The sequence below is a fragment of the Proteus mirabilis HI4320 genome (assembly GCF_000069965.1).
Lineage (GTDB): Bacteria > Pseudomonadota > Gammaproteobacteria > Enterobacterales > Enterobacteriaceae > Proteus > Proteus mirabilis.
In genome coordinates, this window is record NC_010554.1 from 3,344,941 (window position 1) to 3,402,611 (window position 57,671).

At 38.0% G+C, this 57,671-nt stretch carries 50 protein-coding genes, 1 tRNA gene, 2 rRNA genes and 1 pseudogene (2 of these 54 only partly in view); 31 read left to right on the top strand and 23 right to left on the bottom strand.

Features of this window, described 5'->3' with window-relative positions; translation table 11 throughout:
• The 3 genes from PMI_RS15075 to PMI_RS15085 form a co-directional block, all read right to left on the bottom strand.
• Nucleotides 1-1,826: ribosomal RNA gene (locus PMI_RS15075) — 23S ribosomal RNA — on the bottom strand (it extends 1,077 nt beyond the left edge of the window).
• A gap of 364 nt (nt 1,827-2,190) precedes the next feature.
• A tRNA-Glu gene (locus PMI_RS15080) sits at nt 2,191-2,266 on the bottom strand.
• A gap of 84 nt (nt 2,267-2,350) precedes the next feature.
• Nucleotides 2,351-3,893, bottom strand: a 16S ribosomal RNA gene (locus PMI_RS15085).
• The 16S and 23S rRNA genes sit together here with 1 tRNA gene alongside, the layout of an rRNA operon.
• Before the next feature lie 494 nt (nt 3,894-4,387).
• Here PMI_RS15085 and PMI_RS15090 point away from each other — a divergent pair.
• Nucleotides 4,388-5,074 (top strand): FadR/GntR family transcriptional regulator, encoded by a 687-nt coding sequence (locus PMI_RS15090; RefSeq protein ID WP_004249867.1) that lies wholly within the window; start codon nt 4,388-4,390, stop codon nt 5,072-5,074.
• 80 nt (nt 5,075-5,154) lie between these two features.
• On the top strand, nt 5,155-6,552 hold the full coding sequence (gene mdtD, locus PMI_RS15095; RefSeq protein WP_012368605.1) for a multidrug transporter subunit MdtD: 1,398 nt from the start codon (nt 5,155-5,157) through the stop codon (nt 6,550-6,552).
• Between the two features lie 81 nt (nt 6,553-6,633).
• Here the strand turns inward: mdtD and rbsK are convergent, their stop codons facing one another.
• Nucleotides 6,634-7,560, bottom strand: a complete 927-nt coding sequence (gene rbsK / locus PMI_RS15100) for a ribokinase (RefSeq protein ID WP_004246607.1) — start codon at nt 7,558-7,560, stop codon at nt 6,634-6,636.
• 280 nt (nt 7,561-7,840) lie between these two features.
• Here rbsK and ravA point away from each other — a divergent pair, with 280 nt between their 5' ends.
• Nucleotides 7,841-9,340 (top strand): ATPase RavA, encoded by a 1,500-nt coding sequence (gene ravA / locus PMI_RS15105; protein WP_012368606.1) that lies wholly within the window; start codon nt 7,841-7,843, stop codon nt 9,338-9,340.
• A gap of 7 nt (nt 9,341-9,347) precedes the next feature.
• Complete coding sequence (gene viaA, locus PMI_RS15110) at nt 9,348-10,805, top strand: ATPase RavA stimulator ViaA (RefSeq protein ID WP_004246605.1); 1,458 nt, start codon at nt 9,348-9,350, stop codon at nt 10,803-10,805.
• On the opposite strand, the gene asnA is transcribed toward viaA, so the two are convergent.
• The gene (gene asnA / locus PMI_RS15115) at nt 10,806-11,798 is read right to left on the bottom strand and encodes an aspartate--ammonia ligase (protein WP_004246604.1); all 993 of its coding nucleotides are present in this window, start codon (nt 11,796-11,798) and stop codon (nt 10,806-10,808) included.
• Between the two features lie 160 nt (nt 11,799-11,958).
• On the opposite strand from asnA, the gene asnC reads away from it, so the two are divergent.
• The 19 genes and pseudogenes from asnC (at nt 11,959) to PMI_RS15210 (ending at nt 32,381) form a co-directional block, all read left to right on the top strand.
• Entirely contained in the window at nt 11,959-12,420 is a 462-nt protein-coding gene (asnC, locus tag PMI_RS15120) for a transcriptional regulator AsnC (RefSeq protein ID WP_004246603.1), read from the top strand.
• A 100-nt stretch (nt 12,421-12,520) separates the two neighbouring features.
• A complete protein-coding gene (mioC, locus tag PMI_RS15125) occupies nt 12,521-12,961 on the top strand; it encodes an FMN-binding protein MioC (protein ID WP_004249871.1) in 441 nt (146 codons plus the stop codon).
• A 379-nt stretch (nt 12,962-13,340) separates the two neighbouring features.
• Complete coding sequence (mnmG, locus tag PMI_RS15130) at nt 13,341-15,239, top strand: tRNA uridine-5-carboxymethylaminomethyl(34) synthesis enzyme MnmG (protein WP_012368607.1); 1,899 nt, start codon at nt 13,341-13,343, stop codon at nt 15,237-15,239.
• Nucleotides 15,236-15,862, top strand: a complete 627-nt coding sequence (gene rsmG, locus PMI_RS15135; RefSeq protein ID WP_012368608.1) for a 16S rRNA (guanine(527)-N(7))-methyltransferase RsmG — start codon at nt 15,236-15,238, stop codon at nt 15,860-15,862. The genes mnmG and rsmG overlap by 4 nt, the downstream gene beginning before the upstream one ends.
• A gap of 614 nt (nt 15,863-16,476) precedes the next feature.
• Nucleotides 16,477-16,854 carry a F0F1 ATP synthase subunit I gene (gene atpI, locus PMI_RS15140; RefSeq protein WP_004246598.1) on the top strand — a complete coding sequence of 126 codons (378 nt, stop codon included), beginning with the start codon at nt 16,477-16,479 and terminating at the stop codon, nt 16,852-16,854.
• 31 nt (nt 16,855-16,885) lie between these two features.
• Nucleotides 16,886-17,710, top strand: coding sequence for a F0F1 ATP synthase subunit A (gene atpB, locus PMI_RS15145; protein ID WP_004246597.1), 825 nt, complete (start codon nt 16,886-16,888; stop codon nt 17,708-17,710).
• A 45-nt stretch (nt 17,711-17,755) separates the two neighbouring features.
• Nucleotides 17,756-17,995: a F0F1 ATP synthase subunit C gene (gene atpE, locus PMI_RS15150; RefSeq protein WP_004246596.1), complete on the top strand. Its 240-nt coding sequence runs from the start codon at nt 17,756-17,758 to the stop codon at nt 17,993-17,995.
• A gap of 61 nt (nt 17,996-18,056) precedes the next feature.
• Entirely contained in the window at nt 18,057-18,527 is a 471-nt protein-coding gene (atpF, locus tag PMI_RS15155; RefSeq protein WP_004246595.1) for a F0F1 ATP synthase subunit B, read from the top strand.
• Between the two features lie 12 nt (nt 18,528-18,539).
• Nucleotides 18,540-19,073, top strand: coding sequence for a F0F1 ATP synthase subunit delta (gene atpH, locus PMI_RS15160; protein ID WP_004246594.1), 534 nt, complete (start codon nt 18,540-18,542; stop codon nt 19,071-19,073).
• 14 nt (nt 19,074-19,087) lie between these two features.
• Complete coding sequence (atpA, locus tag PMI_RS15165) at nt 19,088-20,629, top strand: F0F1 ATP synthase subunit alpha (RefSeq protein WP_004246592.1); 1,542 nt, start codon at nt 19,088-19,090, stop codon at nt 20,627-20,629.
• Nucleotides 20,630-20,686: 57 nt separating this feature from the next.
• Nucleotides 20,687-21,550, top strand: coding sequence for a F0F1 ATP synthase subunit gamma (atpG, locus tag PMI_RS15170; protein ID WP_004246591.1), 864 nt, complete (start codon nt 20,687-20,689; stop codon nt 21,548-21,550).
• Nucleotides 21,551-21,584: 34 nt separating this feature from the next.
• Nucleotides 21,585-22,967: a F0F1 ATP synthase subunit beta gene (gene atpD, locus PMI_RS15175; protein WP_004246589.1), complete on the top strand. Its 1,383-nt coding sequence runs from the start codon at nt 21,585-21,587 to the stop codon at nt 22,965-22,967.
• Nucleotides 22,968-22,988: 21 nt separating this feature from the next.
• Nucleotides 22,989-23,405: a F0F1 ATP synthase subunit epsilon gene (locus PMI_RS15180; RefSeq protein ID WP_004246588.1), complete on the top strand. Its 417-nt coding sequence runs from the start codon at nt 22,989-22,991 to the stop codon at nt 23,403-23,405.
• Nucleotides 23,406-23,555: 150 nt separating this feature from the next.
• Complete coding sequence (glmU, locus tag PMI_RS15185; protein ID WP_004246587.1) at nt 23,556-24,929, top strand: bifunctional UDP-N-acetylglucosamine diphosphorylase/glucosamine-1-phosphate N-acetyltransferase GlmU; 1,374 nt, start codon at nt 23,556-23,558, stop codon at nt 24,927-24,929.
• Nucleotides 24,930-25,086: 157 nt separating this feature from the next.
• Nucleotides 25,087-26,913 (top strand): glutamine--fructose-6-phosphate transaminase (isomerizing), encoded by a 1,827-nt coding sequence (glmS, locus tag PMI_RS15190; RefSeq protein ID WP_004246586.1) that lies wholly within the window; start codon nt 25,087-25,089, stop codon nt 26,911-26,913.
• Between the two features lie 475 nt (nt 26,914-27,388).
• Nucleotides 27,389-28,429 (top strand): annotated as a pseudogene (locus PMI_RS15195) (putative 2-aminoethylphosphonate ABC transporter ATP-binding protein).
• Nucleotides 28,430-28,441: 12 nt separating this feature from the next.
• Entirely contained in the window at nt 28,442-30,133 is a 1,692-nt protein-coding gene (locus PMI_RS15200; RefSeq protein ID WP_012368609.1) for a putative 2-aminoethylphosphonate ABC transporter permease subunit, read from the top strand.
• 45 nt (nt 30,134-30,178) lie between these two features.
• Nucleotides 30,179-31,189: a putative 2-aminoethylphosphonate ABC transporter substrate-binding protein gene (locus tag PMI_RS15205; RefSeq protein WP_004246580.1), complete on the top strand. Its 1,011-nt coding sequence runs from the start codon at nt 30,179-30,181 to the stop codon at nt 31,187-31,189.
• Between the two features lie 64 nt (nt 31,190-31,253).
• Nucleotides 31,254-32,381 carry a TIGR03364 family FAD-dependent oxidoreductase gene (locus PMI_RS15210; protein WP_012368610.1) on the top strand — a complete coding sequence of 376 codons (1,128 nt, stop codon included), beginning with the start codon at nt 31,254-31,256 and terminating at the stop codon, nt 32,379-32,381.
• A 93-nt stretch (nt 32,382-32,474) separates the two neighbouring features.
• On the opposite strand, the gene tnpA is transcribed toward PMI_RS15210, so the two are convergent.
• Nucleotides 32,475-32,891, bottom strand: a complete 417-nt coding sequence (gene tnpA / locus PMI_RS15215; protein WP_012368599.1) for an IS200/IS605 family transposase — start codon at nt 32,889-32,891, stop codon at nt 32,475-32,477.
• Nucleotides 32,892-32,913: 22 nt separating this feature from the next.
• On the opposite strand from tnpA, the gene PMI_RS15220 reads away from it, so the two are divergent.
• A complete protein-coding gene (locus tag PMI_RS15220; RefSeq protein WP_012368611.1) occupies nt 32,914-34,071 on the top strand; it encodes an RNA-guided endonuclease InsQ/TnpB family protein in 1,158 nt (385 codons plus the stop codon).
• Nucleotides 34,072-34,203: 132 nt separating this feature from the next.
• Here PMI_RS15220 and PMI_RS15225 read toward each other — a convergent pair whose 3' ends face one another.
• The 5 genes from PMI_RS15225 to phnX all read right to left on the bottom strand — a co-directional run bounded on the left by PMI_RS15225 (nt 34,204) and on the right by phnX (nt 36,474).
• Nucleotides 34,204-34,608: a DUF1240 domain-containing protein gene (locus PMI_RS15225; protein ID WP_004249983.1), complete on the bottom strand. Its 405-nt coding sequence runs from the start codon at nt 34,606-34,608 to the stop codon at nt 34,204-34,206.
• Between the two features lie 27 nt (nt 34,609-34,635).
• Nucleotides 34,636-34,761 carry a DUF2645 family protein gene (locus tag PMI_RS19325; protein ID WP_231098497.1) on the bottom strand — a complete coding sequence of 42 codons (126 nt, stop codon included), beginning with the start codon at nt 34,759-34,761 and terminating at the stop codon, nt 34,636-34,638.
• Between the two features lie 65 nt (nt 34,762-34,826).
• Nucleotides 34,827-35,006 (bottom strand): DUF1240 domain-containing protein, encoded by a 180-nt coding sequence (locus PMI_RS19695; protein WP_231098498.1) that lies wholly within the window; start codon nt 35,004-35,006, stop codon nt 34,827-34,829.
• A 279-nt stretch (nt 35,007-35,285) separates the two neighbouring features.
• Nucleotides 35,286-35,573, bottom strand: a complete 288-nt coding sequence (locus PMI_RS15235) for a DUF2645 family protein (RefSeq protein ID WP_012368612.1) — start codon at nt 35,571-35,573, stop codon at nt 35,286-35,288.
• An 88-nt stretch (nt 35,574-35,661) separates the two neighbouring features.
• Nucleotides 35,662-36,474 carry a phosphonoacetaldehyde hydrolase gene (gene phnX, locus PMI_RS15240; RefSeq protein ID WP_012368613.1) on the bottom strand — a complete coding sequence of 271 codons (813 nt, stop codon included), beginning with the start codon at nt 36,472-36,474 and terminating at the stop codon, nt 35,662-35,664.
• Between the two features lie 874 nt (nt 36,475-37,348).
• On the opposite strand from phnX, the gene PMI_RS15245 reads away from it, so the two are divergent.
• Both PMI_RS15245 and PMI_RS15250 read left to right on the top strand, forming a co-directional pair.
• The gene (locus PMI_RS15245) at nt 37,349-38,482 is read left to right on the top strand and encodes a M20 family metallopeptidase (RefSeq protein WP_004246571.1); all 1,134 of its coding nucleotides are present in this window, start codon (nt 37,349-37,351) and stop codon (nt 38,480-38,482) included.
• A gap of 9 nt (nt 38,483-38,491) precedes the next feature.
• Nucleotides 38,492-39,898 (top strand): YfcC family protein, encoded by a 1,407-nt coding sequence (locus tag PMI_RS15250; protein WP_004246570.1) that lies wholly within the window; start codon nt 38,492-38,494, stop codon nt 39,896-39,898.
• Nucleotides 39,899-39,990: 92 nt separating this feature from the next.
• Here PMI_RS15250 and PMI_RS15255 read toward each other — a convergent pair whose 3' ends face one another.
• Nucleotides 39,991-40,629: a TetR/AcrR family transcriptional regulator C-terminal domain-containing protein gene (locus PMI_RS15255; protein WP_012368614.1), complete on the bottom strand. Its 639-nt coding sequence runs from the start codon at nt 40,627-40,629 to the stop codon at nt 39,991-39,993.
• Nucleotides 40,630-40,750: 121 nt separating this feature from the next.
• Between PMI_RS15255 and PMI_RS15260 the strand changes: the two genes are divergently transcribed.
• Together PMI_RS15260 and PMI_RS15265 are read left to right on the top strand one after the other, a co-directional pair.
• Nucleotides 40,751-41,851 (top strand): HlyD family secretion protein, encoded by a 1,101-nt coding sequence (locus PMI_RS15260; RefSeq protein WP_012368615.1) that lies wholly within the window; start codon nt 40,751-40,753, stop codon nt 41,849-41,851.
• The gene (locus tag PMI_RS15265; protein WP_004246567.1) at nt 41,844-43,364 is read left to right on the top strand and encodes an MFS transporter; all 1,521 of its coding nucleotides are present in this window, start codon (nt 41,844-41,846) and stop codon (nt 43,362-43,364) included. Before PMI_RS15260 ends, PMI_RS15265 begins: the two co-directional genes overlap by 8 nt.
• A gap of 94 nt (nt 43,365-43,458) precedes the next feature.
• Here the strand turns inward: PMI_RS15265 and PMI_RS15270 are convergent, their stop codons facing one another.
• From PMI_RS15270 to nagK, 11 genes are all read right to left on the bottom strand, one after another.
• Entirely contained in the window at nt 43,459-43,908 is a 450-nt protein-coding gene (locus tag PMI_RS15270) for a DUF411 domain-containing protein (RefSeq protein WP_004249975.1), read from the bottom strand.
• Nucleotides 43,909-44,092: 184 nt separating this feature from the next.
• Entirely contained in the window at nt 44,093-44,767 is a 675-nt protein-coding gene (locus PMI_RS15275; RefSeq protein ID WP_012368616.1) for a fimbria/pilus chaperone family protein, read from the bottom strand.
• Between the two features lie 21 nt (nt 44,768-44,788).
• Nucleotides 44,789-46,702: a fimbria/pilus outer membrane usher protein gene (locus tag PMI_RS15280; protein ID WP_004249799.1), complete on the bottom strand. Its 1,914-nt coding sequence runs from the start codon at nt 46,700-46,702 to the stop codon at nt 44,789-44,791.
• A gap of 173 nt (nt 46,703-46,875) precedes the next feature.
• Nucleotides 46,876-47,178 (bottom strand): hypothetical protein, encoded by a 303-nt coding sequence (locus PMI_RS15285; RefSeq protein ID WP_223232002.1) that lies wholly within the window; start codon nt 47,176-47,178, stop codon nt 46,876-46,878.
• Nucleotides 47,179-47,214: 36 nt separating this feature from the next.
• The gene (locus PMI_RS15290) at nt 47,215-47,853 is read right to left on the bottom strand and encodes a hypothetical protein (RefSeq protein ID WP_004249798.1); all 639 of its coding nucleotides are present in this window, start codon (nt 47,851-47,853) and stop codon (nt 47,215-47,217) included.
• 284 nt (nt 47,854-48,137) lie between these two features.
• Nucleotides 48,138-48,800 (bottom strand): DUF1120 domain-containing protein, encoded by a 663-nt coding sequence (locus tag PMI_RS15295; RefSeq protein WP_004246561.1) that lies wholly within the window; start codon nt 48,798-48,800, stop codon nt 48,138-48,140.
• A gap of 413 nt (nt 48,801-49,213) precedes the next feature.
• Nucleotides 49,214-49,870 (bottom strand): DUF1120 domain-containing protein, encoded by a 657-nt coding sequence (locus PMI_RS15300; RefSeq protein WP_004246560.1) that lies wholly within the window; start codon nt 49,868-49,870, stop codon nt 49,214-49,216.
• 396 nt (nt 49,871-50,266) lie between these two features.
• A complete protein-coding gene (locus PMI_RS15305) occupies nt 50,267-50,932 on the bottom strand; it encodes a DUF1120 domain-containing protein (RefSeq protein WP_012368617.1) in 666 nt (221 codons plus the stop codon).
• Between the two features lie 297 nt (nt 50,933-51,229).
• Nucleotides 51,230-51,634 carry a YgiW/YdeI family stress tolerance OB fold protein gene (locus tag PMI_RS15310; protein WP_004249797.1) on the bottom strand — a complete coding sequence of 135 codons (405 nt, stop codon included), beginning with the start codon at nt 51,632-51,634 and terminating at the stop codon, nt 51,230-51,232.
• Nucleotides 51,635-51,782: 148 nt separating this feature from the next.
• On the bottom strand, nt 51,783-52,367 hold the full coding sequence (locus PMI_RS15315) for a rhomboid family intramembrane serine protease (protein WP_012368618.1): 585 nt from the start codon (nt 52,365-52,367) through the stop codon (nt 51,783-51,785).
• A 94-nt stretch (nt 52,368-52,461) separates the two neighbouring features.
• Complete coding sequence (gene nagK / locus PMI_RS15320) at nt 52,462-53,373, bottom strand: N-acetylglucosamine kinase (RefSeq protein ID WP_012368619.1); 912 nt, start codon at nt 53,371-53,373, stop codon at nt 52,462-52,464.
• A 1,443-nt stretch (nt 53,374-54,816) separates the two neighbouring features.
• On the opposite strand from nagK, the gene PMI_RS15325 reads away from it, so the two are divergent.
• From PMI_RS15325 to bcsB, 3 genes are all read left to right on the top strand, one after another.
• Complete coding sequence (locus PMI_RS15325; RefSeq protein WP_004246554.1) at nt 54,817-55,212, top strand: hypothetical protein; 396 nt, start codon at nt 54,817-54,819, stop codon at nt 55,210-55,212.
• Between the two features lie 147 nt (nt 55,213-55,359).
• Nucleotides 55,360-57,474 (top strand): UDP-forming cellulose synthase catalytic subunit, encoded by a 2,115-nt coding sequence (gene bcsA, locus PMI_RS15330; protein WP_050955855.1) that lies wholly within the window; start codon nt 55,360-55,362, stop codon nt 57,472-57,474.
• Between the two features lie 2 nt (nt 57,475-57,476).
• A protein-coding gene (gene bcsB, locus PMI_RS15335) for a cellulose biosynthesis cyclic di-GMP-binding regulatory protein BcsB (protein ID WP_012368621.1) crosses the window boundary here: on the top strand, nt 57,477-57,671 show its start. It continues 2,154 nt past the right edge of the window; the window shows 195 of its 2,349 coding nt (coding positions 1-195); it begins with the start codon at nt 57,477-57,479; its stop codon lies off the right edge, out of view.

Here is a 57,671-nt window from a genome sequence, read left to right on the forward strand (position 1 = left end):
TCACACCGTATACGTCCACTTTCGTGTTTGCACAGTGCTGTGTTTTTAATAAACAGTTGCAGCCAGCTGGTATCTTCGACTGGCTTCAGCGCCGTCCGCAAGGGACTTTACCTACCGCCAGCGTGCCTTCTCCCGAAGTTACGGCACCATTTTGCCTAGTTCCTTCACCCGAGTTCTCTCAAGCGCCTGAGTATTCTCTACCTGACCACCTGTGTCGGTTTGGGGTACGATTGTTGGTAACCTGAAGCTTAGAGGCTTTTCCTGGAAGCGGGGCATCAATTGCTTCACCACCTTGGTGGTTCGTCATCACATCTCAGCATTAAGTGACCGGATTTGCCTAATCACTCTGCCTACCTGCTTGAACCGGGACGACCGTCGCCCGGACAACCTAGCCTTCTCCGTTCCCCCATCGCAGTTACCACCAGTACGGGAATATTAACCCGTTTCCCATCGACTACGCTTTTCAGCCTCGCCTTAGGGGTCGACTCACCCTGCCCCGATTAACGTTGGACAGGAACCCTTGGTCTTCCGGCGTGCGGGTTTTTCACCCGCATTATCGTTACTTATGTCAGCATTCGCACTTCTGATACCTCCAGCATACCTCACAGTACACCTTCGCAGGCTTACAGAACGCTCCCCTACCCAACAACACTACGTGTCGCTGCCGCAGCTTCGGTGCATGGTTTAGCCCCGTTACATCTTCCGCGCGGGCCGACTCGACCAGTGAGCTATTACGCTTTCTTTAAATGATGGCTGCTTCTAAGCCAACATCCTGGCTGTCTGAGCCTTCCCACTTCGTTTCCCACTTAACCATGACTTTGGGACCTTAGCTGGCGGTCTGGGTTGTTTCCCTCTTCACGACGGACGTTAGCACCCGCCGTGTGTCTCCCGTGATAACATTCTTCGGTATTCGCAGTTTGCATCGAGTTGGTAAGTCGGGATGACCCCCTAGTCGAAACAGTGCTCTACCCCCGAAGATGAGTTCACGAGGCGCTACCTAAATAGCTTTCGGGGAGAACCAGCTATCTCCCGGTTTGATTGGCCTTTCACCCCCATCCACAAGTCATCCGCTAATTTTTCAACATTAGTCGGTTCGGTCCTCCAGTTAGTGTTACCCAACCTTCAACCTGCCCATGGATAGATCACCGGGTTTCGGGTCTATACCCTGCAACTCATTCGCCCAGTTAAGACTCGGTTTCCCTACGGCTCCCCTATGTGGTTAACCTTGCTACAGAATATAAGTCGCTGACCCATTATACAAAAGGTACGCAGTCACCCCATAAAGAGGCTCCTACTGCTTGTACGTACACGGTTTCAGGTTCTTTTTCACTCCCCTCGCCGGGGTTCTTTTCGCCTTTCCCTCACGGTACTGGTTCACTATCGGTCAATCAGGAGTATTTAGCCTTGGAGGATGGTCCCCCCATATTCAGACAGGATAACACGTGTCCCGCCCTACTCATCGAGTTCACAATAACAGCATCTTCAGATACGGGGCTATCACCCTTTACTGCCGGACTTTCCAGACCGTTCTCCTGACACTGCTATTGATTAAGACTCTGGGCTGCTCCCCGTTCGCTCGCCGCTACTAGGGGAATCTCGGTTGATTTCTTTTCCTCGGGGTACTGAGATGTTTCAGTTCTCCCGGTTCGCCTCATTAACCTATGGATTCAGTTAATGATAGTATCCATTGGATACTGGGTTTCCCCATTCGGATATCGTCGGGTATAACGGTTCATATCACCTTACCGACGCTTTTCGCAGATTAGCACGTCCTTCATCGCCTCTGATTGCCTAGGCATCCACCGTGTACGCTTATTCGCTTAACCTCACAACCCGAAAGTGTCTCTTTCAAAGACTATCTGGGTGGTGATGGCTGCGCAGATTACATTTCTTCGTTGGGCAGTGCTCGCAATGCTCACATACTTAAGTATGCTGCGCTTGCTGTGCGCTGTCCGCCTCGAACTGTAAATTGCTCGCTCATCCCACTTTGATGTCAAAACACATTCAAAGTTTGAGATTTTGAGAGACTCATCAATATACCTCGTTGTTGATATATTGATTTGTTTTCAATTTTTCAGCTTGTTCCAGATTGTTAAAGAGCATAATAAGTAAGATAACTCATTTGAATTAGCTTAGTTATTCTCTGACTTTCGTCAGATAAGTGGTACGCCTTTCACTCATACCGCGCATTGGCGTCCCCTAGGGGATTCGAACCCCTGTTACCGCCGTGAAAGGGCGGTGTCCTAGGCCTCTAGACGAAGGGGACTTCTGTCAGCTTCGCAGACGCGCTTTTGCTCGTTCTTCATCAGACAATCTGTGTGAGCACTGCACATAACACGTATCTCTTAGGTAAGGAGGTGATCCAACCGCAGGTTCCCCTACGGTTACCTTGTTACGACTTCACCCCAGTCATGAATCACAAAGTGGTAAGCGCCCTCCCGAAGGTTAAGCTACCTACTTCTTTTGCAACCCACTCCCATGGTGTGACGGGCGGTGTGTACAAGGCCCGGGAACGTATTCACCGTAGCATTCTGATCTACGATTACTAGCGATTCCGACTTCATGGAGTCGAGTTGCAGACTCCAATCCGGACTACGACAGACTTTATGAGTTCCGCTTGCTCTCGCGAGGTCGCTTCTCTTTGTATCTGCCATTGTAGCACGTGTGTAGCCCTACTCGTAAGGGCCATGATGACTTGACGTCATCCCCACCTTCCTCCGGTTTATCACCGGCAGTCTCCTTTGAGTTCCCACCATTACGTGCTGGCAACAAAGGATAAGGGTTGCGCTCGTTGCGGGACTTAACCCAACATTTCACAACACGAGCTGACGACAGCCATGCAGCACCTGTCTCAGCGTTCCCGAAGGCACTCCTCTATCTCTAAAGGATTCGCTGGATGTCAAGAGTAGGTAAGGTTCTTCGCGTTGCATCGAATTAAACCACATGCTCCACCGCTTGTGCGGGCCCCCGTCAATTCATTTGAGTTTTAACCTTGCGGCCGTACTCCCCAGGCGGTCGATTTAACGCGTTAGCTCCAGAAGCCACGGTTCAAGACCACAACCTCTAAATCGACATCGTTTACAGCGTGGACTACCAGGGTATCTAATCCTGTTTGCTCCCCACGCTTTCGCACCTGAGCGTCAGTCTTTGTCCAGGGGGCCGCCTTCGCCACCGGTATTCCTCCACATCTCTACGCATTTCACCGCTACACATGGAATTCTACCCCCCTCTACAAGACTCTAGCCAACCAGTTTCAGATGCAATTCCCAAGTTAAGCTCGGGGCTTTCACATCTGACTTAATTGACCGCCTGCGTGCGCTTTACGCCCAGTAATTCCGATTAACGCTTGCACCCTCCGTATTACCGCGGCTGCTGGCACGGAGTTAGCCGGTGCTTCTTCTGCGGGTAACGTCAATTGATAAGGGTATTAACCTTATCACCTTCCTCCCCGCTGAAAGTACTTTACAACCCTAAGGCCTTCTTCATACACGCGGCATGGCTGCATCAGGCTTGCGCCCATTGTGCAATATTCCCCACTGCTGCCTCCCGTAGGAGTCTGGGCCGTGTCTCAGTCCCAGTGTGGCTGATCATCCTCTCAGACCAGCTAGAGATCGTCGCCTAGGTGAGCCTTTACCCCACCTACTAGCTAATCCCATATGGGTTCATCCGATAGTGCAAGGTCCGAAGAGCCCCTGCTTTGGTCCGTAGACATTATGCGGTATTAGCCACCGTTTCCAGTAGTTATCCCCCTCTATCGGGCAGATCCCCATACATTACTCACCCGTCCGCCGCTCGTCAGCAAGAAAGCAAGCTTTCTCCTGTTACCGCTCGACTTGCATGTGTTAGGCCTGCCGCCAGCGTTCAATCTGAGCCATGATCAAACTCTTCAATTAAAAGTGTTTGATGCTCAAAGAAATCGAAAACTTAGCTTATTCATTATATGAATTAACTTGTTAGTCACTCTTCAAGACTTGATACATCTAATTTTTTAGAAGATATCGTCTCTGCGAGTGCCCACACAGATTGTCTGATAATTTGTTAAAGAGCAGTGCAACTATCGCTGCCGTTTCCGGTCTTCTGCGTTGTTGCGAGGAGGCGTATATTACGCTATTCCTCTGAAGAGTCAAGAGTTTTTTCAAACTTTTTTCTTTTCTCTTCCCTTTCCGTCGTTGCTGTTGTCAGCTCATCGTCGGTCAGTGGGTGCGCATTATAGGGGCTTCTCAGATTAGCGCAAGTATTTATTTCAATTTTTTTTCTGTTCGCTCTATTTTTCAACAAAACGAATGAAAATGCTCTAATTTTACACTGATAGATTAAAATCCAAACAGCTTTATTGCTATTACTCACGTAATATAGAAAGCAAATTATGGTAAAGGTAACTATTATTATGCAACTAAGCGAACAACGCTCAGCATCCCAAAAAAATCTTTCTTATATTGTTGCTGAAAAGCTAGGTAAACAAATACTTTCTGGATACTACGAACCTGAATCTTTATTACCTGGTGAGATAGAACTCGCTGAACTACTTTCAGTCAGTCGAACTGTTATTCGTGAAGCAATAAAAATGCTTGCTGGAAAAGGTATGTTACTACCTCGGCCAAGAATAGGTACTCGAGTTACGCCAATGCAAAATTGGAATCTATTAGATAATGATTTACTTAATTGGTGGATAGATAGCGGTGAATTTAATAAGGTGAGTCATTATTTCCATCATGTTCGTTTAGCAATAGAACCTCAAGCCTGTTATTTAGCTGCATTACATGCTTCAGAGACACAAAAAGAGTCGCTATTATTTCTAGCTACAGAAATGCAGCTACTCAAAGATAACTTTAACCGTCAGCATTGGTTAGATATTGATACACAATTTCACTATCTAATCTATCAAGCCAGTGGCAATCCATTTTTTGCTTCTTTTGGTTCTCTTTTTCTATCTGCCTACAAAAAATATTTTGATTTAATTGTTGGCAATGAAACAGTACAGCCTGAAACTCATAATCAAATTGTACAAGCGATTATAGAAGGAGATGGAAATAGAGCGCGTGATCTTTGTTTAATACTATTAATAAATGACTGAGTATTTTTAATACGATTTTATTGTCTTTTTGTTTATACTGGCTAATAAGCTAAATATAAAAGAAAGACGGTATCTGTTACATGTTAAAATCCGCCAAAAATATGTCAGGGTTGCCCTGGATCGCTGCAATGGCTTTTTTTATGCAGTCATTAGATGCGACTATATTAAATACGGCACTCCCTGATATAGCTAAAAGTCTTAACCACTCCCCTCTCGCCATGCAATCAGCCGTAATTAGCTATACTTTAACGGTAGCTTTATTAATTCCTGTAAGTGGATGGTTAGCTGATAGATTTGGGACTCGCAAGATTTTCATTATCGCCGTTTCACTCTTTTCTGGCGGTTCATTATTATGCGCACTTTCTCCTAACCTTGCTTTTTTGGTAATTTCGCGGGTTATACAAGGAATAGGTGGTGCAATGATGATGCCGGTTGCTCGTCTTGCTTTATTAAGAGCTTATCCTCGTAGCGAACTCCTTCCCATTCTTAACTTTGTCACCATGCCGGGGCTTGTGGGGCCAATTGCGGGTCCATTATTGGGAGGGATCCTTGTCACCTATGCTTCTTGGCATTGGATATTTATTATTAATATTCCTATTGGCTTACTTGGTATTTTTTACGCCATAAAACATATGCCTAATTTTACGATGCCAAAACGTAAATTTGACTTACTCGGTTTTATTTTCTTTGGTTTTGGTTTAGTCATGTTATCCGTCAGCCTCGATCTTTTTGGCGATAAAAACATCTCTCGATATATCCCTCTTGCGGTGATTTTAGGTGGCTTCTTTTTACTCGGTCTCTATATCAATCACGCTAAACGCCACCAGCAACCCTTAATACCATTAAATATATTCAAAACACGGACTTTCTCTGTCGGTATTGCGGGTAATATCGCAACGCGCTTAGGAACAGGATGCATTCCTTTCTTAATGCCACTGATGTTACAAGTAGGTTTTGGCTATCCTGCTATTATCTCAGGTATGATGATGGCACCAATGGCTTTGGGCTCTATACTCGCCAAATCCTTTGTGACAAAAGTCTTAGTGACATTTAGCTATCGCCGGACACTATTTGGAATAACCATTATTATAGGTCTGATGATTGCACAGTTTTCCTTACAATCACCTGATATGTCTATTTATTACCTAGTATTACCACTCTTTTTATTAGGTGTTGTCATGTCAATTCAGTTTACTTCGATGAATACTATTTCACTCGCTGACTTAACTGACAATAATGCCAGTTCAGGCAATAGTGTTTTAGCCGTCACTCAACAACTAGCGATTAGTTTTGGTATTGCAGTAAGTGCTTCTATCTTAAATTATTTTGATGCAGAAAATGCCGGCTCTACGGTAGATAACTTCCATTATACTTTTATTACTGTCGGCGCTATTACACTACTCTCTTCATTTGTCTTCTTATTACTTAATAAGCATGATGGTGATAATCTTACTAATAAGAAGAAAAATGAAAACTAATTAGTTGAGATATAAAAATAAAAGAGAGCCTATAGCTCTCTTTTATACGCCACTCTAAATAGCGATAATCTTATTTTTACGCTAGTCATGCTGCGACAAAAAAGCTTCAATTTCATGGCGCCAAGGTACTGACGGTTGTGCTCCTGCACGAGTAACAGCGATAGCGGCGGCTGCATGCGCAAATTTAATCGCCTTCATCATTGGTAAACCTTCTAATAAAGCCGTTATAAAAGCGCCATTAAATGTATCTCCTGCAGCAATAGTATCTATTGCGGTCACTTTAAATGCCGGAACCATCGTTCCTTGATTGTTTTGACTAACCCAAACACCACGGCTACCCAAAGTAATTAAAACGGTTTCTATCCCTTTATCATGTAATATATTAGATGCACGTTGAGCACTTTCATCATCAATAACTTTTACCCCCGTGAGGTATTCAGTTTCTGTTTCATTAGGTGTAATGATATCAACGAGAGATAATAATTCATCCGGCAAAGCCTGTGCTGGTGCTGGGTTTAATATGACTTGCACACTTTCTTGTTTAGCGACTTGAGCCGCTTTTAATACAGAATCTAGAGGTGATTCTAATTGCATAAGTAAAGCATCTGCTTTTTTAATCACCGAGTTATAACGTTCAACATATTCTCTGTTTAACCTTCCATTGGCTCCAGCGTGTATACCAATAACGTTTTCACCTTGCTGATTAACAAAAATCAACGCAACACCCGTGGCTTCATCATCAATTAATTCAATACAATCTGTATCTATTTTATCTGTGATCAGCTGAGCTTTAGCACTTTGACCAATATCGTCATTTCCAAGACAAGCTAAAAAGGTAATATTAGCACCACAACGCCCTGCAGCGACGGCTTGATTTGCACCTTTACCTCCAAAAACCATCTGATACTGATTACCGGAAATAGTTTCACCAGGATGCGGAAAATGAGCAACATTAAGAATATGATCGACATTAACACTACCTAAAATCACTAATTTCTTCGCTTCCATGATATTTCCTTACTATCAAGTGATAATGTTTTAATGCCATTAATTGATGACATGTCGTATTTTAAATCGATCATCTCAGCAACATTAATGAAAAAACGTGATCACCATCGAAACGTTTCGCCAGCAAAACAAAAAAGAACCAAAAGAAGCAGTAGGAAGCTGAATCGATTTTTGTTATAAACGAATTGTGTACTAATTGAATAATTGACTATATGTCATTACTCATTTTTTGATAGTTTCATCTCTATAACGAAAATAAGTACCCTAATTAGGAGCCTTTATGCAACTTGCAGAACGGATCTCACAACTTAGCCAATACCTTGAAACTGGGCTTTATGAACGTCAATCAGCGATACGGCTTTGCTTACTCGCGGCTTTAAGTGGAGAAAGCGTTTTTTTGCTAGGTCCTCCAGGTATTGCTAAAAGCTTAATTGCGAGAAGAATGAAAGAGGCATTTAAACACGCTAAAGCGTTTGAATATTTAATGACCCGTTTTTCAACACCTGAAGAAATTTTTGGTCCACTATCCATTCAAGCATTAAAAGATGAAGGAAAATACCAACGTTTAACCGAAGGTTATTTACCTGACGCCGAAATTGTTTTTCTTGATGAAATATGGAAAGCCGGTCCCGCTATTTTGAATACCTTATTAACGGCAATTAATGAACGTAAATTTCGCAATGGCGAAAACGAAGTAAGTATTCCCATGCGTTTGTTAGTTTCGGCTTCTAATGAACTACCTGATTCAGACAGCAGTCTTGAAGCGCTTTATGATCGAATGCTGATTAGAATTTGGTTATCAAAAGTACAAGATAAAAAAAACTTCCGGGCGTTATTAGTTAATAAAGAGGTCAGCGCTTTTCGTATTCCTGAACAACTACAAATTACAACAGACGAATTTTTACTTTGGCAAACAGAGTTAGAAAAAATTACTTTGAATGACCACTTATTCGAATTAATTTATCAACTTCGCAACTCACTCGATAAAAGTGATGCAGCACCTTATGTTTCAGACAGACGTTGGAAAAAAGCGGTTCGTCTATTACAGGCCAGTGCTTTTTTTAATGGTCGTAGTGCGATATCACCTTTAGATCTTATTCTGTTAAAAGATTGCCTTTGGCATGATCAAGCTTCTTTTGCGCTGCTAAATGACTTATTAAAAACACTATTAACAGAACAAGCATACCACCAGCTAACACTTTTACAGAAAATAGAAAATCTGTGGGCTGAATGGATGCAATCGACAAGAAGCAAACAAGATCAACAAGCATTTCGCTTTGAAAAACAAAGTAGTATGTTTGGTAGAAATATACATTTCAAATTATCAGAAAAAATGCAGTCTGATAAATTTACGCTGTTTTTACATATTCCACTGCATATACATAGTATTCAAGTTAACTTTATAACTGTTGAGAAAAAAGCATTAGAAACTTTCTTAGATAAAGGTGATGAACTCTCTGCCAGATTAAATGGTATTGGTTTCCCACAATCTATTAATGCACAAATTCGTCAAGATGGTGTCTTAGAGGTATTGGATGTTAGTCGCCGAACAACGTCGTTATACCAACAGTCAGAAAGCATCAAAACAGAGCCTATTGAAGATAATCAACAATGGTTAGATAAATTAAAAGATCTCACCCAAGAGATTTATTCTGAACAAGAAAATTTTAATCATCATCAACCTAATATCTTTATTGATAATGATTGGCTCATTTCTATAGAACAAAGCTTTTTGCAATTAAATGAAAAATTATCTCAATTAAGAAGTCAAATAAAGTGACCATGCCATGCTAACACTTTCTACCATCGATATGCTTTTAGCGATAAACGAAGGGCAGCTTATAGAAGAAGTGATTATCACTTTATTAGCTTCTCCTCAATTAGCTGTTTTTTTTGAAAAACACCCAAGATTAAAAAAAGCATTACTAAAAGACATTTATCAATGGAAAAAAAGCTTACAAGAAAAAGTGAAAGAAACACTGGTGCCGACCATCATCGCAGATGAATTTGCACTTTATCAGCAAACGCAATCATTATGTAATGCTGTTTTTAATCAGCAAGTGGACAATATTCTTACAGAACTAAATCAGCTTGATTCTTCATTTGTTATAGAAGCAACACAACTAATAAAAACAAATAAACCTTTTTCTCCAGCTCAACAAGCTCTATTTATTCAACGCTGGCGCATTAGTTTAATATTTCAAGTCACGACATTACATAAAGCACTGTTTGAACAAGAGCAAGAGCAGTTACTTGCAGAACTACAAGAACGCTTAGCATTAAGTGGCAGTTTAAGTAATACATTTTCTGAAAATGAACGGGCTGCAGGCCGTTTATGGGATATGAGCAAAGGCGTTATTACCAAAACCCCCTATGATGAGAAAATTATTCAACGTTATAGTGATTTTCTAAATCAACAACCTGAATTACATAAATTGGCCAGCTTACTGGGGCGAAGTAAAACGGCGAAATCGCTTCCTGAAGAGAGTGTGATTTTTGAATCAATAACAATCGTTGAAAAAGCACCGGATACCACGCCAGAGCAAGTAAATGGTATAGGCTTAAGTGATGATATTTTACGTTTATTACCTGCTGAACTAGCTTTATTAGGCATAAATGAAGTTGAGTATGAGTTTTATCGTAAACTCATTGAAAAACAGCTCAATACTTATCGTTTACAGGGTGATAGTTGGCAGGAACGCACAGTATTACGCCCAGTCACTCATCACCTTGATGAAGAACGGCCAAGAGGCCCTTTTATCATTTGTATCGACACTTCTGGCTCTATGGGGGGATTTAATGAGCAATGTGCTAAAGCCTTTGGTTTAGCACTAATGAAAATAGCACTAGCGGATAACCGTGCCTGTCATGTCATGCTGTTTTCAACAGAAATGATCCATTACCAATTATCTTCTTCTGATGGATTACAAGAACTTGTTAAATTTTTGAATCAAACATTTAGAGGTGGAACTGATTTAGCATCTTGTTTAAATGAGGTAGCAGATAAGCTTAATACCCCCACATGGAAAGACGCTGATGCTGTTGTTATTTCTGACTTTGTTGCCCAAAGGTTACCCGAAAACCTAATCAATAAAATCAAAAAAGTCCAACAGCAACAGCATAATCGCTTCCATGCGGTTACCCTATCCAATTATGGTAAACCCAGTATTATGAAAATTTTCGACCACATATGGCGTTTTGATACTGGGTTAAAAAGTCGATTACTACGACGTTGGCGTCAATAATTACAGCATATCCGCAAAAGCTAAACGGGTGTCTTGTTGCCAAACGCCACATTGTACTTGTCCAATATGCTCTTTTTGCAAAAGTAGCATGACTAAACGTGATTGACCTATACCGCCACCAATTGTTTGTGGCATATCGCCATGCATTAATGCTTTGTGCCAATCTAACTCAAGACGTTGAGTATCATCAGTTAAAGTTAGCTGACGCATTAATGTCTCTGGATCAACGCGGATACCCATTGACGACACTTCAAAAGCATCTTGCAATACTGGGTTCCAAACTAAAATATCGCCGTTCAACCCTGCAAAGCCATCTTCGTTAGGTGTTGTCCAGTCATCATAATCTGGCGCTCTTACATCATGAGCTTCGCCACTTGATAGTTTTCCACCAATACCGATTAAGAAAACAGCACCATATTCTTTAGCTATCGCTTTTTCACGACCTTTAGCATCAAGATCAGGGTAGCGACGTAACAGTTCTTCAGTGTGAATAAATTGAATTTGATCTGGCAGGAACGGTGTCAGACCAAATTCATCGCTGACGGCTTTTTCAGTTTCTTTTATAGCCTGATAGATTTTACCCACTGTCTGCTTAAGGTAAGGTAGTGTACGCTCCTCACCTTCCATCACTTTTTCCCAATCCCACTGATCAACATAGACAGAATGGATTGGCGTTAAGCGATCTTCATCTGGTCTCAAGGCTTTCATATGTGTATAAAGACCTTGACCAGAACTAAATCCAAAACGACCTAATGTTTTACGTTTCCATTTTGCTAATGAATGGACAACTTCAAAGGTAGAATCAGGTAAAGATTTCACTTTAACCTGTACGGCCTTCTCATGACCAGATAAGTTATCTTGAGTTCCATCACCAAGGCGACTTAAGATCGGTCCTTGAACTTCAATCAGGCCTAATTCTTTTTCTAATAAACGTGAAAAATATGATTTAACAAAGCTAATTTGTTGTTGAGTCTGAATGAATGATTTTTCCATTTTTTATATCCCTAGTGGCGATGTTGTGTTTTGCTGAGATAGATTAAGCAACAAAAGTGGGGGTAAATTCAATATACTTCATTAAAAATAGCCTTGCCTATTTAAAATCGTTAAAAAAAACACTATAAAAATGCATTATCATTAAAAACAGGGGGATTTTATGGACAATATTTATCAGATCGATAATCTCGATCGTGACATACTTCACGCTTTAATGGCGAATGCTCGAACACCTTATGCTGAATTAGCTAAAAAATTTGCAGTAAGTCCGGGCACAATTCATGTTCGTGTTGAAAAAATGAAGCAAGCAGGAATTATTACGGGGACACGCGTAGATATAAGTGAAAAACAACTAGGGTTTGATGTTTGCTGCTTTATTGGCATCATTTTAAAAAGTGCCAAAGACTACCATACCGCATTAGATAAGCTAGATAAGTTAGATGAAGTGGTTGAGGTTTATTATACAACAGGTCAATACAGTATCTTTATTAAGGTAATGTGTAAAAGCATCGAAGCGCTTCAAGACGTACTTATCAACAAAATTCAGACTATTGATGAAATCCAATCGACAGAAACCTTGATCTCTTTGCAAAACCCGATAACAAGGACAATCAAGCCATAACGAAAAAAAACTATTTTTTTTTATAACCACATTATCCACAGGTAGATCCCAAGTGATTCACAGCGTACAATAGCGCGTCTTGAACATAAGGAGATCATGAATGAAAAAAGTCACGCTAATTAGTGGCAGCACCATGGGTAGTGCTGAATATGTCGCCGAACACCTCGAAGAGATCTTATCTAAAGAGGGATTTGAGACAGATCTACACCATGGGCCTTCTCTTAATGATCTTCCGCAAGAAGGGATCTGGTTGGTGATCACTTCCACACACGGTGCAGGTGAGATCCCAGATAACCTCCAGCCATTTGCTGACGAAATCTCAGCAGACGGCATTGATCTAAGTAAAGTTTCTTTCGGTGCTGTAGGTATAGGAAGTAGTGAATATGACACTTTCTGTGGTGCGATCAGAACATTAGATCAAAAACTAATAGAAAAAGGGGCTGTTCGATTAGGTGATCGCCTAGAAATAGATATACAAGAACACGACATTCCGGAAGATCCAGCAGAGGAATGGCTTACAACTTGGAAAAATTTACTTTAAATCGAACAAAAAAACAGCAATCAGATGTGGATAACTATGCTTAAAAGCAGGGGTTAACCCGTAGTTATCCATTGTATAAGCCTATATCCAGAAATGACCTGTGTATAACTCGCTGTTTTGATCCCAGCTTATCAGCATCTAGATCACGGATCATTCACAGTATATGATCCTTTACACTTTTATGATCTTTAAATAGAAAATCCACTTATCCACAGAGGATCGCTTCCTTAATAAAAGATCTAATAAAGAGATCTTTAAATAAAAAGATCTTTAAATAATTACCTGCGGATCATGCTCACTTGTATCTGTCAAAAAGTTGAGTAGAATTCGTTTTCCCAATGCAACACATTCAGCATTTCGTAACATTTAAGGTTCACACATGTTTTATCCAGAACATTTTGACGTCATTGTCATCGGTGGTGGTCACGCCGGTACAGAAGCCGCTATGGCTGCAGCTCGTATGGGGCGTCAAACCCTATTACTGACCCACAATATTGATACTTTGGGCCAAATGTCTTGTAACCCAGCTATTGGTGGGATTGGTAAAGGGCATCTGGTAAAAGAGATCGATGCCATGGGTGGATTAATGGCCACAGCCATCGACCATGCTGGTATTCAATTTAGAACCCTTAATGCAAGTAAAGGGCCAGCAGTAAGAGCAACAAGAGCACAAGCCGATCGCGTACTTTATCGCCAAGCTATTCGCACAACCCTTGAAAATCAGCCTAATTTAATGATCTTCCAACAACCCGTTGAAGATCTCATTGTTGAAAATGACCAAGTAACGGGTGCAGTCACTCGTATGGGATTAAAATTCCGTGCTAAAGCGGTAGTTTTAACCGTAGGAACTTTCCTTGATGGAAAAATCCACATTGGTTTAGAAAATTACAGTGGTGGCCGAGCAGGTGATCCACCATCAGTCTCTTTATCACATCGATTAAGAGAATTACCTTTACGTGTAGGTCGCTTAAAAACAGGTACACCACCTCGTATTGATGCAAGAACTATCGATTTTAGTCAATTAGCGCCACAGTTAGGCGATAATCCAATGCCTGTTTTCTCATTTTTAGGTAATGTGGATCAACATCCTGAACAGATGCCTTGCCATATTACTCATACTAATGAGCAAACACATGAAATAATTCGTAATAACCTTGAGCGCAGTCCTATGTATGCAGGGGTTATTGAAGGTATCGGCCCTCGTTATTGTCCATCAATTGAAGATAAAGTGATGCGATTTGCTGATCGCAATTCACACCAAATCTTTTTAGAGCCTGAAGGCTTAACAAGCAATGAAATTTACCCTAATGGTATTTCAACAAGCTTACCTTTTGATGTTCAAATGCAAATAGTAAATTCCATGAAAGGTATGGAAAATGCCAAGATCATCCGACCTGGTTATGCGATAGAGTATGACTTTTTTGATCCCCGTGATCTTAAACAAACACTCGAAAGTAAGTTTATCAACGGATTATTCTTTGCTGGCCAAATTAATGGCACTACCGGTTATGAAGAAGCAGCAGCGCAAGGTCTATTAGCAGGTCTTAATGCGGCACGTTATGCTTTTGATCAAGAAGGTTGGTTCCCTCGTCGTGATCAAGCCTACATTGGTGTATTAGTTGATGATCTTTGTACCTTAGGTACGAAAGAGCCATACCGAATGTTTACTTCACGTGCTGAATATCGCTTGATGTTACGTGAAGACAATGCTGATTTACGTTTAACTGAAATTGGTCGTGAACTTGGTATGGTTGATGACAACCGTTGGGCGCAATTTAGTGAAAAAGTCGAATTAGTTGAAAAAGAGCGTCAACGTTTAAGAGATATTTGGGTTCATCCAAAAGCGGATAACCTAGAAGAAATCAATCAATTACTTAAAACGCCACTGTCTAAAGAGGCGAATGGGGAAGACTTATTACGTCGTCCTGAAATGACCTATGAGATTTTGAAAAAGATCCCTCGTTTTGCTCCTGGTATTGATGATTCGAGACCACAAGCGGCAGAGCAAGTTGAGATCCAAGTAAAATACGAAGGTTATATCAATCGTCAACAAGAAGAGATTGAAAAACAACTGCGTAATGAAAGTGCTGCATTGCCTATTGATATCGACTACAAACAGGTGAGTGGATTATCAAATGAAGTTATTGCCAAACTAAACGATCACAAGCCAACTTCAATAGGTCAGGCATCGCGGATCTCCGGTGTGACACCTGCAGCTATCTCAATTTTACTTGTTTGGTTAAAAAAACAAGGTTTATTACGCCGGAGTGCATCATGAGTGACTTACTTAATCGGTTAAAAAAGCTGGCAAAGCAAGCCAATATTGAGTTAACTGATGTTCAAGCTCAAAAATTAACCGCTTATGTTGCTATGCTCGATAAATGGAATAAAGCATATAATTTGACCTCTGTCAGAGATCCTCAACAGATGCTTATTCGTCATATCTTAGACAGCATAGTTGTGAGTCAATACCTTAAAGGAAACAACTTCATAGATGTTGGTACCGGGCCAGGATTGCCCGGTATTCCTTTAGCAATAATGCGTCCCGATCACCACTTTGTGTTACTTGATAGCTTAGGTAAACGCGTTCGTTTTATGAAACAAGTTCAGCATGAATTAGCTCTGCATAATATCGAACCTGTGCAATATCGAGTTGAAGAGTATCAAGTAGAAAAACCATTTGATGGTGTGATTAGTCGTGCTTTTGCCTCGATGAAAGATATGCTTTCTTGGTGTTCACATTTAGTCACTGAAGAACACGGGCGTTTTTATGCATTAAAAGGGCAGATTCATCAAGAAGAACTTGATGAGCTTTCTGAAAATGGTTTAAAGATGCCTGAAAAGGTGATTAATTTAGCGATCCCCGAATTGAATGAACAGCGTCATCTGGTTATTTTTTAAACTGTAGACGGCTATTCATCGGCTTCTTTTTTCATTTTTTGTGCTTTAGCGATAACATTTACAATGTTATCGCTATTTACTTTAAGGGATAAAATAGCGTCATTCCATATTTACCCATATTTTACAATTAAGTAACAAATAATTATCTTTTTATTTAATTGCCTGTATTCCCCTCATTTTTTTATTTTTCTTTCTAAAATAAATTAATAAATTTATGCATTCTCAAAAATATTTAATTTATTTAATTGAAAAATCATTAATTATTTTTCTTTTTGGCTGTTTTTGTTCAGAAAAAGGCAGTTATTTGTTAACTCTATTATAATTTTTATGAAATAAAATTTATTTATATACTATTTTGTGTGTTCTAGATCACATTATTTTTTCTGTTTATGCTGATTATTTTTGCGCTTTTTGTTGCTAATCATTTTCCATAAATGGAACCTTCATAAAAAATTTAAATTATTCTTCACTTTTTCGCTACTTATTGATTGAATTCATTGCCACGCCCCGTATAATTTGCTCGTTTTTGTCACTTGACACTTTATAGCAAAGACAGTTTGATACATTATTCAGTAATACCTTTTACGATAGCGAGTCTGGAGAATACAAACGTCATGTCTGTCTCCCTCTACAGCGGGAAAGTTGCACTGAAACTGTTATTTTTGCAGTTTATGACTTTTGTTATTCTCAGTGCGGGTTTCTACTTTAAGAGTACAGACTGGAGCTTTTCTGCTTTTTTAGGTGGAATTGCATGTTGGTTACCCAATATTGCATTTTTATTATTACTACGCTTACAAAAAGTAGATGAAAATGAAGCTTCAGTTCGCATAAACTGGCTTTTTGCTTTCAGTGAAGGGTTGAAGGTTATATTATCAATAGCCTTGCTGATAGTTGCTTTAGGAGTGTTTAAAGCGGCATTTGCACCACTGGTCATGACCTACTTAGCGGTGCTTGTTATGCAGGTCGTTGCACCAGCCGTCATAAACGGTTAGCGTTTTTAACAACAAAAGGGTAATTGGCATCATGTCTGCATCAGGAGAAGCATTAACCACTAGAGACTACATAGGTGGACATCTGAATAACCTTCAGTTGGACCTACGTACTTTCGAGTTGGTCAATCCCCATGCTGAAAATACGCCATCATTCTGGGTGTTAAATATTGACTCACTTTTCTTCTCTGTACTCATGGGGCTTTTGTTCCTATGGATATTTAGAAAAGTAGCAGTAAAAGCAACCAGTGGCGTACCGGGAAAATTCCAGACTGCAGTAGAAATGGTCATTGGTTTCGTTGATAGCAGCGTTCGTGATATGTATCACGGGAAGAGCAAAGTCATTGCACCTTTGGCATTGACTGTGTTCGTTTGGGTGCTGTTAATGAATGCCCTGGATTTATTACCAATTGATTTTATCCCATATATCGGTGAACACATCTTAGGGTTACCAGCGTTACGCATCGTTCCGACTGCTGACGTGAGTATCACTCTTTCGATGGCAATTGGTGTATTTATCCTGATTCTCTTCTACAGCATTAAGATGAAGGGCGTAAAAGGGTTTACTAAAGAGCTGACGTTACAGCCTTTTAATCACCCTGTATTTATTCCAATCAACTTAATTCTGGAAGGGGTAAGCCTGCTATCAAAACCTGTTTCACTCGGTCTTCGACTGTTTGGTAACATGTATGCGGGTGAACTGATCTTTATTCTTATTGCTGGTCTGTTACCGTGGTGGTCACAGTGGTTATTAAGCCTACCTTGGGCGATATTCCACATACTGATTATTACGTTACAAGCCTTTATTTTCATGGTTCTAACGATTGTTTATCTGTCGATGGCATCTGAAGAACATTAATTATTAACTCTTTAAAGAAATAACTGAAACAAACTGGAGACTGTCATGGAAAACCTGAGTATGGATCTGCTGTACATGGCTGCCGCTATTATGATGGGTTTAGCTGCAATCGGTGCTGCAATCGGTATCGGAATCCTCGGAGGCAAATTTTTAGAAGGTGCTGCTCGTCAGCCTGATCTGATCCCTCTTCTGCGTACACAGTTCTTTATCGTTATGGGTCTGGTTGACGCCATCCCAATGATTGCTGTGGGTCTGGGCCTTTACGTGATGTTTGCTGTCGCCTAATGATGGTGATGAGCAGTAAAAACATCAAGTTAGTTAATAACCAAGAAAGAGGTATTGTGCTGTGAATTTAAATGCAACAATCCTCGGCCAGGCCATCGCATTTGTCCTGTTTGTTTTGTTCTGCATGAAATATGTATGGCCACCAATTATGGCGGCCATTGAAAAACGTCAAAAAGAAATTGCTGACGGTTTATCTTCTGCAGAACGTGCGAAAAAGGACTTAGATTTAGCGAAAGCCGATGCAGGCGAACAGTTAGCGAAAGCAAAAGCTGAAGCACAAGCAATCATTGAGTCTGCGAATAAACAACGCACTCAAATGATTGAAGAAGCTAAAGCTGAAGCAGAGCAAGAACGTAGTAAGATCGTTGCACAAGCTCAATCCGAATTGGAAGCAGAGCGTAAACGTGCTCGTGAAGAACTTCGTAAACAAGTCGCTATGCTGGCTATCGCTGGTGCCGAGAAAATTATTGAACGTTCCGTGGATGAAGCTGCTAATAGCGACATCGTTGATAAACTGGTCGCTGAACTGTAAGGAGGGAGGGGCATGTCTGAAATAGCAACGGTAGCTCGCCCCTACGCCAAAGCAGCTTTTGACTTTGCTGTGGAAAACCAGGCTGTCGATAAATGGCAGGTTATGCTGGCATTCACCGCTGAAGTTGCACGCAATGAGCAGGTAACCGAATTACTTTCTGGTTCTTTAGCATCAGAAAAACTGGCTGACATCTTTATCGACCTTTGTGGCGATCAAATTGATGAACATGCTCAGAACTTAATTCGTGTTATGGCTGAGAATGACCGTTTATCAACATTGCCGGAAGTATTGAGCCAATTTATTCAATTGCGCGCAGTACTCGAGTCAACGGTTGATGTTGAAGTCACTTCTGCCATTGAGCTAACTAAACAGCAGCTAGCTAACATTTCTGCAGCGATGGAAAAACGTCTATCACGCAAAGTGAAGCTGAATTGCAAAATTGATAAGTCCGTTATCGCAGGCATGATTATACGCGCCGGTGACCTTGTCATCGACGGTAGTGTTCGTGGCCGTTTAGAGCGATTAACTGACGTCTTGCAGTCTTAAGGGGACTGGAGCATATGCAACTGAATTCCACTGAAATCAGCGAACTGATCAAGCAGCGCATTGCTCAGTTCAATGTAGTGAGTGAAGCTCACAATGAAGGTACGATTGTTTCCGTTAGTGACGGTATCATTCGTATCCACGGTTTAGCCGAAGTTATGCAGGGTGAAATGATCGCACTGCCGGGTAACCGTTTCGCTATCGCATTAAACTTAGAGCGCGACTCTGTTGGTGCGGTTGTGATGGGTCCTTATGCTGACTTAGCAGAAGGCATGAAAGTTAAATGTACAGGTCGTATTCTGGAAGTTCCAGTTGGCCGTGGTCTACTTGGTCGTGTAGTTAACACACTGGGTGAACCTATTGATGGTAAAGGTGCTGTAGAGCATGATGGCTTCTCACCTGTTGAGATGATTGCTCCAGGTGTTATCGACCGTCAATCAGTCGACCAACCTGTACAGACGGGTTATAAATCCGTTGACGCCATGATCCCAATTGGTCGTGGTCAGCGTGAATTGATCATCGGTGACCGCCAAACAGGTAAAACTGCTCTGGCTGTCGATGCGATTATTAATCAGCGTGACTCTGGCATTAAATGTATTTATGTCGCTATCGGTCAGAAAGCATCGACTATTTCGAACGTTGTTCGTAAATTAGAAGAGCATGGCGCGTTAGAAAACACCATTGTTGTTGTTGCTTCTGCATCAGAATCAGCAGCGTTGCAATACCTTGCTCCTTATGCGGGGTGTGCAATGGGTGAATACTTCCGTGACCGTGGTGAAGATGCTCTGATTATTTATGATGACCTGTCTAAACAGGCTGTCGCATACCGTCAAATTTCACTGTTACTTCGTCGTCCACCTGGACGTGAAGCTTACCCTGGTGACGTTTTCTATCTGCACTCCCGTTTATTGGAGCGCGCAGCGCGCGTTAGCGCTGAGTATGTAGAAAACTTTACTAACGGTGAAGTTAAAGGTAAAACCGGCTCACTGACTGCGTTACCTATTATCGAAACGCAAGCAGGGGACGTTTCTGCATTCGTTCCTACGAACGTAATCTCTATTACCGATGGTCAGATCTTCTTAGAATCTAACCTGTTTAACGCAGGTATCCGTCCAGCTGTTAACCCAGGGATCTCCGTATCTCGTGTAGGTGGTGCAGCTCAGACTAAGATTATGAAGAAACTTTCTGGTGGTATCCGTACTGCACTTGCGCAGTATCGTGAGCTGGCAGCATTCTCTCAGTTCGCTTCAGATCTGGATGATGCTACCCGTAAACAATTGAACCACGGTCAGAAAGTGACTGAATTGCTGAAACAGAAACAGTACGAACCAATGTCTGTCGCACAACAGTCTTTATCTCTGTTTGCTGCAGAACGTGGTTATCTGGAAGATGTTGAAATTTCAAAAGTTGTGCCATTTGAAGCGGCTTTATTAGCTTATGCTTCTCGTGAACATGCTGATTTACTGAAAGAAATCAACCAGACCGGTACTTATAACGAAGAAATCGAAGCGAAGCTGAAAGGCGTGCTAGACAACTTCAAAGCGACTCAGTCCTGGTAATAACTATTCGGCCTAATAATGATCATTAGGCCGTCTGGTTCATGAGGAGAAGCAGAAATGGCCGGCGCAAAAGAGATACGTTCGAAGATCGCCAGTGTGCAAAACACACAGAAGATCACTAAAGCGATGGAGATGGTCGCCGCGTCGAAAATGCGTAAAACGCAGGAACGCATGGCAGCCAGCCGTCCTTATGCAGAAACCATGCGCAGTGTGATTGGTCACCTTGCGTTAGGGAATCTGGAATATAAACATCCATACCTCGAAGAGCGTGAAGTTAAACGTGTCGGGTACCTGGTTGTTTCGACCGACCGTGGTTTGTGTGGTGGTTTGAACATTAACTTGTTCAAAAAACTGCTGGCAGACATGAAAGAGTGGTCTGATAAAGGTGTAGAAGTAGATTTAGCCCTTGTTGGTTCTAAAGCCGTTTCATTCTTTGCCTCTGTAGGTGGGAATGTTGTCGGTCAAGTAACCGGTATGGGTGATGATCCGCAACTATCTGACCTTATCGGCCCAGTCAATATCATGTTGCAGGCTTATGACGAAGGTCGTTTAGATAAACTGTATGTGGTGGCAAATAAGTTCATCAATACCATGGCCCAAGAGCCTAAAATTCTGCAAGTTTTACCATTACCACCAGGTGATGATGAAGAACTGAAAGAAAAATCTTGGGATTATCTGTACGAACCTGATCCTAAGACGTTACTGGATACTTTACTGCGTCGTTATATTGAATCGCAGGTTTATCAGAGCGTCGTAGAGAACTTAGCGAGTGAGCAGGCAGCACGAATGGTCGCGATGAAAGCCGCTACAGATAACGGTGGTAATCTGATTAAAGAACTGCAATTGGTGTACAACAAAGCACGCCAAGCAAGCATTACTCAGGAACTGACAGAAATTGTATCTGGTGCAGCCGCGGTATAACAGCTAGGTTTACGAATTACGTAGAGGATTCAAGATGGCTACTGGAAAGATTGTCCAGGTAATCGGCGCCGTAGTGGACGCCGAGTTCCCTCAGGATAGCGTCCCTAAAGTATACGACGCTCTTGAGGTTATGAATGGTAAAGAAAAACTGGTGCTGGAAGTTCAGCAACAGTTAGGCGGTGGTATCGTTCGTTGTATCGCAATGGGTACATCAGACGGTTTAAGCCGTGGCTTAAAGGTTGAAGATTTAGGCCACCCAATTGAAGTACCAGTAGGTAAAGCGACTTTAGGACGTATCATGAACGTTCTGGGTACACCTATTGATATGAAAGGTGAGATTGAAACCGAAGAGCGTTGGTCAATCCACCGTGAAGCACCAACTTACGAAGAGTTATCAAACTCTCAAGAACTGCTTGAAACCGGTATCAAAGTTATGGACTTAATCTGTCCATTTGCTAAAGGTGGTAAAGTCGGTCTGTTCGGTGGTGCGGGTGTTGGTAAAACAGTTAACATGATGGAATTGATCCGTAATATCGCGATCGAGCACTCAGGTTACTCTGTATTTGCTGGTGTTGGTGAGCGTACTCGTGAGGGTAACGACTTCTATCATGAAATGACAGATTCTAACGTTCTTGACAAAGTATCGTTAGTTTACGGTCAGATGAATGAGCCACCAGGAAACCGTCTGCGTGTTGCACTGACTGGTCTGACTATGGCTGAAAAATTCCGTGATGAAGGCCGTGACGTACTGTTATTCGTCGATAACATCTATCGTTACACCTTAGCCGGTACAGAAGTATCAGCACTGTTAGGTCGTATGCCATCAGCGGTAGGTTACCAACCAACATTGGCTGAAGAGATGGGTGTTCTGCAAGAGCGTATCACTTCAACCAAAACAGGTTCTATCACCTCTGTTCAGGCGGTATACGTACCTGCGGATGACTTAACTGACCCATCCCCAGCAACCACCTTTGCTCACTTAGATGCGACAGTGGTACTGAGCCGTCAAATTGCTTCGTTAGGTATCTACCCTGCGGTTGACCCACTGGATTCAACCAGTCGTCAGTTAGACCCACTGGTAGTTGGCCAAGAGCACTATGATGTTGCTCGTGGTGTTCAGTCTATCCTGCAACGTTATCAGGAACTGAAAGACATCATCGCTATCTTAGGTATGGATGAACTGTCAGAAGAAGATAAACTGGTTGTTGCGCGTGCGCGTAAGATCCAGCGCTTCCTATCTCAGCCATTCTTCGTTGCTGAAGTATTTACCGGTTCACCAGGTAAGTTCGTTTCCCTAAAAGACACAATCCGTGGCTTTAAAGGTATTCTGAACGGTGATTATGACCACCTGCCAGAGCAGGCGTTCTACATGGTTGGTACTATCGAAGAAGCAGTAGAAAAAGCTAAGAAGCTTTAATACGGCTGACGGGAGGTTGATATGGCCGATACATCGTTCCACCTGAAAGTTGTCAGCGCTGAAAAGCATTTATATGACGGCGAAGTCAAACATATTCAGGTAACTGGTAGCGAAGGTGAGCTCGGTATTTATCCGCAGCATACCCCGTTATTAACTGCCATAAAACCGGGCATGGTACGTGTCGTAAAAACATCGGGTGAAGAAGAGTTTATCTACCTTTCTGGTGGTATTCTCGAAGTTCAGCCTACAGGCGTCATTGTACTGGCAGATACAGCTATCCGTGGTCGTGATTTGGATGAAGCGAAAGCGTTGGAATCTAAGCGTAAAGCTGAAGAACACATTCAATCCTCTCATGGTGATGTTGATTATGCTCAAGCATCAGCAGAATTAGCCAAAGCGATTGCAAAACTACGTGTAATCGAATTGACTAGACGCTAATGTAAATAGGCAGTCCATGAATAAAAAGCCAGTTAGTTATAGCTAACTGGCTTTTTTGCTTTCAGAAATATTTTGTGTAACGAAATATGTAGTATTATTTGGCATAAACAGGTTTACTTGCCATTCTTTACGGGAGTTATCAGGTTAATTATGTCTAATTCAGCTAAAAGTGTTGTTATTCTTGCTGCGGGAAAAGGTACCCGTATGTATTCACAGTTACCTAAGGTTCTTCATAAACTTGCGGGCAAATCCATGGTGCAACATGTCATTGATACCGCAAAATCCCTTGGTGCTCAACAAACCCACCTTGTTTATGGGCACGGTGGTGAACTTATGAAAGAAACATTAGGTTCACAACCTGTCAATTGGGTGCTACAAGCTGAGCAATTAGGTACCGGTCATGCTATGCAACAAGCCGCACCTTTCTTTGCTGATGATGAAGATATCCTAATGCTTTATGGTGATGTACCGCTTATCACTAAAGAAACCTTAGAGCGTTTAATTGCGGTAAAACCTGCTGGTGGCATTGGTTTATTAACCGTTATTTTAGATAACCCTATGGGGTATGGCCGTATTGTTCGCGAAAATGGCGATGTTGTTGGTATCGTAGAGCAAAAAGACGCCTCTGAAGAACAATTAAAAATTAAAGAGATCAATACTGGTATATTGGTTGCTAATGGGGGCGATTTAAAACGCTGGTTAGCGAAGCTTGATAATAACAATGCTCAGAAAGAGTACTACATTACTGATATTATTGCGCTTGCACACCAAGAAGGTCGTAAAATCGAAACCGCTCACCCTACTCGTCATAGCGAAATGGAAGGGGTTAATAACCGCTTACAACTTGCCGCATTAGAGCGTATTTATCAAACAGAACAAGCTGAACGCTTATTACTTGAAGGGGTAATGTTGCTTGATCCGGCTCGTTTTGATTTACGTGGTACGCTAACTCACGGAAAAGACGTGGTGATTGATACTAACGTTATTATTGAAGGTGAAGTCACTTTAGGTAATAACGTTGAAATTGGTACGGGTTGTGTACTGAAAAACTGTGTGATCGGTGATGGTTCGATTATCAGCCCTTATACGGTGATCGAGGATGCAAATTTAGCGCAAGAGTGTACTGTTGGGCCTTTTGCTCGTCTTCGCCCCGGCGCACAGCTGGCAGACAAAGCTCATGTTGGTAACTTTGTTGAGATGAAAAAAGCCAGTCTAGGCGTTGGCTCTAAAGCGGGTCATCTTACTTATTTAGGTGATACTGAAGTGGGTGCTAATGTGAATATTGGCGCTGGCACTATCACTTGTAACTATGACGGTGCAAATAAATTTAAAACTATCATTGGTGATGATGTGTTTATCGGCTCTGATACTCAACTTGTTGCCCCCGTTTGCGTGGCCAATGGCGCAACAATTGGTGCAGGTACAACATTGACAAAAGATGTCAACGAAAACGAATTAGTCATTAGTCGAGTTAAGCAAACACATATCTCTGGCTGGAAACGTCCGGTGAAGAAAAAACAATAATTTTAAGATAAGGGCGTATATTTCATTATCGCCCTTTTCTTGTACGCTATTATTCTAAAAACAAAAATATCCCCGTTTTCTACCATGGCTTGGGGAACAAAATAATCAGGTATAAAGACATCAAGTGCGAAAAACGCACAGTTTTAGGAATAACACAATGTGTGGAATAGTAGGTGCAGTTGCACAACGCGATATCGCAGAAATCTTAATTGAAGGTTTACGTCGTTTAGAATACCGCGGTTATGATTCAGCGGGGTTAGCTGTTGTCGATAATGATTGTCATATGACACGTCTGCGTGAAGTTGGCAAAGTACAGATGCTGGCAGAAGAAGCAGAAAAAACACAAGTTATTGGTGGTACAGGTATTGCTCATACCCGTTGGGCAACCCATGGTGAACCTTGTCAAGATAATGCTCATCCTCATGTCTCCGGCACTATTGCCGTGGTACATAATGGGATTATTGAAAACTACCAAGAGCTAAAAGCTGAGTTAATTAACCGGGGCTATCAGTTTGCCTCTCAAACTGATACTGAAGTTATTGCTCACTTAGTCAATTGGGAACAGCGCCAAGGCGGCACATTACGTGAAGTCGTACAGCGTGTGATCCCTCAATTACGTGGTGCTTACGGTACTGTCATTATGGATAGTCGTACACCAGAGCTATTAGTGGCAGCACGCTCAGGAAGCCCACTGGTGGTAGGTCTTGGTGTTGGGGAAAACTTCCTTGCTTCTGACCAACTGGCTTTATTGCCTGTTACTCGCCGCTTTATCTACCTTGAAGAAGGCGATATTGTCGAAATTACTCGTCGTCATGTGCATATTTATGATGTTAATGGCGAAGAAGTTAATCGTGATATTATTGAATCGAATGTGCAATATGATGCGGGTGACAAAGGTATTTATCGTCACTATATGCAAAAAGAGATCTACGAACAGCCTTTAGCCATTAAAAACACCCTTGAAGGGCGTTTAAAAGCAGAAAGTATTGATCTTAGTGAGTTAGGATCTAAAGCACCAGAGATCTTATCTCAAGTGGAACATATTCAAATTGTTGCCTGCGGTACATCTTATAACGCAGGTATGGTATCGCGTTATTGGTTTGAATCTTTAGCGGGGATCCCCTGTGATGTGGAAATTGCATCAGAATATCGCTATCGCAAACCAGCGACTCGTCGCAATAGTTTACTGATAACCTTATCTCAATCAGGTGAAACGGCAGATACTCTAGCAGCATTACGCTTATCAAAAGAGTTAGGTTATTTATCATCGCTGGCAATTTGTAATGTGGCTGGCTCTTCTTTAGTTCGCGAATCTGAATTTGTGCTAATGACTAAAGCAGGGGCTGAAATTGGGGTTGCATCAACCAAAGCCTTTACAACGCAACTGGCCGTTTTATTAATGCTAGTGGCCTATATGGGACGCATTAAAGGTGTTGAAGCCCTTGAACAACAAGTTGCAATGGCGCTTCATGCACTACCGAGCCGTATTGAAAGTATGTTGTCGAAAGATAAAGTGATTGAAGCTTTAGCAGAAGACTTCTCAGAAAAAAGTCATGCACTCTTCTTAGGCCGTGGTGATCAATATCCAATAGCGGTAGAAGGCGCATTAAAGTTAAAAGAGATCTCTTATATTCATGCAGAAGCTTATGCGGCTGGTGAATTAAAACATGGACCTCTTGCTTTAATTGATGCTGATATGCCCGTTATCATCGTAGCGCCAAATAATGAATTATTAGAGAAATTAAAATCTAATATTGAAGAAGTGCGCGCTCGTGGTGGTTTACTGTATGTGTTTGCCGATCAAGATGCTGGCTTTGAAGAAAGTGAAACAATGAAACTGATTTCTCTGCCTCATGTTGAAGAGTTAATTGCGCCAATTTTCTATACTGTACCATTACAGTTACTTTCTTATCATGTGGCGTTAATTAAAGGGACTGATGTCGATCAGCCTCGAAACTTGGCTAAATCAGTGACTGTTGAGTAATATTATTTAATAGTTTATTGCCAATTTTGCCCCGTATCTTAATTTTAGGTGCGGGGCATTTTTAACTCACTATTATTTTTAAGTTCTTTGTTATTAAAAAACATTACAAAAATAAATACCAGTGTAAAAAGTGAATAGATTAAAAAGTGCGTAAGGTTTTTATTTTTTTATCAGATAAATATATTATTACTATAAATATATCGAAGAAAATTAAAATAAAATCAATAAGGTATCTTTTTAATGTAACGCCTAAAAATAATAGAGATGTTATTAATAATCTTTCTACAATATAAATTTAAAATCTATATTTTATCTTTGTAATAATAGTCTAGTGACTAGTCATTTAAAAAAAATATAAATCAGTTTTAAATTTTCATAAAACTTTAATCATTGTCGCTTAATCTCTAGTCAATCATCATAAATTGGCGTGGTAAGCGATATGTTACAGTTCAATATAAACTCACAAAATGGCTCAATGCCACATATTCGTGTAGAGAATATTCAAAAGAGATTTAATCAATTTATTGCTTTAGATGGTGTTTCTTTAGAGATTAAACAAGGCGAGTTAGTCTGCCTATTAGGGCCTTCTGGATGTGGAAAAACCACATTATTACGTTGTATTGCCGGATTAGAAACACAAGATCACGGTAGTATCTTTAATTACGATAACAACATCTCACACCTTCCCCCTCAAGCCCGTGACTATGGGATCTTATTTCAGTCCTATGCATTATTTCCTAACCTGACGGTACAGTAGAATATTGCGTATGGTTTAGCCGGTCAGCCTCGTAATGTGATTAAAAATCGCGTTAATGAAATGCTGGAGTTAGTTGGTTTACAAGACCGAAAGAAAAAATATCCAGGAGAATTATCTGGCGGTCAACAACAGCGTGTGGCATTGGCTCGTGCTTTGGCTCCTGCCCCTTCTTTACTATTACTGGATGAGCCAATGTCGGCATTAGATGCACAAGTGCGTGAACATTTGTGTGTGGAGCTACGTAATTTACAGCAAAGCTTAAATATCACTACGCTAATGGTCACTCATAATCAAGATGAAGCCATGCTGATGGCCGATAGGATAGCTGTAATGAATAACGGCAAGGTTGAGCAGTACGGCAGTAGTGAAGAGATTTACAACCATCCACAAACACCATTTGTTGCAGAGTTTGTAGGAAAAGGTAACTGGTTACCTTTCAATAGAAATCAGCACGGTGAGGCGATGATTGGCTCACGAGAAGTCCAATTAAAACATACTGCAATACCTCATAATCAAGGGCGTCTCTTTTGTCGACCTGAATCAATCAAAATTAACCCAATACAAAACAAACATAATCAATACGATGCCAATATACAAAATGTGGTGTTTTTGGGAAGTCGTTGCATTATGAAGTTTGAATTAGACCATTTACCGGGACATTTATTACAAGCCGAGATCTCTGCTGCTGAGCTACATAGTATTCAAAACGGTAAAGTTAAAGTGACTTTACCGGCTAATGAACTACACATATTTGCGTAAGGTAGCGAGATAATGTCAGTGATAGTACCTACCAAATCTATTAATCGTTTAGATAGTTTATTTGTTGCTGGTGGTAAGTTATTTATTATTTGCTTACTTATTCTTGGGGTTTTATTGCCTTTATTGGCTATTTTCTGGCGAGGTTTTACGCCTGATATATCACAAGGTGGTGGTTTTCAGGCTGCCATTGATTTGTTCACCAGTGCTAATTTTCTGTGGTTGGTGGGTAACAGTATTAGTGTTTCGCTAAGCGTTGCTGTTATTACGGTGCCACTGGCTTACCTGTTTGCTTATGCTCTACATCGCACCTTGATCCCTTTTAAATCCTTGTGGCGTGGAATATCACTATTACCCTTACTCGCTCCTTCTATGCTACCGGGTATTGCATTGGTTTATCTATTTGGTAACCAAGGGCTATTGCGTAGCTTACTCACAGAGAGTATTTATGGTTATTGGGGATTAGTGCTTGGTGAGGTGATCTACACTTTTCCTCATGCGCTAATGATTTTACTCTCCGCATTATCCATGTCTGATGCTCGTTTATTTGATGCTGCATCTAGCTTAGGGGCCTCTTCTTGGCGCACTTTTCGTAGTGTCACTTGGTCATCGAGCCGACATGGGATTTTCGCAGCATTGTGCTTGGTATTTACGTTAACTATTACTGACTTTGGTATTCCGGTTGTCGTCGGCGGAGATTATCAAGTACTGGCGTTAGAAGCCTATAAAGCCGTGCTTGGTCAGCAACAATTTGGCCGCGGTGCTTTAATCGGTATGTTGTTATTGCTACCTGCATTGTTGACCTTCGGTGTCGATGTTTGGTTACGTAAACGTCAACGTGATGCAATGAGCTCGCGTGCCCAATTCTATTTACCAAAAGCTAATTTTCAGCGTGACACGCTTTATCTAATATTTGTGATGCTTATTTGCGCGCTATTTTTATTGGTATTCGGTACGGCCGTTTATTCCTCTTTTATTCAGTTCTGGCCTTATAACTTATCGTTTTCGTTACGTCATTATAATTTTGAAGGATTGCCTGGGGGATGGCTCGCCTATACCAACAGTATTATTTTGGCATTTTACACTGCCACTATCGGCTGCTTTCTGATCTTTATGGGCGCTTACTTAATAGAGAAAACGGCTTCTCACTCTTGGCTTAACAATCTGCTACGTATGTTAAGTTTTGTACCGATGGCCGTTCCGGGGTTAGTGTTGGGATTAGGGTATGTATTTTTCTTTAACTTACCGAATAATCCACTGAACTTTTTATACGGCAGTATGGTGTTATTAGTGCTGTGCTCCATTGCACACTTTTTCACTACTGCCTATATGACTGCGAGCACGGCACTGCGCCAGTTAGATAAAGAATTCGAGGCAGCTTCATTATCCTTAAAAGCGCCTTTATATCGTCACTTTTGGCGTATCACTATTCCTCTTTGTTTGCCGGCATTATTAGATATTTATCGTTATCTATTTGTTTCTGCTATGACAACGGTTTCCGCGGCGATCTTCCTTTATAGCCCAGACACTATTTTAGCCGCGGTTGCGGTATTAAATATGGATGATGCGGGCAATATTGGTGGCGCGGCAGCTATGTCGACATTGATTTTAACCACCTCGGCAGGAGTTTCGATATTGTTATCTATTGCTTCGCAAGGTGTTCTTCGCCGTACACAAGCGTGGCATCAGCGTGAAGCTAAACAATAAATTTAAAGGTTTAATTCTCTCACATAGCAATACTAGGAAAATCGCATGATGTTAAAAAAACTGATACTTGCCACCAGCTTATTATTCTCTGCGGGAACGGTCTTTGCAGCGACTGAAATTACGGTATACACCGCAATAGAAAGTGAACAATTACAAGCTTATAAACAAGCATTTGAGGCTAAATATCCTGATATAAAAATAAAATGGGTAAGAGATTCAACGGGGATTATCACCGCTAAATTATTAGCAGAAAAAGATCGTCCTCAAGCCGATGTTGTGTGGGGATTAGCTGCATCAAGTTTAGCAATATTAAAAGCGCAAAATATGCTTGAGCCTTATGCTCCGGCGCAGTTAGATGATATTGATGTGAAATTTCGTGATAGCAACAACCCGCCAACTTGGGTTGGTATGGATGTCTGGGCGGCAACGATTTGCTACAACACGATAGAAGCACAAAAATTGGGGTTATCTAAACCCACTTCTTGGCAAGATCTCACTAAGCCTGAATACAAAGGCAAAATCGTTATGCCAAATCCGGCATCATCAGGCACTGGATTTTTAGATGTAAGTGCTTGGTTACAAATATTTGGTGAACAAGAGGGTTGGGCATATATGGACAAGTTGCATCAGAATATTGGTCAATATGTTCATTCTGGCTCCAAACCCTGCAAAATGGCTGCATCGGGGGAATACCCGATAGGCATATCCTTTGAATATCCGGCGATCCAATTGAAACGACAAGGGGCACCACTAGACATCATATTACCGCAAGAAGGATTGGGTTGGGATATTGAAGCAACGGCGATAATCAAAGGAACTAATAAGCGAGATGCCGCGCAAAAATTAGCTGATTTTTCCGCCTCAAAGGAAGCGATGAAGCTTTATAGTGCTAATTTTGCTGTATTAGCCAATACCAGTGTACCCGTAAGCCAAACAGAATTACCTCGCGATTATGCTCAACGTTTAATTAAAAATGATTTTATTTGGGCAGCTGAAAAGCGCGACACCATTTTAACTGAATGGCGTAAGCGCTATGACGGTAAGAGTGCAAAATAATTATTTTTTACTTTATTAATTAATAGATAGGGTGCGATGCACTCTATCTGGTTTAGGGTGTCATATGAAATTTGATATTGCGGTTATTGGTGCGGGCATTATTGGTTTATCTCATGCATATGCAGCGGCTCAGCGAGGTTTACGTGTTGCTATTTTTGAGCGCAGTTACACGCCTGTGGGCGCTTCTGTACGTAATTTTGGTCACGGATTAATTTTGGGTCAAGCGCCGGGAAAAATGCTAGATTTAGCAAAAAATAGTCGTGAAATTTGGGCAACTATGGCCAAACAGGCTAAATTTTTAACGCGTCAAAAAGGGACTTATCTATTAGCACGTACACAATCTGAGCAAGCTGTTCTTGAAGCCTTTGTCGATGGTCGAGCTAAAACCTATGGCTATGATTGTGAATTACTTTCTAAAACACAATTAGCGACGGTTTATGGTGGTCAATTACAACACCATAAAGCGGCGTTGCATGGCAAAGAAGATCAGGTGCTATTTTCGCGAGAAGCGATCCCACAGTTAGCGGCTTATCTAGGCAGCTTAGCTAATGTAACGAGTTATTTTTCCACATTAGTACGGGATATTGATGTAGATACGGGGACATTGATCACCAGTAATGGAACATTTAGTGCAGAAAAGATCATTGTCTGCTCAGGGCACGATTATCAAACATTATTGGCTGACGAAATAAAAAAGCTTGATCCTATAGTTTGCCGCCTGCAGATGTTGCGAGTGACAGCAGAGCAAAATATTGGATTGGCGCATGCGCTAATGACGGGATTAAGTTGTACTCACTATGGTGCATTTGCTGATTTACCTGAGGCACAGGCTTTAGCGAAAGAAATTAAAATGCAATCGCCGTTGATTGAGCAGTATGGTATTCATTTATTAATTACCCCGACTCCTTATGGCGATCTTATTATTGGTGATTCTCATGAATATAGCTTAGATGCACAGCCTTTTAACAGCGAAGAGGTTGATAACCTCCTGATAGAGTTAGCTGAGCACACATTAGGTTGTTCGGTTCAAGTAAAAGAGCGTTGGCAAGGGGTTTATGGGGCAAAAGGAAAGGAGCCGATTTCAATTTTAACGCCGAGTGAAAAAGTCACTGCAGTATTGATGCGAACGGGTTTAGGAATGAGTGTTGGGCCTGGTTTAGGTGAACAAAATATTCGTCAACTATTTGATTAATCTTGCATTAGGGATGTGAAGTTATTTTTTAATTATCCAAAGCACCGTAAAACCCCGTCCTTCAGGTCGGGGATATAAGGCGCGGTTTTTTAACTAACTCGGTGTTTCCTGTTGCTCAATGTACTGGCGGATAATGGATATTGGTGCGCCACCACAACTCCCCGCGAAATAACTTGGCGACCAAAGAACCCCCTTGTAGTAATCACGTTGGGCAATATCAGGACGATCACGTCGAAGTAATCGACTCGATACCCCTTTAAGGCTGTTAACCAGATTAGATATCGCCAGTTTTGGCGGGTAATTAATCAGTAAATGAACGTGATCCCGTTCCCCATCCATTTCAACCAGTTCAACATCAAAATCAGCACAAACACTGGCAAAGTAGCCTCGCAATTTTTCAATTGCATCCTGATCAAATATTTTTCGCCGGTATTTTGTGACAAAGACCAAATGGACGTGCATCAGGAATACACAATGTCTGCCACGGCGAATATTAGTTTCATTTTTCATGGACCAAAGTATAATAGGTAATATGAAACGTCTACAAGCCTTTAAATTCCAGTTAAGACCCAATGGTCAGCAAGAGCGTGAGATGAGACGCTTTGCAGGGGCTTGTCGTTTTGTTTTCAATCGGGCATTAGCACGTCAGAATGAGAATTACGAAGCAGGGAATAAATACATTCCCTATACAAAAATGGCTTCATGGCTCATTGAGTGGAAATCTGACACAGAGACACAATGGTTGAAGGAAGCCCCATCACAACCGTTACAACAGTCACTTAAAGATTTGGAACGGGCTTACAAGAATTTTTTCCAGAAACGTACCGCTTTTCCTCGATTCAAGAAACGCGGTAAAAATGACGCTTTTCGCTACCCGCAGGGCGTGAAGCTCGATCAATCCAATAGTCGTATATCATTGCCAAAGTTGGGATGGATGCGCTACCGCAACAGTCGTGAAGTCGTCGGAGAAGTGAGAAACGTCACGGTCAGTCAGTCATGCGGTAAATGGTACGTCAGCATTCAGACTGAGTATGAAGCGACAGAACCACAACATGAATCAACCTCAATAGTCGGGCTTGATGCAGGCGTTACAAAGCTGGCCACGCTTTCAGACGGTACGGTATACCCGCCCGTCAGCAGTTTTAAAGTAAACCAGCGAAAGCTGGCAAGGCTTCAACGGAAATTAAGCCGTAAAATCACATTCAGTGCCAACGGGCAAAAACAAAAGCGCAAAATTCAACGTCTGCATACTCATATTGCCAATATCAGGAAAGACTACCTTCACAAAGTCACCAGCGAAATCAGCAAAAACCACGCAATGATTGTCATTGAGGACTTAAAGGTCAGTAACATGTCTAAATCGGCAAAAGGTACGACAGAACGGCCTGGACGGAACGTAAAATCTAAATCTGGTTTAAACCGCGCAATACTGGAGCAGGGCTGGTATGAAATGCGCCGTCAGCTTGAGTACAAGCAGCTCTGGCGAGGTGGTCAGGTACTGGCAATACCACCAGCCTACACCAGTCAGAAGTGCGCTTGCTGTGGTCATACAGCAAAGGAAAACCGCCAGTCACAAAGTCAATTCGAGTGCCTTGAATGTGGATATACAGCGAATGCTGATATCAACGGGGCACGTAACATTTTAGCGGCAGGACATGCCGTGCTTGCCCGTGGAGGGAGGGTGCAGTGAGACCGCCCGTCGAAGCAGGAACCCGCCGAGGTGATTCAGACATCAGTCTGAACGCAGTAGGGATCCACGTCCTTTAGGGCGTGGAGGATGTCAAAATATTCAGGTTACGAAGAGAGAATAAAAAAGAGATGTCTATTTTTTACACATCTCTTTTGCAATAACATATTCATTTGGTGCAAAAGCAGATGATTTATAACAACTAAAATAGCCTTTAGAGGTTAAATCGAGAGCGACATAAATTGAAAAGAAAAAGCTAAAAACGATACCAACTATTGCTATTCCTGTGCATATACCCGCTACTTTATTATTCATTTTTTGTGTTTTTTTTGTGTATCCACAAATAAAAATTAGATAAGAAAAATAGATAATCAAAGGGGCTGCAAAAAAAAACAACCCTGTTTGAAATGAGAATAGAATTCTATCTTTCATCATAAAATAGTTTTTGTAGTAGATTATGGAGTCATAGAAACAAAACAAAGCTAAAGAAAAAAGGAATATTGCAATTAAATACATTTTTAGAGAGTTTATTTTAACCATGACTAAAGTTTCCCTACTTTTCAGTTTTTAGCAAAAATTAAAACGTAAATAAAATGACCATATGATATATATAATAGTGATTGTAACATAACCCCATCTTAGCTTTTTATTTTTTTCTAAAAAAAGTAATGTAATACAAGGTATTAATATCAATATAGGCTCAGTAGCATATCTGACAATGAAAACTATTAGTACACATTATCAGATTTAAGAGATGTCTATTTTTTACACATCTCTTTTGCAATAACATATTCATTTGGTGCAAAAGCAGATGATTTATAACAACGATAATAGCCTTTAGAGGTTAAATCGAGACCGACATAAATTGAAAAGAAAAAGCTAAAAACGATACCAATTATTGCTATTCCTGCGCATATACCAGCTACTTTATTATTCATTCTTTGTAACTTTTTTGGTATCCTAAAATAAAACTATAATATGAGAAATAAAGTATTAGAGGCGTTGCAAAAACTAAGAGCCCTGTTTGAAATGAGAATAAGATCCTATCTTCCATTAGAAAATAGGTTATGTAGTAACTTGTTGATATATAAATTGAAAAAATGGCTATAAATAGAATTGCAATAGAAGATAATATCAATTTTACTGGTTCTATTTTTATCAAAACTAAATTTCTCCCATTGAGAAAGATGGCGTTGGGGGATAGGGAAGGTCAGTTTTCAGAAGAAATTAAAACGTAAATAAAATGACCATATGATATACATAACAGTGATTGTAACATAACCCCATCTTAGCTTTTTATTTTTTTCTAAAAAAAGTAATAAAATACAAGGTATTAATATCAATATAGGCTCAATAACATATCTACCATTGAGTGGCAGTTGACAAAGATTATCAATATCACCTTCACCAATCATCCATTCATAGTCAGATATGGAAAGAATATTAATCAATATTAATAAAAAAATAAAATATAGAAATATAAAAGTGCGAAGTATTATTTTCATATTAAAGAATACCTAGATATATCTTTATATTCTCTATTGACCAATTACGCCCATTACTGCTTTATTGGGCGTTGGTATTGGATAATAGTTACGGCTTTTGATTATTAGCGATCCTCTGATTAATATCTTCTATCACCGCAGGTAAATTGGCAAGGGTATCAATAATATAATGAGCACCAGCGGTACGTAGTTTATTTTCAGCAATGCGCTTACGGTTTTCTATTTCTGCCTGTTCCATTGTTTGATATTGTTCAAAGGTGGCACCAAACTCATTGCCTGAAACAGATAACCCGACAGTCCACATACCGGCATTTAACCCTTCGGCAATACCTGTTACTGCATCATCGACTTTAACACAGTGTGCTACACTCATTACACCCAGTTCAATCACATTCTTTAACGCCATCCAAGGGCCTGGGCGAGAGCCGGCGGCAATTTCATCACTAGCAACCACGCAATCAGGCTGATAACCATATTCAGCGGCTTTCGGTACTAATACATCCATTACGGCTTTAGGATAACCTGAGCAAGAGCCGATTTTAATTCCTTGTGCTCTTATGGTCGAGATAGCCTCAAGTGCTCCCTCAATCGGTTTAGCAAAATGTACCACTTGTGCAATTTGTAACGGCATAAAGGTGCGATAAATATGCTGTGCCTCTTCTTCACTTGGTGGGTGACCAAATTGGGCTGTCCAGCGAGTACGAATATTAGGCTCGTTAAGTAAAGCACGAATATGATCGATTTTACCCATCCCCATCGGCCCTCGTGCTTCTGATAAACTTATTTTAAAGTTAAAGGCTTGAGCAAAGGCATCGACAAAAATTTGTGTGGGGGCGAAAGAGCCAAAATCGACTACTGTACCAGCCCAATCTAAAATTACTGCTTCAACCGATTTATTCATATGTTTAGACCTACTATGTGAAATCATTATTAACGGCGAATGGGGAGAATGTAGAACATCCTACCATTAAAAAAATGGGTTATTGTGATGTCAATTTTAAGGGGGATTTATGACATAGGTATGTCATCACAATAAATATCACCGCAAAAGTAGTTTGGCTCTCAACATTAGATACTAAAAAAAGTAAATAAAACTAATATAAAACACGATTTTAAGATCATCATTTAACGCATAAAAAAAAGAGTGATTTTATTTATTAATCAATAAATTTTATTAGATAAGATAAAATACCTTTTATTATCATACATATTTTATATTGTATGATAAATTTATTACCGAATTTTATTGTATTGTTCTTTCATCAAATAAAATTGAAAATAAATGTTTTTATTTTAATAATAGAGCGATTTTTCTTAATCCAGTGTGTTAAAAAATTATTTTATTGGTTTTATTGTTTGTTTGATAAAAAATAATTTGGTTTTATTTTGTTTTTTTAGGTTTTATCAAAAAATAAAATAAATCTATTTAAAATAATGCTCTCTAAAAACAAGATAAAATAGTAAAAAGTATTTTATCTTAAACCTCTTTTCTATTTTTCAATGTTCTTATTAGCTTTAGATTATTTTATCTATTTCTATCATGTGATTTCTAGCAGATCTTATTCTATTTAATTAATTGTTATTATGGTTTTAAAAAATAGATGCAATCATATTAAATATATGTAAAGTTTAACGTGATGTTATTGATAAATAAATCCACATTTTATTTTAAGGCTAATGCTTTTTATCAAGCATTTTATTGCAGTTGATAAAGGCCATCTTGATTTAAATATCTAGCTAAAAAAGACAAATTATAATTACAAGAGGTAAATAAAATGCAACACACAATTAATTCACAATATGATGAAATGGTTGATTTTCTAAAGGAGTTAGTGAATATCGATAGCGGCTCTTATGATAAACAAGGGGTTGATACAGTCGCTGATCTTTTAATTCAACGCTACCAAAAATTAGGTTTTGTTGTTGAAGTATTTGAAAATGAACAACTAGGGAATAACTACCGTTTAGTTCATAAAGATGCCACAAACCCACAAATTTTTATTGCTGCACATTTAGATACTGTATTTCCTAAAGGAACAGTAGCAGAGCGCCCATTTAGTATCGATGGCTCCCGTGCCTATGGCCCCGGTGTTATTGATATGAAAGCCAGCCATGTTTTAACTTACTATGCGATTAATGCACTCAAACAAAGTGGCGATCTCTCTTATCAAAATGTTGAAATATTACTTAACTGTGATGAAGAAATAGGGTCAAAAACATCGCGTCATTTAATTGAAAAATATGCAAAAAATAAAGCTTATGCATTAATTATGGAGCCTGCTCGTGCGAATGGTGCCATTGTTAGCGCTCGTCGAGGTGTTGGAACTTATGAGTTGTTGATTGAAGGTAAAGCATCTCACTCAGGTATTGCACCAGAAGCAGGAATTAGTGCTATTCAAGAGCTTTCATACAAAATTCAGGCCCTACATGCGCTTTCTCGCCATGATGAAGGTCTTTCCGTTAATGTCGGACTGATTTCTGGTGGTACATCTGTCAATACGGTTGCACCCCATGCACGAGCTGAAATCGATGTGCGTATTTCAACGGATGAGCAGGGGATTGAAATTGATAAGCAAGTCAGAGAAGTTTGTAGTCAACCTGTGTTAGCGGGGGTTAAATTAACGCTAAAAGGTGGCATTAATCGCCCTCCAATGGTGAAAACACCTGAAAGTGCCAATTTAATAGAAATCATTAAACAGCAAGCGGATTTAATTGGCTTAGCTATTGAAGATATTTCAACCGGGGGAGGATCTGATGCCTCATTTACTGCCGGTGTCGGTACGCCAAGTGTTGATGGTTTAGGCCCTATTGGTGGCTATCAACATAGTGATAAAGAATATCTCGATTTACCGTCATTGACCGAAAGGACAGTGCTATTTGCAAATGTTATTAAGCGTCTGTCTCAATAAGGTGAATGTATGGAAAAGAGTAAAAAAATAAAATGGGCTATGCCTGATGCCTTTATTATTATTTTTGGTATCGTTATTTTAGCGGCCATCGCCACCTATTTGATCCCCGCGGGAAGTTATCAGCGGGAAACCGTTAATGGATTAAACCGCGTTGTCCCTAATAGCTTTAATTATGTTGCACAAAATCCAGCTTCATTGATGGATGTGTTTTATGCAATCCCTGTAGGGTTAAAACAATCTGCCAGTATTATTTTCTTGATCTTTATGATTGGTGGCGCGATTGCCATTTATGATCGCACCCGTGCTATTGATTCAGGTATTAATGCGCTTATTGTTAAAACCAAAGGTAATTATCAAGCTCTTATTATTACGGTTGCTTTTATTTTTGGTATGTTGTCATCCCTTGGGCTTGCGGCCAATGCCGTTATTGCGTTTATCCCTATAGGAATAGCCCTTTCGCGCTCAATGAAACTTGATGCTATTACGGGGGTTGCAGTTGTTTATTTAGGCTATTATGCAGGTAATGCGGTTGGTGTATTAGATCCAACTATTTTAGGTACTGCACAAACATTAGCTGAAGTTCCTCTTTTTTCTGGTGTTATTTTTCGAGTTGTATTATTCGCTATCTTAATTGTTGTCACTATTGCTTATATTGTCTGGTATGCCAGACGTATTGCGAATGATCCAACGACCAGTTATATGTATGGAATAGCTAAAGATGATCCTGATTATGAACAGCCACACACTCAATCATTAGATAGCACCTTCTCATTGAGGCAAAAATTGAGTTTGGTGGTATTTATAGCGTTTATTGGATTGTTTTTATATGGCGCTTTTGAATATAAATGGGGGATTGAACATCTATCAGCCATTTTTATTATGATGAGCATTGTTGTGGCGGCTATGTTTAAAATTGCCCCTAATGACTATATCAAAACCTTTATGAAAGGTGCTCAATCTTTAGTGTATGGGGCATTGGTGGTGGGGATCGCCAGAGCGGTTATTGTTATTTTAGATGAAGGACGAGTGCTTGATTCTATTGTACAAGCCACATTAGTGCCATTACAGCAAACCTCTCACTTTTGGGGCGCTCAATTACTTTATTTCTTTAATTTACTGTTTAACTTGCTAGTCACATCAGGAACGGGACAAGCATCGATTGTTATGCCTATTATGGTGCCTATTCTCGATATTCTTGATCTTACACGTCAAACCGGTGTCCTTATTTTAAAACTCGGTGATGGCTTTACCAATATTATTACCCCAACATCAGGTGTACTTATGGCGGTACTGGCGGTAGGTAAAGTGCCGTGGACGCGTTGGGTTAAATTTGTATTCCCTATTTTAATGATTTGGGTCGTGATAGGTATGGCTGCAATTGGTATTGCTACCGCAATAAGTTATGGACCAGTGTAGCTTTGTACTAACGGATTATTAACGATAAATAGGTTATTAAGTATAAATAAAGTGCCGTTTGTTTAGTTACAAACGGCCTTTTTAAACCAACCTCATGGTGTCTTCAGTTGGTGTTCAAACCCTGTGACTAGTTGCTCTAAGCCAAAATTAAAACGCATAGCAAAATCATCAGCAAAAAGAATTTCTCTTACTTGCCAAGTTTGAGGGTATTTATCACGTACAATTTGTTCAAAAGCGAGTCGTTTTTGCATTAAAATTTCACTATCAATAAGCGTGATAGCTTGCTGTTCAATGCAACACCCTAAAATAAAATAGAGTAAGGTCATCGACATATTGCTTGCTAACTCAGCAGATGCACCAGACTGCATAATTAAAGTAATAAGCGTATTGTTTATACGTAACACATTCTCAGAAATCACATAGGTTCCGGCAAAAACTCTAGCACCATCACGATGTTGTAAAAAAGCTTCTCTTAGTTCTGTTGCTAGACGTTTTAGATCAGCTTTCCAATCTTGGCTATAGTGAAAATCAACAGCGACTTCACTGACTATACGATCTGCCATTCCCTCAATAAGCGTTTGTTTATTATCAAAATGCCAGTAGAGAGAGGCGGCTTTTATATGTAATGCATCTGCCAGTTTTCGCATTGTTAAGCCTTCAATCCCTTCTTTTTCCAGCAAAGAAAGCGCCGTATCTAACACATTTAATCGATCAATTTTAGGGCTTTTCATAAATAATTCTCATTTTCCTCTTTTCTATCTAACAACGTTAGTTTAACATAATTATCAAACCTAACAATGTTAGATTAAAGCGAAAGTTAAATATCACTAAGCTTCGCTTAGGAGTAGAAAGATGGAAAATATTCAATCAAAAAAAGAAAAAATCATGCAGTTAGTGATGGTTTATACACCTTGGATCACTGTGATATGTGTTGTTGCGTTTATTGGTATAGCGACTGCAGATTGGGATCGCTGGTGGAGTGATGCTCGTTATCAAACAACAGATAACGCTTACATAAAAGCGGACTCAACGATATTGAAATCACGAATGACTGGGTTTATTTCTCAGATTAATAAAGAGGATTACCAAGTAGTAAAACGTGGTGAGGTCATTGCTGAAATTAATAAGAAAGAACAAATATTAAATCGGCAAGCGGCATTAGCAGAGTATCAAAAAGCCCAATTAGCTTTAGATAATCTCACTGAAGAAATTAAAGAATATCAATTAAATATTGAGAAATTAGCTAATCGTTATCAAGCATCAGTTATTGATGTTACCCAAGCTAAGCGCAGTCCAATGTTGCGTAAAGATTTAATTAATAGTGGGGCTATCACACAACAAAATTATTTAGATGCTCAATCTGATTTGCAACGTTTAATGAAATTACAAAGTGCTGCGAAAAATGAGTGGGATCAGGCTAAACAAGCACTGGTATTACTAAAATCTCAAGAAAAAATACGTCTGGCACAAAAAGATATCGCTCAAACACAGTATCAGCAGGCTGAAACGGAGCTTTCATACGCGACTATTAAGGCTCCTTTCGATGCGCAATTAAATAAAATAAAAGTCAATATCGGTAGCCTTGTGACTGCGGGTAGCGAAATTGTGACTTTAACACCGATTAACGATGTATACATTATTGCCAATTTAAAAGAGACACAAATAAAAAAAGTACAGCCAGAACAATCTGTTGCTATCAAAGTTGATGCTTTTCCTACCGATGTTTTTTCAGGAAAAGTGAGATATATCGGCGCACAAAGTAGTGGTGAATCAGCACTTATTCCTGCTGATAATGCCAGTGGTAATTTTACTAAAGTAGTACAACGTATTCCGGTTTATATCACGCTCAATAGTGATAACCGACACTTAGCTAAATTAAGAGCGGGTATGTCTGTGCAAGTGAAAATTGACACAGATAGCCTTCCTATAGAGGAGGGGGAGCGCAGTGATTAAATTATTATCAGCAGCACAAAATCATCGTCCTATTTTTGTTGTTATGGCTGTTTTTACCGGGGCTATTTTATCAACACTCTTTGTACGTATGTTTTCTATCTCGTTAGCGGATTTAAGAGGCGTGTTTGGTTTAGATGTTGCCCAAGGATCTTGGTTGAATGTGGCTCTTAATATAGCTCAATTGATCAGTATGACTCTTGTACCTTGGTTTATGGTGGTTTATGGCGCAGAAAAAATATTAATCAGTGCGAGTTTTATCCTTTTTTGTTGTGGATTAGCGGTTCCCATAATAGGACAACAGATTGGTTTTGGCGGACTTTTTATTGCTCATTTTATGATTGGATTTTGTATCGGAGTCTATTTGCCGATGACGATTTCATTAGCCTTAAAAAGTTTAAATCCCAGTGTTTGGCTAATCGTTATGGCGGCTTATAGCTTACGTGTTTCTGTAGGAATGGATGCGGGAGTGGGGATCTCAGGAGAATTTGTTGACATATTGAATTGGCGTTGGATTTATTGGTTATCCGCTATTTTCACCTTAGTCATCCTATTTTTTACCTGGTGGGGAATGCCACTCTCACCTATTAATAAATCATTGCTCGCTCAAAGTGATTGGGGAGGAATGGCGCTTAAATGCTTAGGATTAACGCTATTATATATTGGTGTCGTTCAAGGTGAATTGTTAGGTTGGTGGGATTCTGGGCTGGTCGTGTCTTGCTTAATCGGTAGCGCTATACTGATGGGGACATTTATTATTAGAGCTTATATTTATAAACAAAGCTTTGGCCACTTAAATTGGATCAAAGATAGTAATTTACGGCTCTGCTTTATTATTGCCTGTTTATATGGCTTTTTGATGTTACCTAATTCGTTATTTATACCTTCATTTTTGAGTGTTGTTGGTGGGTTGAAACCACTACAAATAGGTCAAGTTACCAATCTTGCCTTCTTTATCTATCTATTATGTAGTCCAATAGCTATTTTTCTTGCACGGCGTTTAGAGCCACGATTAATGATGTTAATAGGTATTATGATTATTGGAGGAGCATGTTTAATCGGTCATCAAATTGATTATCAGTGGCGAGCTAATGATTTCTTTATTGTCATATCTATGCAAGCAATGGGGGAATGTTTGCTACTTATCGGATTAATTGCCTCATTTGTTACTAATATCAAGCCACAAGAAGCGTTACATTTAGGGGCATATATTTCGATAGCGAGAGTATTAATGCCAGCCCTTGCAGGAGCTATTATCAATACTTATTTGAGGATCTCATATGATACTCATTATGATTTGTTAAGAGGATACATACAAACTGGTGAGCAAAAATTAGCAGGGAATATTGCTGAACATTATCAAACAACGATGGCATTAGTAATAAGAGAAGCACATGTTGCCTCTTTTATTGATGGTTTTGATTTGATTATGCTCTTGGTTATTTTAGGTGCTCTTTGTATGTCATTTTTAAAATCGTCACCAGAAAATCCGGTAGTCCCAAGGCTAGTAAAATAAAAAACTGCCTGTTTTAGTACAGGCAGAAAATAAAATAAGAATAATATAATAGGAGAGAAATATTCTTGTTACATCAATATGATGAGTGTAAAAATTAATTGTATGATTTAAATAGTGATTGATTACCTGCTTTATCAAAAGCAATGACTTGATAAGGTTCTTTATAGTCCCCTGCATACATACCTAAGCTACCCGCTGGCATACCTGCAACAGCAATGCCTGTTTGCTTTTTATCCATTAAGTCTATATTTTTTAAGCTATCGATAGGAATATGTCCGACTAAGTCTTTGCCTTGGTATGTTGCATAGTGACAGCTTAATAAATTATCAGGGACTGCTGCTTGCTGATATTTTTGCATTAATTCTGTTTCAGAGACAATATTGACATTAACATCAAAGCCCGCTTCTTTTACACCATCAGCCCACAAATTACAGCAACCACAATTTTCGGTTTTATAAACTTCAACTACAGCATGATTTGCCGCTTGTACAGTACCACTAACCGTTGACAATACTAAGAGAGAGGGAAAAAGTAATTTTTTCATCATGTATTCCTTATAGATACGAATACAGAGAACAATAATCTTTCCCCCTACAGGAAGGTCAATTCAAATAAAGTATAAGCGTGTAGATTTTTGTAAAAATAAATATGTAGGGTTAATAATATAAATGTCTACATAAATAAAAAAGCCTTGATATAACATATCAAGGCTTTATATATTAATTATTTTAATTATTAACTTTCATTTTAATATCACCTGCTAATTTAAATCCATAACGACTTAAAGGTGATATTTGTATTTCTGTTAACTTTTCTTTTACATCAACTTTAATTTCTTCTTGAGGACGAATATAAAATTGACCAATACTATAACCGTTATTGCTTGGTAAAGAGCTAAAAGCGGGAGCCATACGAATAACTTGTTTACCATTATTCTTTAATATTAATTGATTATTGACTTGTTTTACTTCTAGATTTTTCCAAGGTTCACGCTCTATGGTTAACCCTTTTGGAATAATTAACATCGCAATATCTTGTCTGATAGGCATTTTTGTTGAATTGACCTTTGCAACACCAATACCTTGGAAAGAGGCTTTTAAAATTTGTTCATCATCAAATTCAATACCGTCTTTTAAAATAAAATTAATATTCTGACTTTGATCTGGCTCTATTCTTGTAATAGGTGGAGTTATAATAATATTTTTTGCTATTTCGTGTTGTTTATCTAAATCGCTGACTTTTGTTGATAATAAAATAGGTTCACTACCCGTATTTTTAACATTAAAAATCTTTCTTGGCTCTTCTGAATCTAAAATAACAGTCATGGTTTCCAATTGAAAACTAGCATGAGAAAAATGACTTATTAATAGAATGAGAAAAATCATTCCTTTTAGTATTTTCATAATTAGACTATCCTCTTTGTATTACTTACAAATTGCATCAACTTTTTCATATAAAAAGTCTGGATTAAATTCTTCTGGAACTGAATAATCAACAGAACAGATGTCACCATTATCTGATTTTACTTTTAGTGGCTTACCGATTTGCTCATTACTTATTATAACATTACCGTCCCCCATAATAACACCTATTAGATTTCCCTTATCATCAATAACACTATTTGCTGTATTAACAGGTTTACCATCTGGTTTTTTTATTTCTAATAAAACTTGCTTCATTGTATTGACAGGGATCTCACGAGAAAAAACAGTACCTTTTGCCAATGCAATATCAAAGGATGTTGTGCCTAACATAACATTGAGTGGTAAATTTTTAGTATTTAATAGAACAGTTGTTTTTTTATTTACAGGTAAGTTAGGAATAACGGCGGTACCAAAGTGATTAGTTATTGTCGTACCACCACCCATAGAGTTAACTAAAATACCAGATTGTCCTGGAACACGTAAAATACCGAAAGTATCTCCTAACTCCACAGGAGAAGTAGCAAATAATCCATCACTATAAGCAATAGCACCAGATGCTGTCAGCATCGCCGATTTTTGATTACTATTACTAAAGGAGCCTGTCGCACTAATTTGGCTGTAAGCGGTTGTTGCATTGATATTACCGCTAATATTCTTATCTTTACTGTCTTTATCAGCAGTTGCCCCGATAGAATATCTAAATAAATCATTATGATAATTACTATAATTTGTTGTTAAAGATGATGTTTTATAATGTTGGTATTGAGTACTAAATGATGATGAATTATTAATAGGTACGTTGATGTTTACAAATGTACGATCTTCAAAATTACTACTTTTTTGATAGCTAATATTAAAAGACATAAATGGAAATCTTTTTCCATAAGAAATGGTATTTGAATAATTGTCTTTTTTATCACCATAATATTGGCTATAGCTAAGGCTATAACTCAGTGATCCATAACGTTGATTTCCTAAGCTTAGAGATAATGAGCTTGATGTTTTTGTCTGATTATTAGCAAGATTATCATCTAATGGGTCTTCTATATTATCTATTTGTAGAGATTCATAGAGTGTCGAATAGTTACGTGAACGATATATTGTTGATAAGCCTAGTGAGAATACTGATACAGGTAAACTTAAATTAGCATTTGCTTGGAAGCCATCACCTTTATTAGAAGAAGATGCATATTTAATACCAAAGCCAGTAGATAAAGGACGATGTTCACCAAAAACGCTATTTACGCTACCTACAATGGACTTATATTTTGATGATATTTCCATACCCCCTAGAAAATTATGATTTAAATAATTAATGCCACCTTCAAAACCGGTAATAAAAGGAGTATGTATGCGTTCATCACTTGAGTTTTTTCTATATTTCCCCATAAAAAAGTTAAAGCTGGTACTACTCTGTGGATTTTTTAAGTCTTTATTTGATGTAATAACATCAAATTCTTGAATAGTACCATCATCTTGAATAACTTTGACATGTAATGGTTGACTTGATGATACACCACTAATGTTATTTAATTGGAAAGGGCCTGCAGGTATTATCGTTCTATATAACAATCGATTATTTTGTGTGACTTCAACGGTAGCCGGTTTTTCAGACATCCCAGTAATAGGAACTGTCAACTTACTGTTTTGATAGCTACTATCTGAATATAATTGAAAACCATTCACATCAGCACTATCTAATAACTCACTATTAGATGTAATTTGGCCTAATTGTAAAATGGCTTTGATGCGTTCTATTGTACGTGAAAGCGTTGTTTCATTAAATCTATAGTAAGTTTTCCCATCACCTGAAGAAAAGCTACTGTTATTACGTAAAATCCAATTATAAAAATTTATACCTGTTTTAAAATCACCTTGATAAAAATTCCTATTATTAGAGCCATTTAACTTCATACCATAGATTCTATAGTTGTTGAATACCCCTAAGCCACCATAGGTTAATTCATTACCATAGGCACTTTGATCGAAGTAATCATCATTAATAGTGATATCAATAGAGTTGTTATTTGGGTGATAGGTAATATCTGATTTAGGATATATCTCTAAAAAATCAGCACAATCTGAATTTATCTCTTTTTTTTTAATTTCAGCTTATCTATTAATTGATTATTTAAGCAAAGATTACCTGATTCATTAATAAGAATATTATCAGAATAGTTAAGGCTACTATTTACTATAATTGTTACATCATGATAACCAGGAAGAAAATGACTTCCTTCTTTAAAATAATCAGCGATTTCACTGCCATAACCAAGAGATTTAAGTGAGTCAATATCAAACTCGATATTTTTATTATCAGCTAATGCTAAATTATTGTTAATTAGATAAGCTAATAATAAAAATATCATTTTACGATATCGAAAATGCATAATGAACCCCATAGTAAAACGTCGCGTTTTTAAATTTTAAGATCCAAATGAAAAATCGAATAATAGAGAGCCTGAAAGTTCTCCACCATCGACAAGAGGGCCATTTGTTTCTTTTAAACTATAAATTGTTGGTGAAATTTTTAACTTTAATTGATAGTTATTCCCTTTCGAAGGTGTTACACCATCTTGACTAAATCCGTTTAGAGTGCCTATTTTTAATTGTGGGCTTGTTTTTATTATTCCAATATTATTTTCGTTATCTGTTTCATAAATATTAACATCAATACCATCTACTGTGGCTTTTTCAACAGATACCTGAAAAAAACCAATCTTACCTGTTGTATTTATAGTGCCAAGGCCAAAATGAGTTTGATCATTATCTGTGGTTGTTCCCATTTTTTCATCTGCTTTTATTGAAAATAGTACAGGTGAAACAGGTGAAGGACAGCTTATATTTATTAATGTATAACGATCATCTAACTTATTATTTTCATTAGATTTAAACATATAAGCTTTAAGATTATGATACTCTATGGTTATATCTTTTTGTGACACAAAACAATCATCATTAAATGATGGTGCTAGATCGTTATAAATATCTGCAAAAGCAGATGTTGATACTAATGAAATACTTAAAAATGGTAAGGTAAAATAAAAAGATTTTATAATATTCATAATAACCTAAAGCCAGCTAGTGTAGTTTCTTTTTCTGATGTATTTAACTAATTCGACCTTTATAATAATTTTTAATTAATTATACGCTTATAGAAAATAAAAAACAGTCTTGTAATTTAATTGGTGATTTTAAAATGGGTTTTTATATTCTATATCAAATCGGCTACTCTAAAATATATAGTCTATATAAGATAATTAATAAAAGACTTTCTATATCTGATAATTTATAAAAATATTTAAATAAAAACGTAAGAAACCCAAATGATTTCTTACGTTTTTTTTAATTAAATTCCGAATTGGAATGTTAATGTGGCTAAACCATCTAACTTAGCATCACCATCACTATTTTTTAGTGCGCTATTGATGGTTGGTGTGACTTCAAAATCTGCCGCAAATACTTGACCGTCAGCATAATCATTAGCATTACTACGAGCCCAACCTAATGAATCATTTTTTACTAGTGTCTTAGAAGTAGATCTGCCATATCTAGAATCCATTACATAGACTTTCTTTTCTTCACTAGTCAAATCTTCTTTTACTGTGGCATTTTTCATTGAAACTGTGTAGTAACCTACTTTAGTATCAACAGCCTCTTTTCCATCGACTGCCATCTTATAACTGCCTAAACCAAAATAAGAATCACCTTCTTTTTTTTCTGTCCCAGCTCTATTATCAGTAGGAGTAAAAGCTAGATAAGTTTTTGCATCACAAGTTACGACAATATTTTTTGATTGAGGCTCTAATGTTAAATCACCTTTTGCAGGGAAAAGGCCAGGAGTTACAGCAAAAGTATATTCAACAGTAGTTTCACTTGTTTCGCCATTGATGGTACAAGTTGGTGGTTGGATATCCCCACTTACTTTTAATTTAGCGGTTGGTGTCGCAGCGAAAGCGATACTACTTGATAAAGTAAGTAAAGAAATAGCTAATAAGCTTTTTTTGAACATATATCCTCCATGAGCGATATAAAACTATCTTAAAAAGATTATTTATAACCTCTCATATCGTTTGATTTTAAATAATAAAAATCTCAAGTTTTTAGAGTGACTCAAAGTATATAAAAATCATCTAAATAAGATTGCATTTATATATTATACTCGTATATATAAATATTAACACCCTTGGTTAAATTTTTCGCATTAATAATTTAACAAAAGATTAAATATAATATAATTTATCAGAAAATGATTTTCTTTATTTGATGGAGTTTCTATATTTTATACCTAAAATATAGGTTTTTTTCTTGATGGTTTTTTTTTGATATTATCGAGAAGGTTGTTTTTGTGGAAAATAAGAATGTAAGAAATTAGTTTAATTTCTTACATTCTATTTTAAATTAATTTAGATTAATTTAATTAAATTAGATACCAAATTGGAAAGCAAGAGTTGCTAAACCATCTAATTTAGGTTCACCTCCGCTATTTTTTAGTTCACTATTGATAGTTGGTTTGATTTCGAAATCAGCTGCAAATACTTCACCGGCAGAGAAATCGCTAGAGCTTTTAGCCCACGCAAACACTTTTTCTTTTTGAAGACTTTGAGAACTGTTTACAGCACCATTGTAGAATACAGAAACTTTAGCTTCTTCTGCATCAGCAGTTGGTTTTACTGTCGCATTTTTCATGGTAATACCATAGAAACCTACTTTAGTATCTACAGCTTCACCCTCTTTGTTTGTTTCGTGGTGTGTACCTAAACCAAAGTTAGCCGCATTTGCTTCTAATTCTGAACCTGCTCTATCATCTGTAGGAACAAAAGCTAAATAGGTTCTAGCATCACAAGTAACAGTAATGTTGTGTGAAATTGGTTCTAATGTTAGATTACCTTTTGCTGGGAAAAGGCCTGGGCTAACATCGAATTTATATTCAACAGTAGTCTCACTTGTTTCCCCATTAACTGTACAAGTAGGGGCTTGAATAGTACCGATAACTTTTAGTTTAGCAGTAGGTGTAGCAGCAAAGGCAACACTACTTGTTAGAGCAAGTAAAGAAACAGCTAATAAACTTTTTTTAAACATACATCCTCCAGTGGAAGTATATATATATCTTAATTCGATACATATATACCTTTTTAATGCACTTTATTTTTTCAAAAATAATAAAATGCTCTCAAGTTTTTAAGTTGCTTATTTATATTATTATCTTAATAAGAATACCTTACAAATAATTATACGCTGATAAAAAATAAAAAATAGTATTTATAATTAAATAAACTTTAAATGCATAAAAAAGATAAGAATTAAATATTTTAATCTTAATAAGATAGTCATTAAATGTTATTTAAATCAAAATAAGATAATTAATAAATTACTTTCTTTGTTTGAGTATTTAAATACGAGTCTTATTATAATGAATGAAAAAACATATAATAAAAAGTGTAAGGTAATTGTTAAATACCTTACACTTTATTAATATTAAATACCAAATTGAAATGTCAAAGTGGCTAAGCCATCTAATTCAGCTTCGCCTTCGATTTTTTTCATTTGGCTATTAATGACGGGTTTGACTTCAAAGTCAGCAGCAAAAGATTTTCCTGCAACAGATGTCTTACCAGGCAAAGCCCAACCATACTCACTTTGTTTATGAATTAATGTATTAGGAACTGATGTCGTGGCGTTGTTAGATTTGATATAAGCTTTTTCAAACTTACTACCATCTTCTTTTTTGACAGTGGCATTGCTGATATTGATGGTGTAATAGCCTACTTTTGTTTCTGCATTTTTTCCATCATCTTTATTTTTAAATTGATAGTGACCTAAACCAAAGAAGGCTTCACTTTCTTGGCTCTGTGTTCCTAATCTATTATCTGTTGCAACAAAAGCTAAATAAGTACTTGAATCACAAGAAATAACAATGTTTTTTGATTGACCTGCTAACTTTAAGTCACCCTTTTCAGGGAAAAGACCTGGAGTGATATCAAAGTTGTAGATAATTGTGGCTTCTTGCTCTTCATTATTGATAGTACAAGTCGGAGGCTTGATCCTTCCTGTGACTTTTAATTTAGCAATAGGGTTAGCTGCTAAAGTAGTACCGCTGGATAATGCTAATAAAGAAATTGCTAATAAATATTTTTTAAACATACATCCTCCTATGGCGGTATAGTAATTTATCAAATTATAGCCGTCATTTTTTGATGCGTTTTGTTTTTTTATAAAAAATATTTAATAATTACGTAATTTAAGTATTTTTTCTTACTTAAAATAAAAACAATCAAAAAAGCTTTTGTGACAAAGCTAACAATAAAACGGTGGCGCTATATTGTTCATAATCCGATGATAAATTGATGGAGGAAGCATCAATGGATAAGGATAAAAGAAGGGAATAAATAAAAAGACACATAATGTTTTAATCTTTATATGTCTTTTTAAAGAGTATAGTTATTTAACAATGCTCAGTTGTTTTACATCGATTTCAGTACTTGTCCACTCTTTATCGATCTTACCTTCAATTTTTACGGTATTCTCAGGCGTAACGGTTTGACCACGCCATCTTTTTTGGTCTATTTCAACATTAATAGCACCTGTTGTGTCTTCAAAAACATAAAGCTCATCACCAATTTTTTTGGTGATTTTGCCTGTTAAGATAACCCAAGTATCATCTGAAAGTGTTTTTGCTTTAGCAACGGTGGTTTCGCTAATTGAAGGACCTTTAAATCCACCTTGCTCTGTGGTGGTGATAGCGCTTTGTGGGGCAACAAAACCACCGCTATTTTGTTGGTTTGAATTGGCTTGAGATGCAAAAGCCAATGTACTACCAATTAATAAAACTAGTATTTTTTTCATAATAGGCTCGCTTATTGGTTTAAACATTCACTTAGAGATAGATTAATTCTAGTTCAATTCTTCCTATAAAAATGCATATTAAAGTAAATATTGGTATTAATATATCAATTTTATCAACTTGTTATTGATAAATGATGGTGTAATTATTTCATTTTATTATTTCTACTACACGGCTTTTCCGACGAATGATTTTTCTTGCACACCAAGCATAAAGCAACCCAGAGATAACGCCCGCGATATGTGATTCTGTAGAAAACCCTAATTGCCCGGGGATTAATCCATAAGCCATAGAGCCGTAATAAAACAGCACAAATAAGGCGATGACGATATCGATAATTTTATGGCGAGTAAAAGCATGGGCAATTAGCAGTGACCATAATCCAAAGATCCACCCACTTGCACCGACATGAATAGCGTTACGCCCAAATAACCAAACTAATAACCCACTGATGATAATGATAAAAATACTTGAATAGCAATATTCTCGTAATGACTGTGTCATCAATAAAAAGCTAAGTATAAGAAAAGGTAATAAATTACTAAAAAGGTGAGACCATGAGCCATGAATAAAAGGTGAAATAAAGATACCGAATAAACCTTCGCTGCTTCTTGGAATAATACCATATTGAAGAAGATGGACAGGGAAGAGGCTCCCTATAATTTGTAATAAGAAAAGAAGGATAGTTAAACCACCGAGAATATAAATTCTTCTTTTTAGCCAGAGACGATCCATAACGATAAGCCTTTATTGTAGGTGATGACCTTTATTTATGAATCTACTGTAAAGAGAAGAGCCTTTCTGTTAGATGGCTCTTCTTCTATTATATTCAGTCTAATAAATTTAAGCAGGCAGCTCCTCTTGCTCCACCCGCATCACCATAACGTGCTTTTTCTATTGTTGGAATTTGTGTATTACCGTATACACAATGTGAGAGATAATCCGGTAATAAGGTATACAGTGCGTCAAATTGTGATAAACCGCCACCAATAACAATTAAATGTGGGTCAAGTACAGTCAGAATATTACTAAGGTAAATGGCTAATACTTTCATATAGCGGTCAACATGCTGTTGGGTCTGTTCATCGCCTTGATAATATTGTGCAACGATATCCACCGCTCTTTGTGGTGAGCCATTAAAGGCTTTATACATACGTTCAAAACCACGACCAGATAAATAAGTCTCAAAGCAGGCTTTTCTACCACAACCGCACAATATTTTTGGCATGGTCTCACCAATCACATTATCAGCATCTACATTAAGATTCATGTGACCTATTTCACCGGCAATACCATTTTTACCAGAGAGTACTTTGCCATCAATGACAAAACCACCGCCAACACCCGTACCTAATATTAAACCCAGTACTGAAGGATAATGACGAAATTCAGGATCCCATGCTTCTGATAAGGCAAAACAGTTAGCATCATTCTCAACTTTGACGGGGCGTTCAAGAATATTAGCCAGATCGTGGATCATCGGTTTATATTTGGCAGCAGGCACGTTGGTGGTAAATACAGTTCCTTCTTTTGCGTTGACGATGCCAGGAACACCGATACCTATTTTTCCTTTACTGCCTAAATCATTATCAGCTTCTAAAGTGAGTGTTTTAAAAACATTTAATAGAGCTTGATAATCATTCTTTGGCGTTGGTACACGTTTTTGCCATACTTGAGTCAGATCTTTATCAAAAACGGCGAGCTCGATTTTTGTGCCACCCATATCAAAACCATAATACATATCAGTCTCTTAGTTATCCTGTAAATGTAATCCGTAGCTTAATTAAATAGAGAAGAAGCTATGGTGCTTAATGGTCATAACTTCAGTTAACGCGTTTTTTCTCTGTCTATTACTTCCACAGATTATAAGATTTATCACTATTTATTAAAGATAGCATAGAAACAATCGTAGATAAGCGCATTTTGTGATCTTGTCAGGAGGTGAAACGTTTTTTCTAACCCCATTTTTAATAGAAAAAACTATCATAAAATGACTAGTTTTTAGATTTTAATAAAGAAAATATGGATTAATATGATAGGAATACTCTTAAAAGGAGTGGTTCCGAAAATGTTATCGTTAACATTATATCTAAAATAGATGGTTGTTATTTGATGTATTTTTATTAGTATAAAAACGTAGTTAAGTGCTATTTAATGATATAAAAAAACAAAAATATACGTATTAATACTTGTATATAGTAATAGTATCTACAAGGTGTGCATTATTTATTATAAATCAGTCAGTTAAAGATTTATTGTTATTATAGTGTTAAAGTTAATTAATGTATTCGTATCTAGTATATTTATTCTTTTTATTAAGTATTATTAACAATATTATTTAATACGTAAAATATAATCTTGGTTAATTATCCTGATTTTATGGTTAATGATAGTTGTTTTTCCTATTAATAAACAATAAAGAATATTGTTATTAAATCATCTCTTTTAAGTTATTTTTTTTAGATTATCTTAATGGGTCTGAATAAATAAAGTTATTTTCTTTTTATAGCATGACAATGTGTTAGCTACTCTATGAAAAAAATACACTTTTCGCTTATAAAAATGTGTCTTTTTTTGATGATGATCAACACAAAAAAACAACATCGCATTTTGCTTTGTGAGCCATATTTTACATTTAAAAAAGATCAGTAGCTGAAAAATTTCATATTACTTTTCTCAATGTTTTTTCTTCTTAGAATAAATTATATTACAAGGTAATAATTACAGGATTTTATTTTTATAAAATTTATACAATTTGTTATTAGTTTTATTACGTTATTAGATGGGGAATTAACCTGCTTTTTTACGTTAAAAAGAGACTTTTTTTTTGTGTTTTTCATTAACATTGTATTAAGTAAAAATACACAGTTAGATAAAATAAAATACAATTTGAGCGAAAAATAGTTATTTTGAAGGCGTTGTATTTCCTATTAAAATAATTATACAATTCAAATTAAATAATCATTACTTACAATTAGACAGTGTCTTTTTTATTAGATGAAATATTTTACAAGTAAAATTACTCTGCATGATTTAGGTTTGTATAAATAAATGAAAGTTGTCCTGCAACTCTTAGGTGTTAGCTTTTAAATAAGCTTATTTTAATTGTTTTTGTATCCTTATCTTGGTGAGGTTTTTAATTGTTTGACAAGGTATTAGGTGCGATTATTTAAGGGTTCATATTATGTATGATGATATAGATAATTTAAAAAATAAGTTTCAGGAAGAGGGGTTTACTTTTCAAGATTTCTCTTCTCAAACGACAGGTAATATAGCCTGTAATATTAGTAATAGTGTTATAAATCAACAGGATAATAAAGACTCCCTATCAGGGGATAATGAAGAGTTCTTGAATATATCTAAAGTTAAAAAGAGACAAAAACAAACAGCTAATATAGCGACTTCTCTTTCTTATTCACAAGATTTAGCCTCGGAAGTAAAAGAAAAAAATAGAGTTAATAAGCAAAGTAAGTGTTTGCTAGATAATCAGTTATTTGAAAAAAAAACCACAGATAAGTGCCTAGTAAATGAAAAGCTCTCATTGCAAAAGATATTTTTATTTATTGCATCAGCTAATTAAACAAGCTCTTAAATATAAATAATATTGACTTATGTCAATTTATAGCTATTGGTATTTTCTTTTTTTAAAAGAATTTATTGGTCTATCGTACCAAGAATGAATTTTTTCTTAAAAAAGAAAATAATAGCAATGGCAAGGTACGGGGTTATGAATAAATTATTTAAACTATTAATAACAGTTTTTTTATTAATAACAATGTTTTCGCTTATTGTTATGCCAATGAGTGCTAAACAACAATATATATTTGGTATAATTAATATTCTGCTGTTATTTATTATTGGCTCTAAAAAGTCAAAAAAACGATTATTAACAATGATTTTTTTATCATTGTTAATGTCTACACGTTATCTGTATTGGCGAGCAACCCACACACTTAATTTTAATACCTCTATTGAAGGGATATTGGGTACAGGATTATTTTTGGCTGAGATCTACTCTTGGATTATTTTAGTTTTAGGTTATTTCCAAACAGCTTGGCCATTAAATAGAAAAATAGCGCCATTACCAAAAGATATCTCGTTATGGCCAACAGTGGATATTTATGTACCCACATATAACGAAAGTTTAGATGTGGTACGTGATACGGTTTTAGCTGCACAAGGTATTGATTATCCAAAAGATAAAATGAAAGTTTATCTTTTGGATGATGGTAGCCGTGAAGAGTTTAAGCAATTCGCCAATGATGTTGGTGTGACTTATATTGAGCGTGAAGAGCACGATCACGCTAAGGCAGGTAATCTAAATCACGCAATGGCATTAACTGATGGTGAGCTTATTTGCGTCTTTGATTGTGACCATATCTCTACCCGTATATTTTTACAGGCAACGGTGGGTTATTTCCTTGAAGATCCAAAATTAGCTTTGGTGCAAACACCACACTATTTCTATTCACCCGATCCTTTTGAACGTAATTTAAGTGCCGCCAAAAACGGCCCTCACGAAGGTGCACTTTTTTATGGCCCTGTTCAACGAGGTAATGATAATTGGAATGCAACCTTCTTCTGTGGTTCATGTGCGGTAATGCGTCGTAGCGCCCTAGAAGAAATTGGTGGTATTGCGGTTGAGACAGTCACAGAAGATGCCCATACGGCATTAAAATTACAACGTTTAGGTTGGAATTCGGCATTTATTGATATTCCTTTAGCTGCAGGTCTAGCAACAGAGCGTTTAGCATTACATGTTAATCAACGTATTCGTTGGGCTAGAGGAATGACACAAATCTTTCGTGTTGATAACCCTATGTTAGGCCGTGGCTTAACATTTCCTCAGCGGTTATGTTATCTCAATGCGATGATGCATTTTCAGTATGGGTTGCCTCGGATTATCTTTTTAACCGCACCTTTACTGTTTATGTTATTCAACCTCAATATTATCGCCTCTTCTGCCAGTATGATTTTTGCCTTTGCATTACCACATTTAATTATGTCGGTGTATGTAAACTCACGAAATATTGGTAAATATCGCTATTCTTTCTGGGGAGAAATCTATGAAACAGTGATGGCATTTAGTTTAGTACTGCCTACATTGCTCAGTTTAGTCTCGCCTAAATTAGGTAAATTTAATGTCACTGATAAAGGCGATTTGCTTGATAAAAGCTATATGGATTATCTAACGGTACGCCCTTTGATTATTACTGCGCTACTTCTAGTTATGGGTATTTCATGGGTCATCATTCGTTATTTATTAAATGATTTTCAAGGCATCGACCCTTTAGTCATTGTATTGAATTTGGTTTGGGCAACTTATAGTTTATTTATTGTGTTGGCATCGATCGCAGTAGGTAAAGAAACACGCCAAATTCGTAAAAATACCCGCATTAAGGCATCACTTCCTATCACTTTACATTTTGATGATGGCGCTGAATTACAAACTACCACCGAAGATATTTCTATGGGGGGAGTGCGTATTGCGATTAATAAAATAGCTGAATTACGCCAGCGTACTGTTAATAGCATTACGTTAATGGTGCAACGTGATGTTGTTACGCTTCCTGTGGAAATGGTCAGTTTAGAAAATAGCCAGTTACGTCTCGCTTTTTTACCAATGGATTTAAATCTACGCCGTAAGTTAGTACGGGTGATCTTTGGTCGAGCAGATGCTTGGGTTCATCAAACACAATATCAAGACAAACCATTAAAAGAGTTAGGTGCTATCACTGGCTGTATTTTTGAGTTGTTCTTTGGTCGTCGTCAAAAAGTAAAAGCACCGGTAAAAAGAGCAAAAACCTCTCTCTCTGTGCAATCTATTAATGGGGATGACTAGGTATGAAAAAGAAACTGACATCAATACTAAGTCTGACGGTTATTGCCATGGCGAGTATTCATTTTTGCTATGCGACAACAGGAATGCTAGAGCTAGATGGTGAAGTATTACCAGAGCCAACATCTTATACTCATCCGCCACTACAACCCACAGTAAGTACGCAACTATTTGATGATGTTGCACTCTCCGAGGCGCGT

Excerpts from the sequence above, each read along its gene's own strand:
- PMI_RS15305 (WP_012368617.1), bottom strand. The coding sequence starts at position 50,932 with ATGTTTAAAAAATATTTATTAGCAATTTCTTTATTAGCATTATCCAGC.
- PMI_RS15315 (WP_012368618.1), bottom strand. The coding sequence starts at position 52,367 with ATGGATCGTCTCTGGCTAAAAAGAAGAATTTATATTCTCGGTGGTTTA.
- glmS (WP_004246586.1), top strand. The coding sequence starts at position 25,087 with ATGTGTGGAATAGTAGGTGCAGTTGCACAACGCGATATCGCAGAAATC.
- atpE (WP_004246596.1), top strand. The coding sequence starts at position 17,756 with ATGGAAAACCTGAGTATGGATCTGCTGTACATGGCTGCCGCTATTATG.
- rbsK (WP_004246607.1), bottom strand. The coding sequence starts at position 7,560 with ATGGAAGCGAAGAAATTAGTGATTTTAGGTAGTGTTAATGTCGATCAT.
- nagK (WP_012368619.1), bottom strand. The coding sequence starts at position 53,373 with ATGTATTATGGTTTTGATATGGGTGGCACAAAAATCGAGCTCGCCGTT.
- PMI_RS15210 (WP_012368610.1), top strand. The coding sequence starts at position 31,254 with ATGAAATTTGATATTGCGGTTATTGGTGCGGGCATTATTGGTTTATCT.
- PMI_RS15290 (WP_004249798.1), bottom strand. The coding sequence starts at position 47,853 with ATGAATATTATAAAATCTTTTTATTTTACCTTACCATTTTTAAGTATT.
- atpI (WP_004246598.1), top strand. The coding sequence starts at position 16,477 with ATGTCTGTCTCCCTCTACAGCGGGAAAGTTGCACTGAAACTGTTATTT.
- atpD (WP_004246589.1), top strand. The coding sequence starts at position 21,585 with ATGGCTACTGGAAAGATTGTCCAGGTAATCGGCGCCGTAGTGGACGCC.
- PMI_RS15270 (WP_004249975.1), bottom strand. The coding sequence starts at position 43,908 with ATGAAAAAATTACTTTTTCCCTCTCTCTTAGTATTGTCAACGGTTAGT.
- PMI_RS15220 (WP_012368611.1), top strand. The coding sequence starts at position 32,914 with ATGAAACGTCTACAAGCCTTTAAATTCCAGTTAAGACCCAATGGTCAG.
- rsmG (WP_012368608.1), top strand. The coding sequence starts at position 15,236 with ATGAGTGACTTACTTAATCGGTTAAAAAAGCTGGCAAAGCAAGCCAAT.
- PMI_RS15090 (WP_004249867.1), top strand. The coding sequence starts at position 4,388 with ATGCAACTAAGCGAACAACGCTCAGCATCCCAAAAAAATCTTTCTTAT.
- mdtD (WP_012368605.1), top strand. The coding sequence starts at position 5,155 with ATGTTAAAATCCGCCAAAAATATGTCAGGGTTGCCCTGGATCGCTGCA.
- PMI_RS15310 (WP_004249797.1), bottom strand. The coding sequence starts at position 51,634 with ATGAAAAAAATACTAGTTTTATTAATTGGTAGTACATTGGCTTTTGCA.
- PMI_RS15205 (WP_004246580.1), top strand. The coding sequence starts at position 30,179 with ATGATGTTAAAAAAACTGATACTTGCCACCAGCTTATTATTCTCTGCG.
- PMI_RS15295 (WP_004246561.1), bottom strand. The coding sequence starts at position 48,800 with ATGTTCAAAAAAAGCTTATTAGCTATTTCTTTACTTACTTTATCAAGT.
- atpA (WP_004246592.1), top strand. The coding sequence starts at position 19,088 with ATGCAACTGAATTCCACTGAAATCAGCGAACTGATCAAGCAGCGCATT.
- PMI_RS15225 (WP_004249983.1), bottom strand. The coding sequence starts at position 34,608 with ATGGTTAAAATAAACTCTCTAAAAATGTATTTAATTGCAATATTCCTT.
- glmU (WP_004246587.1), top strand. The coding sequence starts at position 23,556 with ATGTCTAATTCAGCTAAAAGTGTTGTTATTCTTGCTGCGGGAAAAGGT.
- asnA (WP_004246604.1), bottom strand. The coding sequence starts at position 11,798 with ATGGAAAAATCATTCATTCAGACTCAACAACAAATTAGCTTTGTTAAA.
- atpB (WP_004246597.1), top strand. The coding sequence starts at position 16,886 with ATGTCTGCATCAGGAGAAGCATTAACCACTAGAGACTACATAGGTGGA.
- PMI_RS15300 (WP_004246560.1), bottom strand. The coding sequence starts at position 49,870 with ATGTTTAAAAAAAGTTTATTAGCTGTTTCTTTACTTGCTCTAACAAGT.
- ravA (WP_012368606.1), top strand. The coding sequence starts at position 7,841 with ATGCAACTTGCAGAACGGATCTCACAACTTAGCCAATACCTTGAAACT.
- PMI_RS15250 (WP_004246570.1), top strand. The coding sequence starts at position 38,492 with ATGGAAAAGAGTAAAAAAATAAAATGGGCTATGCCTGATGCCTTTATT.
- PMI_RS15180 (WP_004246588.1), top strand. The coding sequence starts at position 22,989 with ATGGCCGATACATCGTTCCACCTGAAAGTTGTCAGCGCTGAAAAGCAT.
- PMI_RS15255 (WP_012368614.1), bottom strand. The coding sequence starts at position 40,629 with ATGAAAAGCCCTAAAATTGATCGATTAAATGTGTTAGATACGGCGCTT.
- viaA (WP_004246605.1), top strand. The coding sequence starts at position 9,348 with ATGCTAACACTTTCTACCATCGATATGCTTTTAGCGATAAACGAAGGG.
- PMI_RS15275 (WP_012368616.1), bottom strand. The coding sequence starts at position 44,767 with ATGAAAATACTAAAAGGAATGATTTTTCTCATTCTATTAATAAGTCAT.
- asnC (WP_004246603.1), top strand. The coding sequence starts at position 11,959 with ATGGACAATATTTATCAGATCGATAATCTCGATCGTGACATACTTCAC.
- atpH (WP_004246594.1), top strand. The coding sequence starts at position 18,540 with ATGTCTGAAATAGCAACGGTAGCTCGCCCCTACGCCAAAGCAGCTTTT.
- tnpA (WP_012368599.1), bottom strand. The coding sequence starts at position 32,891 with ATGAAAAATGAAACTAATATTCGCCGTGGCAGACATTGTGTATTCCTG.
- PMI_RS15260 (WP_012368615.1), top strand. The coding sequence starts at position 40,751 with ATGGAAAATATTCAATCAAAAAAAGAAAAAATCATGCAGTTAGTGATG.
- PMI_RS15245 (WP_004246571.1), top strand. The coding sequence starts at position 37,349 with ATGCAACACACAATTAATTCACAATATGATGAAATGGTTGATTTTCTA.
- PMI_RS19695 (WP_231098498.1), bottom strand. The coding sequence starts at position 35,006 with ATGAATAATAAAGTAGCTGGTATATGCGCAGGAATAGCAATAATTGGT.
- mnmG (WP_012368607.1), top strand. The coding sequence starts at position 13,341 with ATGTTTTATCCAGAACATTTTGACGTCATTGTCATCGGTGGTGGTCAC.
- PMI_RS15200 (WP_012368609.1), top strand. The coding sequence starts at position 28,442 with ATGTCAGTGATAGTACCTACCAAATCTATTAATCGTTTAGATAGTTTA.
- atpG (WP_004246591.1), top strand. The coding sequence starts at position 20,687 with ATGGCCGGCGCAAAAGAGATACGTTCGAAGATCGCCAGTGTGCAAAAC.
- mioC (WP_004249871.1), top strand. The coding sequence starts at position 12,521 with ATGAAAAAAGTCACGCTAATTAGTGGCAGCACCATGGGTAGTGCTGAA.
- PMI_RS15285 (WP_223232002.1), bottom strand. The coding sequence starts at position 47,178 with ATGCATTTTCGATATCGTAAAATGATATTTTTATTATTAGCTTATCTA.
- PMI_RS15235 (WP_012368612.1), bottom strand. The coding sequence starts at position 35,573 with ATGAAAATAATACTTCGCACTTTTATATTTCTATATTTTATTTTTTTA.
- phnX (WP_012368613.1), bottom strand. The coding sequence starts at position 36,474 with ATGAATAAATCGGTTGAAGCAGTAATTTTAGATTGGGCTGGTACAGTA.
- bcsA (WP_050955855.1), top strand. The coding sequence starts at position 55,360 with ATGAATAAATTATTTAAACTATTAATAACAGTTTTTTTATTAATAACA.
- PMI_RS15280 (WP_004249799.1), bottom strand. The coding sequence starts at position 46,702 with ATGAAGTTAAATGGCTCTAATAATAGGAATTTTTATCAAGGTGATTTT.
- PMI_RS15325 (WP_004246554.1), top strand. The coding sequence starts at position 54,817 with ATGTATGATGATATAGATAATTTAAAAAATAAGTTTCAGGAAGAGGGG.